Origin of the sequence: Streptomyces sp. NPDC001530 (assembly GCF_042894545.1) — a bacterium.
Classification (GTDB): Bacteria; Actinomycetota; Actinomycetes; order Streptomycetales; family Streptomycetaceae; genus Streptomyces.
The window spans coordinates 1-50,499 of sequence record NZ_JBIAVS010000040.1 but is presented as its reverse complement, the minus strand read 5'-3'; the positions used below and the strand labels follow the sequence as shown (position 1 = coordinate 50,499).

Sequence of the window (50,499 nt, the reverse complement as noted above, 5' to 3'; positions counted from 1 at the left end):
CCTCCCTGGGTGCCGCCCTGGGTGTTGCCGGTGCCGCCTCCCTGGGTGCCGCCCTGGGTGTTGCCGGTGCCGCCTCCCTGGGTGCCGCCCTGGGTGTTCCCGGTGCCGCCTCCCTGGGTGCCGCCCTGCGTGTTGCCGGGGCGGTTCTGGTTCTTGTTCTTGTTCTTGTTCTTGTGGTGGTTGCCGTGGTCGTCGTGGCCCGCCACGACACTCGCGACCGACGTGGCGGGGGCCGCCATCGCGGAGGATGCCGGAATGATGATCCCCCCGGCGATCGCGGCGGACGCGACCGCTGTCGCGAGGAGAAAACCTCGACGCTTGGGACGGGAGTCGGACGTCTTGGAATTACGGTTCATGTTTTTTCCGTTTCTGAATTGGAATATATTGAACGTGCTCCGGGAATTCGGGGCACTGGGGGGCGGAATTATTTCCGCCGTACCCTGCGACCTCAATTGCTTTCCGGTGGGGTCGCACATCCAGTAAGCCCAGTCAGTGCGGCACGGGTCACGTTCCGGGAAATCGGGACTTGACGGTTTTGTGGAGATGGGTTAAAGGCGCCTCGCGGCAGGGAGAGAGGTGTGCCGGCCCACTGGCGGCGGCGTCCGCCGCAAACGCCGCATCGAGGCGGTCATCTTGGAGAAGAGGGAGCAGGGCGCAGGCCGCAGGCAGAAGGGCAGCCGTGCCGGCCGGCCCGTCACCCACGACACCGGCCGCCACCGCGGCCGCAACACGGCCGGGCGCGCCATCGACGGGATGGAGGACTGGCGAGGCGTCGCCACCGCTGCGGCGAAACGCCGGAGATCCACCTCGCCGGACTCGATCCCCGCGCAGCGACCAGCTGGGTCGGAAGCCTCCTGCAGGCCCGCTGATCGCACCGGAAGACGGTGCGGTCCGGCTACCGCGGACTCGGCCCCCGCCACGAGCGCCCTCCCCGCAACTGCCGGGCCTTTCTCGGCCTCGCCGCGGCCCTGTGCTGCTCCAGGCGGCTGCTCCGCCTCACCGCATGGGACACCGTTTTTATGAGGGCACGCATCAGGTCCAGCGCATCGTGATGGCCCGCAACCTGCCCTGACCTGCCATCCGCGCCACGCAACCGGCAAGGCATCTCGACTCACCGTTGCCGAAGGTGGCACCGTAAACACGCATGAAACTGAGCGAAACGGGACAAACCGACGGCTCGGTGCGCTGGAGGCTCCTGCTGGCCAGCGCCACCATGCTCTTCGTCGAGCTGGCGCTGATCAGATGGGCGGGCGCCAACGTCGTCCACCTCAGTTACTTCTCGAACTTCATCCTGCTGGGGTCGTTCCTCGGTATCGGCCTCGGGTTCCTGATCCCCGCCGCGCGCGGGCAGTGGCTCAAACGCTGGGCGCCGATCCCGCTCGCGCTTCTCGTCGTCCTGGTACGCGAGTATCCGGTGCAGGTGCGTCAGGGCAGCAGCCAGGTCATCTACTTCACCTCCGTGGAGACCACCGGCCTTCCCGAGTGGGTGACGCTGCCGGCCATCTTCCTGCTGACCGCGGTGATCATGACGGCGATCGGCAAGATCACCGCCGATTTCTTCCGCCGGCTCCCCGCGCTCGATGCCTACCGCTACGACCTGCTCGGCAGCCTCACCGGCTCGGTGTCCTTCGCCCTGCTGTCCTGGCTCCGCGCCCCGTCGCTTGTGTGGGGCGTGCTCGCCGCCGCGGCCCTGCTGATCCTCGGCGGACGGCGCAACACCCTGCGGTACGGCATCCCCCTCACGGCGATGGTCGCTGCGCTGTTCGCGGAGACGACAACGGCCGGCATCTCCTGGTCGCCCTACTACAAGATCCAGCTTTTCCATCCCTCGATCTCCGTCAACGGCATCCCGCACCAGAGCATCGCGCCGCTCCCGGCGCTGTTGCAGGAGAATTCGTTCTACCGGCAGGCCTACGACCGCACGCCCCACAACCCGCACCAGCGCGTGCTGGTCATCGGGGCCGGCAACGGCAATGACGTCGCGGTCGCGCTGGCGCAGGGAGCGGAGCGCGTGGACGCGGTCGAGATCGATCCCCGGCTGCAGCAGATCGGCGCACAGCTGCACCCCGCCAAGCCGTACGACGACCCCAGGGTGCACGTCCACATCGACGACGGACGGGCCTTCCTTCAGCGGACGGACACCACGTACGACCTCGTCGTCCTGGCGCTGCCGGACTCGCTGACGCTGGTGGCCGGCGCGAGCAATCTGCGTCTGGAGAGCTACCTGTTCACCCGGCAGGCGTTCGAGGCCGCGCGCGATCACCTCGCGCCGCACGGCGCGTTCGTCATGTACAACTACTACCGCAAGAGCTGGCTGGTCGACCGCTTCGCCGGCACCCTCGACGACATCTACGGCCACGCCCCCTGTATGACGACGTTCGGCCAGAACGCGGCCGTGCTGGTGGCCGGGATGACGCGTGCCGACCAGTCCTGCGAGCAGATCTGGCAGCCCAGCGGCGCGGTCCCGGCCGCCGCGAGCGATGACCACCCCTTCCCCTACCTGCTCCACCGCAACATTCCCACGCTCTACCTGGGCGTGCTGGGCGCGATCCTGGGCGTGACGCTCCTGTCGGTGCGCCTGACCGGGGTGCGGATCCGCAGCACGCTCCGCTATACCGACATGTTCCTGCTGGGCGCGGCCTTCCTGCTGCTCGAAACGAAGAACGTGATCAACTTCGCGCTCTACTTCGGTACGACCTGGCTGGTCAACGCCCTCGTCTTCATCGGCGTCCTGCTCGCCGTCCTCGCCGGCGTCGAGGTCCGGCGCCGGCTGCGGCGGGTCAACCAGCTGCTGCTGCAGCTGCTGCTCTTCGCCACCCTCGCGGTCGCCTGGCTCGTCCCGGCGCACGCCGTGCTCGCGCTGCCCTTCGCGGCACGGCTCGCCGCCGCCATCGCCCTGGCCTTCGCCCCCATCTTCTGCGCCAACCTCATCTTCTCCGACCGCCTCGCGCTCGCCCCGGACCCGACCTCCGCGTTCGGCGCGAATCTGCTGGGCGCACTGACCGGCGGCGCGCTCGAGTATCTGGCCCTGGTGACGGGCTATCAGGCGCTGCTGCTGGTCGTCGCCCTGCTGTACCTGGGGGCGTGCGTCGCCATGCGGTTCGCCGGGCGCGCGGCAACGCCGGTGCCAGACGATACGGCGGCCCTCCACCACTAGTGCCCCGCGTGCTTAAGTCGCTTCACAGTTGGCGGGTTGGCGGCTTTGGGGCGATGGGGGAGGGGACATCGTCCGGCCCCGACCAGCGGCAAGACCGGGCGTGAGCGGTCCGCTCTGCCGGCACGGCGGAGGTCAGTGACGGCGTGAGGCATCTCAGCCAGGACCGACGAGACTCCGCTGAGCGTGGACGAAAGCGGCTCGCGCTTCACCTACTGCGGGAGTCCGGCCGGATTGCGGGGAGCGTCCGAGCCGAATGGCCGTTCACCGCAATCCTGCATGCGCCTGCGGCGGCGGATGCCAACCCCGGCCCTCGTCACTGGCCCACCCTTCCGTCGATGCACTCGCGCAACAGGTCGGCGTGCCCGCAGTGACGGGCATACTCCTCGATCCTGTGCACCATCAGCTCCCGAACGGCGATCCCGTCCTTCCCCAGACGCTCGCTCAGATCCGGGTGCTCGGCCAGCGCGGCGTCCATCGCGGCCTGCTCGCGCTCCAGAGCCACGTACGCGGCGTCGACCTCGGCCTGCTCGGCGACAGCTCCGTCGAAGTCCGCGTCACCCTCGCCGTACAGCTTCGGCAGCGGATCACCGTCGCTGATCCAGTTGCGCCAGTCCCGTTCCACCTCGACGAGGTGCCGCAGCAGGCCGAGCAGCGACATCGTCGACGGCGGAACCGACCGACGGGCCAGTTGCTCCGCATCCAGGCCCTCGCACTTCATCCGCAGGGTTATGCGGTAGCCCGTCAGGAAGTCCTGCAGCGTCGCAAGCTCCCCGTCCGGACTGACACCTTCGCTGTGGCGGGGGTCCTCGTCCGGGTCAACCCACATGTCGGGGTAGACGGTCGCCCGGCTCCATCGTGCGGGTTGCTCACTCATGCGTTCCATATTCGTCCGTGAGGGCCCGAGCCCGCCAGTGCCCCGCGTGTGACGTGTTCTTCACGGCCGGCATTTCTTGAGGACAGCACCAAGCCGCTGGAAGCGCTCCTGACCGAACCGCAGCAGACCTTGAGCATCCGTCAGAACCCGTGCCCCAGCCCTCGAGTACGTGAGCGAGGAGTCGATGAGCGTGCCCTGGCGGGGGAGGTGCAGGCAGGGCGCACACCCAGGGCACCCCCACAACACCGGTGGCCGGCGGGGCAGTGGATTGAGGCCTTTTGGTTCACCTTCGAACGACGGGTATTCGGCAGTTGGTGGGGAATCCGCTGGTCGTTCATTTAGTGGCGCGCTAATCGTTTCTGCACGGCATCTACTCACCAGTCGGTCGTAAAGAGTTGGTCAAGGGGAGCCTTACCCTCCCCTGCCATCGGGCTTTACGTTCCCTGTGACCAGTCGGCGGCGCTCAACCAGTCATCGTTCGCCCTTCTTTGACGAAGGAGTAGCTGTGGAACGTCGCAACTTCCTGCGCGGTGCAGTGATCGGCACCTCGGCCGCCGTTTTCGGCGGCACCCTCATGCACGGCGCCGCCTACGCGGCCCCCGCCCAGAACGGCACGAGCCCCTACGGTGGCCTGCTGGCAGCCGACGCCAACGGCATCATGCTGCCGTCCGGCTTCACCAGCAGAGTCATCGCCCGTTCCAGCCAGACGGTCCCCGGCACCTCGTACACCTGGCACAACGCACCCGACGGCGGCGCCTGCTTCGCCGACGGCACGGGCTGGATCTACGTCTCCAACTCGGAGACCGGCACCGGTGGCGGCGCGGGCGCCGTCACGTTCAACTCCTCGGGCACGATCACCGGTGCCTACCGCATCCTGTCCAACACGCGGAACAACTGCGCGGGTGGCGCCACCCCCTGGAACACCTGGCTCTCCTGTGAGGAAGTGAGCCGCGGCTACGTCTACGAGACCGACCCGTGGGGCGTTCAGGCCGCCGTGCGCCGCGACGCGCTGGGCCGCTTCAAGCACGAGGCGGCCGCAGCCGACCCGGTGCGCAAGGTGATCTACCTGACCGAGGACGAGTCGGACGGCTGCTTCTACCGGTTCATCCCCACCACCTGGGGCGCCCTGTCTTCCGGCACCCTGCAGGTGCTGGTCGCCGGCACCGGCACCTCCGGCTCCTTCACCTGGACGAACGTGCCCGACCCGGACGGCTCCCCGACCTACACCCGCGACCAGGTCTCCGGCGCCAAGATCTTCAACGGCGGCGAGGGCTGCCACTACGCGAGCGACACCGTCTGGTTCACCACCAAGGGCGACAACCGCGTCTGGCAGCTCAACCTGCCGACCAGCACCTACGAACTGGCCTACGACGACAGCCTGGTCACCAACGGCACCGCACCGCTGACCGGCGTGGACAACGTCACCGGCAGCTCCTCGGGCGACCTGTTCGTCGCCGAGGACGGCGGCAACATGGAGATCTGCATCATCACCCCCGACGACATCGTGGCCCCCTTCCTGCGCATCACCGGCCAGTCCAGCTCGGAAATCACCGGCCCGGCCTTCTCCCCCGACGGCAGCCGGCTCTACTTCTCCAGCCAGCGCGGCACGTCCGGCAGCTCCTCCGGCGGCATCACCTACGAGGTCACCGGACCGTTCCGCACCACCGCCTGATCGTCTTGTCCCGTGACGGCTGGGGCGGCGCACAGGCACCGCCCCAGCCGTCACCGGCCTGCCACCAGCGGCATCCGCCGGCAGCACCGGCCCGACGACGGGCCCCCGGACCGTGGCAGAAGCCCGACCACGGCGGTCATCTGACCGTGACTGCGCCGTCGGCAACGCACTACGCCTCCTGCCCGAGCGGGGCGCTACGCCCCCGATCCTCAGGAGCTGGGACACCAGGCCGGCGCGGCACAGCAGCGGGAGACCACCTCGCACAGGACGTCTACGGGTTCCCCAGCGAACGGCCTGCTCCCGATGGCCGCCTCCCGTGCCCTTCGTGAGCACGCGGGGAAGCCGTCCGACGCGTGAGGACGTACAGCCATCCCACGTGCCTCCTCGAGAAGAATGAGCCCAGCTCTTGCCCACCGGGCCGAGTCTGACTCTCCAAAAGAAAATGGCCTGTAAGCCGACGACTCACCCGCGAATCCACCCCGAACTGGCGAGACACCTGATCAACCGCGCAGCACCAGCCCATGTCACCGTCTACTCCCGCAGGGCAGTGAAAACGCTGAGCCAGGAGATCAACGCACTCATGGAGACCAGGCCGCGGCAGGCCGACGCGCTCGCGCATCACCGCGATGGCCTGCACGGTGCGACCAGCGGAGATGAGAGCGTCCACCTCTGCTCGCGCCTCGGCCGACAACCTGCTCCACAACGAATCATCCACGCTCACATTGAACCCGCTGAGCAGCCACAACCCCATGGCAGAACCCCCAATACCAAACACCCCTGCCGGGACAAAGCACTCTTTCAGTGGTCGCAGGGCGGTCCTCAGTCGATGACGGTACGGGTCACCGTCGCGTCCGCGGGCGCCCGTACCGCGTGGAGCACGACGGCGGCCACCGACTCGGGCCGCAGGAACTGATCCGGGCGGTACGCGCGGCCGGCCCGTTCGGCCGCCTTGCGTTGCATCTCGGTGTCGGTCGGACCCGGGTGGATCGAGGTCACCCTCACTCCGTTGGGTGCCTCTTCGGCCTGCAGTGCCTCCGCGAACGCGCGCAGCGCGTATTTGCTGGCGGCGTAGGGACCGCGGTGCGCCTTGATCCGCAGTCCGGAGCCCGCGTTGATCAGGACCACCTGTCCTTGGCAGCGGCGCAGGGACGGCAGGAGCAGGCGGGTGAGTTCGGCGGCGGAGAAGAGGTTGACCGCGAAGATGCGCTGCCACGCCTCCAGGGGGGTGTCGGCGATCGTGCCGGGCTCCGCGACGGCGGCGTTGTGCACGAGCACGTCGAGGCGGTCGATGTCCGTGGTGGCCCGGGCCAGGCTCCCGGGATCTGCCAGATCGACCGCCCAGGGGCCGGCCGTGCCCGGCAGGTCGCGGGCGAGCGCCGTGAGCGTGCGGGCGTCGCGGCCGCCGAGGAGCAGATCGTGTGTGGGTGCCAGTGCGCGGGCGATGGCCGCTCCGATGCCCCGGGAGGCTCCTGTCACCAGGGCGCGCGGTCGTGGAGTGGTCATGGTGTGCTCCCTGGTGGAACGGGCCTAAAGGTGACCGGCAGGCTGGTCAGTCCCCGCATGAACCGGCTGTGTCCCCAGGCCAGTTCGCCGGGATCGCTGGCGAGCGCCAGTTGGTCGCAGCGTTCCAGGAGGGCGCGCAGCGCGATCTGGGCTTCCGCTTTGCCCAGCGGCGCGCCCAGACAGTGGTGGATCCCGTGTCCGAAGGCGAGGTGCCCTCGGCTGTCGCGGAGGATGTCGAACCGGTCGGGCTCGGCGAAGCGGGCGGGATCCCGGTTGCCGGCCCCGTAGGACAGCAGGACGGCCTCTCCGCCACCGGGAACGGTGACGTCGCCGATGCCCACGTCGCAGGTCGTGAACCGCAGGACGGGCGCCATCTTGATGGGGCCGTTCCAGCGCAGGATCTCCTCGATCGCCTGCCCCATGAGGTGGGGCTTGCTGCGGAGCAGCTCCAGTTGTCCGGGGTGCTCCAGCAGGGCCAGCACTCCGCTGCCGATGAGATGGGCGGTGGTCTCGAAACCGGCCACGAGGAGGAGGAAGGCCATGCCGATCACCTCGTCCTCCTGGTGATCGGCTGCCAGGAGTCGCCCCAGCAGGTCCTCGGCACGGGCGGTCGGCTGCCTCTTGGCCTTCACCAGTTGGGTGAGGTAGTCCCGCATCTCGCGGGCGGCCCGGGGCATGCGGCCGCCGTCGCCTGCGCTCATCTCGACGTAGACGCCGGCGAGTCGCGCGAAGGTGTCCCGTCCTGGGGCAGGCACCCCCAGGACGTCCGAGATGACCGTGAGCGGCAGACGCTTGGCGAAGTCGGTGATGACGTCCAGGTGCCCCAGGGGAAGGAGCGGGGACAGGAGCTCATCGGTGATCTGCTGGATGCGTGGACGCAGCGCCTCGATGCGGCCGGGGGTGAACTCACCTGCCACCAGTTCCCGCAGTCTGGTGTGCTCCGGAGGGTCGCAGCGGAGCATATTGCGGGTGACGGTGTAGGTCTCGGTGGCGAAGACCCACGGAGCCATCTGCACGGCCTTGTTGCCGCGCCGCGGATCGTTGCTCAGCCGTGGATCCCTGCTCGCGGCGCGGATGTCCTCATGGCGCGTGACGAGCCAGACCGGGACGCCGGCGAACACCACACGCCGTACGGGCTGTTCGGCCCGCAACTGTGCGAGCAGTTGATGGGGGGCGTCGACGTAGCCCCTCGCGTCCACCAGATCAGTGCGAACGCCGCCGTCCCGGTGCCCCGGCGGCAGGGGACAGGCGACGGCGTCGCGGGCCTCTTGTGCGTTCACGGGTCCTCCATGGAGCGCACGGCCGTCCCGGTCCGGCCAGCCCCTGCAGGGGCTGGCAGGGCCAGGCGCACCGGCAGCGCCTCGCAACGGGGGTTCGAGGGGTCGCCGGTATGCGGGGTCCAGGCGCCCCACGAGTGGTACATGCTGCCCTTCCGGCGTTCCAGGTAGCAGATGAGATTGATCGGCCACCCGGTGCCGGCGAAGACGTAGGTGTCCATGCGGGTCGGGTGCTCGCTCAGCGGTGACCCGCCGCCGCCCGGTGAGTCGATGTTGTGCCAGTCGGGGTGCAGGTGTATCGACCCCAAAATGTCCAGCCCGTCCAGCTCGGCGTCCCGCAGGATGCGCAGCAGGTCGGTGGAATCGCACCAGTACCCGCGATGCGGGTTCTCATAGGCCGTCCCGAAACACGGAACGATGGATTGTGAGAATTCCCCCAGGGCCGCGCCGTCGGTGGCCCGGACGTTGCGGCCGAACTCGACGCGCTCGATGCGGGCGCTGTCGCCCTGCACACGACCGACCAGCACCCCGAAGCAGGCGTAGGGAAAACCCGGCCTGATCGATGCGTAGACACCAAGAGCGGCGTCGAGGAACGTGGAGCAGGCGGCGCTCTCCAAAAAGACGTGCACGCCGTCCGCGCATGCGCGGGGACCACTACCGGTCATGACGATCAGCCTCCGCTCGCCTGACAGCAACGGACGTGAACCCGCGCAGCCGCCCCACCCGCTGGGCGGGCGGCCGTGCCTGCGCGAGATCGGGAAGACGCTGCCGCAGCCGGCGCAGCAGCATCACCATTTCCAGGTACACCAGTTCGGCGCCCAGGCAGTAGTGGGCGCCGCCGCCGAAGCTCAGGTGACGTGCCCCGCCGCGCCCCGGCCAGAACGCATCGGGCCGGGTGAACACACCGGGATCCCGGTTGGCGGCACCCAGCACCGGCCAGAGATGCGCTCCCGCCGGGATCGTCACGCCGCTCAGGACCACCGTCCTGGCGGGAATGCGGGGGGCGGGCGTGAACTGCACCGGCGCGTCGTAGCGGAGCACCTCCTCGACGAACATCCGGGCACCGGCGGCATCGTCCAGGAAGACCGCCCACTTTGGGTGACGGATCATCAGGACGATCCCGGTCTCGATCCCCGCGGCGATCTGCGGGTACCCGGCGACCGTGAGTCCCGTGAGGATGCTGACCAGTTCCTCGTGCGGCAAGGCCTCGGGGCAGGCGGTGTGCGCCTCGACGAGTTCGGACATCAGATCGTCGCCCGGCGCGCGGCGCCGTCGTGCCACTTGCCCGTGCAGGTAGTCGGTGAGCTGCCGCATCGCCACCGCGCCGTCGCACTCCTGTCCGGGCAGCGGACCGGAGGTGGGGAAGATGTCGCTGACGAGTGCGCACAGGCGCTCTCGATCGCCCTGCGGCAGTCCCAGCACGTGCATGATCGTGTCGCGGGCAAACGCCTCGGCCAGCGGGCTCATGTCGGCGACGCCGTAGCGCAGCCTCTCCACCACGCCGTCGAGCAGGCGGTCGCAGAGCCTGCTGACCCACGGCTGCTGACCTCGCACGTGCTCGACGAAACGCCGGGCGACCGCGGCGCGCATTCTGGTGTGCCGGGGCGGATTCTGCGCGCTCATGACGCGGGACAGCACCGGCGCGCACGCCCCGGCCGTCCCCGCGGACGGCCGGAGAGGGCCCGGGGCGAGGAAGCACGCGCGCTCGGTCAGGACACGCCGGCAGTCCGTGTACCGGGTCAGCAGGTAGGCGCCGGTCCGGCACCGGTACACCGGTTCGCTCTCACGCAGCCACGCATAGACGGGGTACGGGTCGCCGGCGTGAACATCCGTGAGGGCATCAGTGGAGCCGATGGTTCCCATGGCATCAACCCCTCGGGGCGATGAAACGCAGGTCACGTGTCAGGCCACACTCCATTGACGACTCCAAACGGGTGACACGCGACTTGGAGCACAGCCGGATTACTCCAAATGGGTGAGCAGCGGTCGCCTCGGTGCTCCAGACCTTCTTCCAGCGGGCCGTTTCCCCAGGCCAAGACCATGCTGCTGGACGCCGCCACAGACATCACTGCATGCGCGGACTTCCCGCCGCTGCCGGCCGGGCAGGTCGGCCACCACGCTCAGCTGGGTGCGGACGGTCTCGGCGGCGGGCAACGCACGCACCCGAGCCGCCGAAACAGACCCTGCCGCACGGCCGGCACGCCGCGCCGCTGAGACGGCGCGGACCCGTGCAAAGCGCTGGGGGACGTCAACCCGCTCGCCTCGCGACCGGCCGTGCCGCCACTGCGACCACTCTCCGGCCCGCTGCAGGCCGTCCTCGCCGCCTGGCAGATCGAGCCGGCACCCGGAGCCTGCCGGCGCCGGCACCGCGCACGCCCCCGGCGCGGCCGACGACGGGGGCGAGGATGCCAAGGCCGCGCTGCGCGGCCCGCCGGCTGCACCGGCACGGCTGTCGCGTTCGCCTTACGGCGTCCTGCTGGAGGCAGGACTTGCTCGGGGTGTTCGTCTCTCCGGGCAACGGGACGGGCAGTGAGCGGCCCGGCGTGTGGGCCCTGGAGACAGGAAAGGGGCTCGCTGTCAGCGCCGGGTGCGAGCCTGCTGGTCATGGATGAGTTGGAGTTCATGCGGGGCCGGGTCTACGGGGCCGACCACGACGACGCCGCACCCCGCCCGGGGCGCGTGTACGCGCAGCTGGTGGGGGGCCCGTTGGACGGCCTGCTCCTGGACGTCACCGACTGGAGTACCCAGCAGCGCGCCGACGGCGCCGCCCTGCCCACGGAGATCGGCCGCTACGGTCCCGGCGGCCGCGCCCTGTACGGGCAACGCCCCGGGGACTGGCGGTACTTCGACTGGGAGGGCGACACCGCGTAGCCCGGCCCCGCCTGCGCCCTACACCAACGGCACGCCCCTTGGCCCCATCCCGGGCCGCAGGGCCTGGCTGGGTTGGTTATGGCTCGGCCGCATCCGGTGGCGGTCGTTCGGGCTGCGGTTTTGCCGGCCTGCCTTGCTTGGTCTCACCCTGCTTGCCGTCCCCGGATGCGGAGTTGGGCAGGATGCCTATTCCTGGTGTGCGGTGCTCTGTTGTGCAGTGTGCCGTTCGTAGAAGACGTTGCGTTCCAGGGGACGCCGGCCGGGATGGCGCCGTTCCTCCGCCGGGTAGCCGACGGACACGAGCAGTGCGATGGCCAGGTCGTCGCGGTCGTCGATCCCGATCACCTTCTTCACCTTGTCCTCGTCCCAGCCGTTCATCGGCGACGTTGCCAGGCCCGTCTCGGTCGCGGCGAGCATCACGAACGAGGCCGCGATCATTGCGTCCTTGATGGCGTACTCGCGGAGCAGGCCGCGCTTGTCGAGGTCTTCCTGGAACGCTGTTGATGCCGCGGAGAACATGGCGATGAAGTCGTCGTTCCATGCTCCTTCGCGCCGGGCCCGGTCGTAGATGTCGCTGTGGTCGTCACGCCAGGACTGCGGCTCCGCGACGAAGACCAGCACGACGGGGGCTTCCTGCGGCTGCGGCTGTCCACCGGTGGCCCAGGCGAGCCTTTCACGGCCCTCGTCGCTGGCGACCACGACGATCGACCGGTCTTGCAGATTCCAGCTGGTAGGCGCTTCGACGGCGAGTTCGAGCAACGATGAGAGGACGGCTTCCGGGATCGGATCGGGCTGATAGTGGCGCACGGTGCGGCGCGTGCGGATCGCGTCCGCGACAGAGAGCATGTGATGCGTCATGACACTCACTATTGGAGAGGGACTCTCCATAGGGAAGAGGGCACCTTTTGGTGCGCTACTCTCCCGGCATGAAGACCGTAGTGGAATCCTCCGGACTACCAGCCGACGCCTACTCCGCGAAGTGCCCGACGCGCCAGGTCCTCGACCACATCGCCGGCAAGTGGACGATCCTGGTCGTCGACGCCCTCCTCGAAGGCACCATGCGCTACACCGACTTGAGCCGACGGATCGAGGGCGTCTCGCAGAAGATGCTCACCCAGACACTGCGCAGCCTCGAAGCTGACGGCTTCATCACCCGCACGGTGCACCCGACCATCCCGCCCCGGGTCGAGTACGACCTGACCAAGCTCGGCCAGAGCCTTGCTGAGCCCATCACCGCGCTCCGGCAATGGACGGAAGCCCACATCAACGAGATCGAAGGAGCCCGGGCCCGTGTCACCGCCGAAACCGTTCCGATTAAGTGAGCAGGTGTGGGTCTTGTACCCATGTCAATCGCCGCGGCCGAGAACCGCTGGACCAGGCCTGGCGGCAGCGCACCGGGGGCGAACTCGCCCTGGCCGATGGAGTGTCTGGCCGCCGTTCCCGCCGCACCAGGCCCGGGTGGCCGGTGCCCGTTGTCGGTACCCCCTCCGTACCGTTCCTAAGGACTGAGCGGGAGTGAGTCCTGTTGCCAGAACTCCTGCTCAGCCGCGTGCTCCGAACGGTGTTGGGCACGCTGGTCCCCCGCTTTCGCTCCACGGCCCGGCGGCGCGCATCCGGTGCGCGGTCCGGGCGGGTGGGGGCGGGTTTCCTCACGCCGTCGGGTCTCCAGTCGGGCCTGTACGGTCCGATGCCCACCACGATCACTCCGGTCGTCGTGGGGCGGTGCCGTCCGTCGCCTGATCGGATATCCAAGGGCGCGTCGCCCGACCGCGATGCTCGCCGCATCGTGCCGGGAAATCTTGCGAGCCGGGGTGGTCAGCGGTTGCTGCCAGTGCTGGGCACCCCACCGGGAGGTGTACGCAGGGTCCACTGCGATGATGGCGAGGTGCTGCTCGGCGGCCATCGAGACCAGCCGGGCACGGAGCTTCGCCGTCGGGAAGCGGGAGAGCAGCCGCCGGAAGCGCTTGTTGCGGCCGTGCCGCTCCCGGCTCCTGCCGTCGCTGAAGTGGAGGTCCTCGACGGCGATCGCGGCGGCCCCGCAGCCGTGGGTGTAGTGCAGCAGCCGGCTCAGCGCGTGCCGCAGCTGCGCGTCCCGGTGCGCGGCGGAGCCGGACAGGTCGTAGAAGAAGCGCCGCGGCTCACCGACCGGGTTGCCATGCACATCCAGGCGCCAGGCCGCCAGGTGGTCGTCGTTCATGTCCACCCCGACCACGCCCCGGGCCAGGGCGGCATCGAGTGGCAGCACCTGGGCGGCGGCACGCTGCCAGGACGCGGTGACATACCAGCGGCCGCGCGCCGTGTCGTGGTGGATGCGGTAGGCCACCGCCCGGTTCGCGGTGATCCGGTCGCGCCACTCCTGGCCCCGGTGCTGGAACATCACCGTCGCGTCCAGTAGATACCGGCCGTGCGGCGCGTTGGCCAAGTGGGTCAGCGGGGCCGGGAGCTTGAGGGAGATGTGACCGGTGTCGGTGATGCGGATCGTCTCGTTGCCGAAGCGTTTGCCGGACTCCCCGTCGGCGGCCAGGAACATCCGCTCCGCCTCCCACCGCTGTCGCCACGCCCGCTCGTCCAGCCCGGCCGCCGCCAGGTGGTGGCGCGTGTTGGCAAGGTGCTTGCCGCCGCGCACCACCCGCACCCGGCCCGCCGCCCAGTCCGCCTCCACCCCCGCAAGCCGGTCCTTGAGGGTCTGCAGGCGGCGGCACTTGGCATGCCACTCGCCGCGCGAGGCATACCCGCGTACCAGCCCCTCACGTTTGCTGGCCTTGGCGCCCAGCGGCCGGGCCAGCCGCGCCTCGATCGACGCGATCTGCCCCCGCAGCCAGTCCAGATACGCCGCCTGGCCGCGCCGGGCCAGCGCCCACTGTTCGTGGGTGGCCTTGGTGATGCTGCCCGCCCAGCGTGCCGACGACCTGCCCGTCAGCCCTCGCTTGCGCACCGCCCATGAGGCCGCATCGTGCCCCAGGCCCTGCCGGGACCGTTCCGCGAGATCACCCGCGGCCAGCGAGCCGAGGAAGACGCCGACCTCGGCCAGCACCGCCGCGTCCGCCTCCGACACCCGCAGCCGGTCCCGGATGGCCACTCCCGTGGGACCGGGCACCACGAACGACGCCGCCAACTCCCGCAGCCCGCCCACCCGTTCACCCCCGCCCGCCCAGAAGACCCCGTCACGGCACTCAACGAGCACCACTCGCAGAGGTCACCCATTCGGCCCGCACACTCCCGTTCCCCTCCCGCGGCGGGGCCCCGAGCCCGCCACACGCAAAGACGACCGGCCCGTACCGCCAGACCCGAACCCAGCTCCGGCACTCACTCACACTCACCAAAAGTCACTAACGCTCAGTTCATCGGCAGCAGTTCACAACCCCTTCACGGTCGCCATCACCCCCGAAGGCGTCAGCTGCGCCCTGTCAGGAGGAAGCGTGCAAGACCACACCAACCAGCCGCGCACCGGCACCACCTACAACAACTTCCTGCCGAACGCGCAGGGCGTCATCATCGGCGAGCAGCAGAACGTCACCCAGAACAACACCGCCGGCATCGACCCGAGCGCGTTCGTCCAGCTGGCCGGTTACGTGGGCCAGATCAGCGGCACGCTGGGCCTGGCCGAAGCGGACCGCGCGGAACTGGAGCGCGTCGCCCAGGAACTCCACGACGAAGCGACGTCAGCGAACCCCGAGCCGGGCCGGTTGCGGCAGTTCGCGGTCCAGGTCAAGGACAAGCTGCTGGAAGCGGGGACCACCATGGCCGCCACGGTCGGCATCCAGATGGCAGAGCAGGCCCTCGCAGCGTTCGCGCAGTAGCACCCTGGCCGCACAACGCAGCGGGGCCCCGGGGGGGGATCTGCCACGGCATCCCCGGGGCCCGGCTTATGGAGTCACAACGCTCACTCGTGTCGTCGCGGCCGTCCTCACCTTGGAGCGGCAACGCTGAATAGAGCTCATTGATCGGATCGGCGCTTCTGCGGCGCCGTCAGCGCGGCGACCAACTCATCCAGGCTGTTTGACCGCCAATTGAAGGTGTCGGTCCTCTTCGGTGGATCCCCGACTGGTCGCCGAACGTAGGCGGTTCGCATTCCCACCGCCTGAGCTCCGCGAAGGTCCCAGGCGTGGGCGGCGACCATCAGCACGCGCTCTGCTGGACATCCTGCCGCGTCGACCGCGAGCTGGTAGACCTCCGGTGCGGGCTTGTAGGCCTGGGCATCTTCGGCGGAACAGGCTTGGTGCCAGCGCAGCCCGGCGTATGCGTTGAGGCGGAGCAGAGTCGCGCGACTGGCATTGGAGAGCCCCAGTACGGGAAATCGCCGCGCGAGGCGGGTGAGTCCGGCGGGGGAGTCGTCCCAGGGTTTTAGGCGCTGACCTGCGGTGGCCAGTCGCTCGATGGCCACCGGGTCGGTGAGCCCGGCGCAGTCGGCTACGCGTTGAGCTGCCTCGCGGTCGATGATCTCGGTGTTGGCGTATGCCCGGCTTTCTTCCTCGATGCGTTGCTGCTCGTGCTCGACATGCTCTTGCCACACGGTGAGCAGCTGGTCGACGGACGCATCGTCGGGTGCGGGCACCGCGTCGCGAATGGCCGCTCGAAGTCCGCCTGGCTCGTCGACCATCGTTCCGAGGACGTCGAAGACGACGACCTCGATGTCGCATGCCTTGGCCATCCGGTCTCCTGTTTATGGTGGTCGGGCGCGACGTGGGCCGGGCTGACACGTGGACTGGACAGTGGGGAGGGTTGCCCGGTTTCCGTGCGTGTTCAACGCCCTGTGTGTGCGGGCAATCCGGTGCGCCAGCCCCAGTCGCGTCACCGTTCAGCGGGTGACGATTGTTGCTCGACCTCACGTCACCAGTCAAGATGGTGACGTGAGATTCGCGTGCGTGAGTGGCAACCCAGCTCTGGGCCCTGGCCGCTACCGTGGGGTCCCGTCGAGACAAGCCCGTCGACCTCCTGGTCGCCCCCGCCGACCTTGAGCAGCGGGTCCTCGAATGCGACGAGCTCCCCGACCAGGTGACCGCCGATGTCGCGACCTTCACATCCGCGCTGCAGCTCCGCGAGGCGATCTACCAGCCGGCGCTCGATCGCCTGCGGGCGAACGCGAGGAAACGCGCCCGCATCCGCAGCGAGAAAGGCATTCGGCGGGCGCCCTCTCAAAAGCTGCAGCCTGACCCAATCTGGCAAACCTACGCGGCCACAGCACTGGACGAGCCTGACGGGGCTTAGGCCGAAGGTGGCTGCACGCTTCGGCCGCCGTGGGCGTGAAACCGTCGTCTGCCACGACGGAGCTGCGGGTCGGGGCCCGGCACCCCTGCGCCACGAGGCCGGCAGGTGCTGCATGATCGACGCGGTCCGCGGCCTGGGCCACCGGCTGGGGCCCGGCCCACAGGGACGCCCGGTACGCAAGCCGACTCGGCGCGCCTGACGCTCACCGCCCGACGAGGCAGGACACCCGCCGCGTAGAGCATGGCGGCACGTGCGCGGTGGACGCGACACAGTGCACGACCGCCGAATCATTGTGGGAGGCGTACCGCAGCGCGAACTGCTTATGAGCAAGGGGGATTGGAACTCTCGCCGTCGGCTCCTCCGGCCGCGAGAAGGGCGGCCGCCCTTTGTACCTGTCGCTGCGGCCGCCCGTCAGCCCACGAGCTCGCGCAGCGGTACCCCGGTCGCGTCCGCGATGCGGATCACGGTGTCGCGTGTGGCGCGGCACGTGCCGTGTCGCGGTTGCGACATGTCCCACCTGCGCCACCGGGAAACGGTGACATCGTGTCCGGCCCCACCGGATTCTGTGCAGCACCCATGAACGTTTGCTGTGCATTTATCGAGAGGGGCTGACCAGATGAGACGGATCCGTCTTGCGGCGGTGCTGACGGCCGGGCTGGCGCTTGCCGTCGCTAGCGTGCCACCGGTCGCCGCAGACACGGCCGCATCGGCCACGCCGGGCGCGCCGGCCACCGCGGCCGCGAAGCCCTCGCCCGTCGACGGCGTCACCGTGCGCCTGGTGACGGGTGACCGAGTGACCGTCACCATGCATGCCGGCGGCAAGCGGACCGCCGCCGTCGAGCCGGGCAGCGGCCGACGGGACGTGCTGTTCAGGACCGTGGAGCAGGACGGCGATCTGACGGTCCTGCCCTCCGACGCGCTCGACCTGGTCAACTCCGGCCGCCTGGACCGGCAGTTGTTCAATGTGAGCGCGCTCATCAAGCAGAAGTACGACGAGGCCCACACCGACGCCCTCCCCCTGATCATCGGTCAGGGCGAGGGAGTCTCTTCCTCCGTGGTGCGCAGGCTCACCACCGTCGCCGGGGACACCGCGTCGGCCCGGCGTCTGGACAGCATCGACGCCCAGGCCATCCACGTGTCCGGGGACGACCTGGGCACGTTCTGGAAGCAACTGGCCCCCGCCCAGCAGCCGGTGAGCGCGGCACGCATCGAAGCGACGCCCAGGGTCTGGCTGGACGCACGGGTGGACGCGGCCCTGGACCGCAGCACCGGCCAGATCAACGCGCCCGCGGTGTGGCAGGCCGGATACGACGGCAAGGCCGTCAAGGTGGCGGTCCTCGACACCGGCGCCGACCAGAGCCATCCGGACCTGGCCGGCCGGATCAGCGAGGCGAAGGACTTCTCCGGCAGCTCGGGGACCGGCGACGTCTTCGGCCACGGCACCCACGTCGCCTCCACGATCGGCGGAAGCGGCGCGGCGTCCGGCGGCAGCCGCAAGGGAGTGGCCCCGGCAGCCGACCTGCTCATCGGCAAGGTCCTCGGGGACGACGGCTACGGAAGCCAGTCCCAGGTCATCGACGGCATGGAGTGGGCCGCGGCGAAGGGCGCCAGGGTCGTCAACATGAGCCTGGGAGCGGACGTCGAGACCGACGGCACCGACCCGATGAGCCTCGCACTCGACGAACTGACCGCGAGCAGCGGCGCCCTGTTCGTCGTCGCCGCGGGCAACAGCGGCGAGCTGGGCCCGCAGACCGTCGGCTCACCCGGCGCCGCGGACGCCGCGCTGACGGTGGGCGCGGTGGACCGCGGCGACGCGCTTGCCGCGTTCTCCAGCCGCGGCCCGCGGCACGGCGACCGAGCCGTCAAGCCCGACGTCACCGCACCGGGAGTCGGGATCGTCGCGGCCCGCGCGGCCGGCACCACCATGGGCGATCCGGTGGACCAGTACTACGTCGCGGCCTCCGGTACGTCGATGGCCACCCCGCACGTGACGGGCGCTGCCGCCCTGCTCGCCCAGGCGCACCCGGCCTGGGACGCACAGCAGCTCAAGGACGCACTGATCAGCACGGCACACACGGTCGACGGCCAGCAGCCCACCGAACAGGGCGGCGGGCGCATCGACGTGGGCGCCGCCGCTCTCGGCCCGGTCACCGCCACCGGCACCCTCGCCCTGGGCCCGTTGCGGACCGGCGGCGACCAGAGCAGCACCGAGGACCGCACCGCCACCGTCCGCTACACCAACACCTCCCAGAGGGAGGTCACCCTCGGCCTGACCGCCCGCCTCGCCACCACCGGCGGACGGGAACTGGCCGACGGCGCACTCAGGCTCGGCTCCACGTCGGTGCGTATAGCCGCCGGCGCCAGCGCCGACGTACCGCTGACCGCGAACCCCGCCCGGGCCGCCCGCGGCGACTACTACGGCTATGTCACCGCCGTATCCGCCGACGGCAAGGTCACGGTCCACACCACGGTGAGCCTCGTGCTGCACGGACCCACGCACCAGCTCACCGTGACCACCTACGACCACGAAGGCAACCGGATCCAGGCCCTGCCGTCGATCTGGGGAGCCGACGGCTTCGTCGACTACACCAGCACCGAACCCGCCGTCGCCGAAGTCGAGGAGGGCACCTACCAACTCGACTACTCCAGCCTGGACAACGCCGACGACGGCCAGGAACTGCGCCATGTCGTCGTGCCCGAGGTGAAGGTCACCAAGGACACCGCCGTCACCCTCGACGCGCGCAAGACCACCCGCGTCGACATCCGCACGCCCCGGCCCGCCGAACAGCGCGGCGTCCTCAACTACCAGACCTATCGCACGATCGACGGACACAGCCTGCTCCAGGGCACCATGTACTTCGACCTCGCCAAGCGGCTGTACATCAGCCCCACCGCGGCTGTCACCGACGGCACCTTCGAGTTCGCCTCGCGCTGGCAGCTCCTCGCCCCGCTGATCGAGGCCGAGGTGGCGGGCGGCGAGCTCGCGCTGAACCCGTACTACATGCCGAACTCCCCGCTGTTCGACCCCAAGGGCGCCACCCTGACCGCCGTCGACGCGGGCACCTTCGAGGCACCCGACTTCAGCCGGGCCCGCGGCAAACTCGCGATCGTCCGCAATGAATCGGGAACGGACGAACGGGAGTTGGCGCGGCAGGCGGCCGACGCCGGCGTACGGGCTCTGCTGCAGGTCCACTTCAGCGACATCGCCTGGACGCGCTGGAGCCCCGACGGCGCACGCAACGCCGTGCCCACCGTCCGCGTCGGCGCGAAGGCGGGCACCGCCCTGCTCGAGAGCCTGAAGAAGCACCCCACCTCCATCAGGTTCACCGGCACGGCCAAGAGCCCGTACCTGTACGACGTCATGCAGGTGTCCGCCCAGCGGATACCCCAGCACGTGGTGCACACCGTGTCGGCGCGCAACAGCGCCGTACTCACGTCGACGTACGCGGACAACGGCGGCGCTGTCTGGGCCAGCGAGCAGCGGTTCGCCCGGCGGCCCTACCAGAACACCGCCTGGCTGCAGTACACCCGCTACGTGCCGACGGGCTTCGCCCGCACCGAGTACGTCAGCGCGAACGGCACGACCTGGCAGCACCGGGTGCACCACGCGACGACCTTCGACGTCGACATGCCGCTGAGCGTGGGCATGAGCGACACGCCCCGCACCTACCGGGCGGGGGAGCGGCTTGCGGAACGGTGGCAGGGCGCCGTGGTCCGCCCCTCCATCCCCGAGGGCACCCAGACGCCCTCCGTCCGCACCGGCAACGTACTGGCCTTCCGGATCCCGGAGTTCACCGACTCCACAGCGGGCCACTGGTCACGGCTGCTCGTGGGCGGCGGCGGGGTGGGCGGCTTCGAGGCACCGCAGGGCGATGCGCCCCAGGGTGACACGGCCGCCGCGACGCTCTACCGCGACGGCGTGAAGGTCGGACAAGCGGAAGGGGCCTGGAGTGACTTCGAGGTGGCAGCGGGCATGTCCGACTACCGGCTCGACCTGACGACGTCCCGCGTGGACGGCGAGTGGGCTCTGGGCACCGGCACCGAAACCTCCTGGTCCTTCCGCTCCGGCAGCACGGACAAGGCGATGCCGCTGCCCCTGCTCCAGCTCGACTACGACGTACCCGTCGACGCGTACAACGCGGTGCGCGCCGGCCGCACCCACACCGTGGGCCTGGCCGTCCGCGCCCAGGACGGGCTGCCCGCGCCACGCGGAGTGTCCCTGCGCGTGGAGGTGTCCTACGACGACGGCAAGCACTTCAGCCGCGCCGCGGTGAAGGAACGCGGGCACAACAGCTTCGGGGCCACCGTCGTCACCCCCTTCGGCCATCACGACACGTACGTGACACTGCGGGTCACGGCACAGGACAGCCTCGGCACCCGTGTCCGGCAGACCGTGAAGCGCGCCTACCTGCACCGAGGGTAGCCACGGCAGTACTCCAAGGAACGGCGGGTGCCCGGGCGTTGACGGCGTCCCCGGCACCCGCCGTCCCACCCGAAGCCTGTAGTACGGTCTTCAACCGTTGGGTCGGGTGGCATCGAGGAGAACGCCGTGACACTGGACGCCGTCGGGGTCAGTGATGCCGAGGAGTCCGCCTACCGGACCCTGGTGACGATGGGCACAGCCTCGGCACAGGACTTCGCGCTGCGCGCCGGCCTCGACACCACCGACGCCGAACGGACACTTGAGACCCTCACCGCCAAGGGGCTGGCCAGCCATACCGACGCGGCACCCAGGCTCTACCGGGCCACGCCCCCCGATGTGGCCCTGATGCCGAGGCTCACGCAGCAGACCGAGGCTCTCGAGCATGCCCGCGCGACGGCCACCGGTCTGCTGGAGATCTACCGGGACACGCTGCGCCGCCGGGACGCCGGAGGGCTCATCGAGGTGATCACCGGGGCGGACGCACTGCGCCAGCACCTGCGCCGCATCCAGGCGGACACCCGCGACGAGATGCTCTGGTTCTGCAAGGCGCAGTACGTGGCGATGCCCTCGGGCAGCAACAGCGCGGAGTTCGACGCCCTGGCCCGCGGCGTGCGCTACCGCGTCCTGTACGAGAAGGCCTTCTTCGACGACGAAGGCGCCGTGGACAACGTTATCGAAGGAGTACGGGCAGGCGAAGTCGCCCGCGCCGTACCCCACTTGCCGCTGCGCCTGGCCGTCTCCGACCGCGCCATCGCCATCTGCCCCCTCGTACCGGGAGGCCCCCACGGCAGCCCCGAGGAACCCACCACGGCGCTGGTGCGCGACAGCAGCCTGCTGGCCGCCCTCATCGCACTCTTCGAACGCTACTGGGACGACGCCGTCCCGCTGCACGTCGACGACTCCGGAGCGGTCAGCGGCACCGACGGCGTCACCGACAGCGACCCCCTCTCGGTGACGGACCGGCGGCTGCTCTCGCTGCTTGTCGCGGGTGTCGCGGACAAGGCGATCGCCTCCCAGATGGGCCTGAGCCGGCGCACGGTCCAGCGCCACATCCAGCAGCTGATGACGCTCGCCGGCGCGGCGACCCGTATGCAACTGGCGTGGCAGGCGGCCCGCCGGGGCTGGCTGTAGCAGGCCGCCGACCTGGTCGGGGAGAAGGACGTCCGGGACCGGGCGCTGGGGGATGCACAAAGGGCCGGTTCTTCGACAACGCGTCTTCCTCATCGGGGCCATCCGGCATCACGGCATCCCGCTGCACCGCTCTGGGATCCCTGCCGGCGTGCCGACGCAGGCACTCGGTCCGGTTCGTCGTGGGCCAGACGGTATCGGGCGCCTGTCCGGGGCCGGCGGTCAATGTCCGGACCCGCTCGGGGTGTTGAGGGTGCGTCACCGGCGCCCCTGTCCCTGGACAGCCTCACCGGCCTGCGTCCTGCGCTGTCGCGACGGGCGGAGCCGCGCGGTCCGCATGCCTGCACCACGCGGCGGGACGCCACCCCCAGATGAGCACGATCGGGCCGCCGAGCTGCTGGTGGGCGGTGATCAGCAGGTCCCGGTGGCCGCGCCAGGAGAAGCTCTTGCGTCCGTCGCGCCGGCCGTCGTCCCCCCTTTCGTTCGTCGGCGGCACGCAGACCGCGGCTCCGTCTCCCCCCGACGGGCCGCGAGCGGGGACGTCCCAGGCGCGCCGGAGGCGTGCTGGTGGGCGCGGGCAGGCCCCCCGGTGCTGCCTGCGATTCGCGGTCAACTGCGACCGTAGAGGCCCTAGTCGGCCGAGACCAGCCAGCGGCTCGGCCGCCTCCGTCCGTGGTCGGCCCATCCCGGATCGCGGCAGCAGCGGACCGAGCATCGCAACGCACGCGACTACGAGCGGCTGCCTCAGCACTCCGAGGCCTCACCTGACCTGGGCACTGATCACCGTGATGACCCGGCGCCCGACCCGCAGGCACGCGGCGCCGTGCTGGACGAAGAAGCGGTGCTGGCGAAGAAGTCGACACCGACGTCCTGAACCGGCTCGGGTTGGTTCGCCGTATCGGCGCATGGTGTCCTAGCTTGCTAGGATGCTAGCATCGGCTTGTGGGTGATGAGGAAGTCAAGCAGTTCAACGTGTACCTGCCGATCGGGCTGATCAAGCAGGTCAAGTACCGCGCCATCGAGTCGGGCATGTCGTTGTCGGCGTTGGTCGCTGACGCGCTGCGCGCCTACCTCGACGACGCCCATGGGCACAAACAGCAATCGACTGAGCAGGAGACCTGACATGGCGACCGAGGGAATCGAGGCCGTGTTCCTGACGACTCACAACTGGGGTCAGGCGGCGAAGTTCTTCCAGACGCTGGGCTACGAGCTGGAGTTCGCGACGGACCACAACTCCGGCCAGCTCCGCAACGGCGACGGTCCCTGCGTGTTCATCGCCGAGGTCCCCGAGGACCAAGAGCCCCAGACGCGGATCGTGCTGAAGGTGCCTGACGCAGACGCGTTCCGTCCCGATCCGGCCGTCGAGGTGGTCTCGCCGTTCGAGGACACCCATTACGGGACCAGGGAGATGACGGTCCGCGACCCCGACGGGCGCCTGTGGAGCCTCCAGGCTCCCGCCAAGAACTGACCACGGCGAAGGGGAACACCATGGCAGACGAGCAGATCGAGACGCCGGACAGCACCGCGGTGCGGACCGCCCTCTGGCGGGCGATGCACGTCCAGGTCGACCCGCCCCCGCACGTAGTCGAGGACGAGATCGGCCTGTATCTGGCGGCCCCCGGCGATGACTGGCGCGACCGCCCGGACATGGACCCGCACGCCACCAGCGGGTTCCGGGCGGCCATGGTGGCCCGCGCTCGTTTCATCGAGGACCTGATCGCCGAGCAGGCCGACCGCGGCGTCACCCAGTACGTCGTCCTGGGAGCCGGCCTGGACACCTTCGCCCAGCGCAGGCCCGAGATCGCCTCCCGCCTGCGGATCTTCGAGGTCGACCAGCCCGGCCCCCAAGCCTGGAAGCGCCACCGCCTGGTCGAACTCGGCTACGGCATCCCGGAATGGCTACATCTGGTGCCGGTCGACTTCGAGGCGAACGCGCCCTGGCGGGAGCAACTGGCCGCTACCGGCTTCGATCCCGGCCAACCGGCAGTCATCGTCTCCACCGGCGTCACCATGTACCTCACCCAAGACGCCACCGCCGCCACCCTGCGCCAGATCGCCGGGCTCGCGCCCGGCTCGACGCTCGCCATGACGTTCCTGCTGCCGACCGAACTTGTCGACGACGCCGATCGCCCCGGCCTCCGGGCGAGTGAGGAAGGCGCGCGAGCATCTGGAACACCGTTCATCAGCTTCTACACCCCACAGGAGATGCTGGCACTGGCCCGCGAAGCCGGCTTCAAAGACGCCCACCACGTGCCGGGAGCTTTGCTCGCCGAGCGCTACTTCGCCGATCGCACCGACGGCCTCCGCCCGTCAAGCGGAGAGGATCTGCTGCTGGCCACCACCTGACCTGCTCGTCAACGCCGTCTGTCCCGGGAAGCCGTCGAGTCTTGCGGTGCAAAAACCCGCTCTTCAGGCAACGCATCTGGCGAGCCGGATATGTCTCGTGGGACGGCCCTTGTCTCCCCGCCCCGCGCACCGCCAGCAGATGGTGAGCGGCCTCCCCCGGACCATCTCCGGCCAGAGACGACGTGACGCTCTCTGGTCCCAGTTTTGGTGTCATTCACCCCGTCCGACGCCGTCCGGAGCTGCCGCAATCAATCACTTTGCCCAGGTCAGAACACCCCGTCCCCTGCCGAACCCCGGACGAAGCACAGCGGTGTTATGAAGGGTGCATGGAGGCATTTTCCGGGCACCCTCGAGGCCCGGCGCGTCATCCGCCCGCCGGACGCTCGCGGGAACGTCGCGCCTCCCTGCTGGACCTGCACAGTGCGGCCGGGCAGGTGTTCCTTCTCCAGGTCGTGATCGTGGTGCTGCTGGTCGTGGCCGCGGTGGCGGCCGTGGTGCTCCAGGCGGCGCGTGACGCTGTGCAGCAGGGGCGTCGGGAGTCGGTCGTCGCGGCCCAGTCGTTCGCGAGTGCCCCTGGCGTGGTCGAGGCGCTGCGCAGCCAGGACCCGACAGCGGTGCTCCAGCCGCGAGCCGAGGCGGCACGCAAGCGCGCGGGCGTGGATTTCGTCGTCGTCATGAGCACAGAGGGAATGCGTTACACGTACCCCTACCCGCGGGAGATCGGGAAGAAGTTCGTCGGCGCCATCGAACCGGCGCTGCAGGGCCGTACCGTCGTCGAGCAGGCCGGCGGGCCGCCTCTGCCCGCCGGCAAAGGGACGGCCGTGCAGGCGGTGGTCCCCGTGACCGACTCGCGCGGCGAGGTCGTCGGCCTGGTCTCCGCCGGGATCACGGTCAAGAACGTGGCGAGACTGTGGATGCCGCAGCTGCCGATCACCGTCGGTGCCGGCGTGGTAGCGCTGGCGCTGGCCATGACCGGGACGACGCTGGTGTCCCGGCGGCTGCGGCGCCAGACGCGCGGCCTGGCCCCGGCGGAGCTGGCGCAGTTGTACGAGCACCACGACGCGGTCCTGCACGCGGTGCGGGAAGGAGTGCTGATCACCGACGCCGACGGACGACTGCTGCTGGCCAACGACGAGGCGACGCGGCTGCTGGGACTGCCGGCGGACGTGCAGGGGCGCCCGGTGCGGGAGCTGGGACTGCCGGAGCAGATCACGCGCCTGCTGACGTCGCGGGAGGTGGTCACCGATGAGGTGCATCTCGCGCAGGACCGGTTGCTGGCGGTGAACAAGCGGCCCACGTACCCGCAGCCCGGCCGGGGAGGCAGCGTGGTGACCCTGCGGGACACCACGGAGCTGACGGCGGTCTCGGGGCGGGCCGAGGTCGCGCGGGAGCGGCTGAAGCTGCTGTACGAGGCCGGGATGCGGATCGGGACGACGCTGGATGTGGGGCGTACGGCCGAGGAACTGGCCGAAGTGGCGGCGCCGGAGTTCGCCGACGTCGTGACGGTGGATCTGCTGGACACGGTGCTGCGGGGGCGGGAGCCGACGGCGGAGGGATGGCGGCATCTGCGCCGGGCGGCGATCAGCGGCGATCAGCAGATGATGCCGGTGTATGCGCTGGGCGAAGTGATCACGTTCTCGCCCCGGACCCCGCAGATGCGCACGCTGCAGGAGGGGCGGGGCGTGCTGGAGGCGGACCTGAGGCAGGCGCGCGGCTGGCAGGAACAGGATCCCGAGCGCGCCCGGAAGGCCCTGGAGCGCGGGTTGCATTCGCTGGTGACCGTGCCGCTGCGGGCGCGGGGCGTGCCGCTGGGCGTGGCGAACTTCTACCGGAGAGGGGATTCCCCGGCGTTCGAGCCGGAGGACCTGTCCTTCGCGGAGGAACTGGCCGCGCGGGCGGCGGTGGCCATCGACAACGCCCGCAGGTTCACCCGGGAGCACGCGATGGCGGTGACACTGCAGCGCAGCCTGCTGCCGCGGGGGCAGCCGGAGCAGGACGCACTGGAGGTGGCCTGGCGGTATCTGCCCGCGGAGACGGGGGTGGGCGGGGACTGGTTCGACGTCATCCCGCTTCCGGGCGCACGAGTGGCGCTGGTGATGGGTGACGTCGTCGGTCACGGGCTGCACGCGGCGGCGACGATGGGCCGGCTGCGCACCGCAGTGCACAACTTCTCCTCCCTGGACCTGCCCGTGGACGAGGTGCTCGGGAACATGGACGACCTGGTCGTCCGTATGGACAACGAGGAGAACACGGGCGATGCCGCGGAAGGCCCCGAGGGGGAGGGGGTGACCGGAGCGACGTGTCTGTACGCGGTCTACGACCCGGTGGCGGGGGCCTGCACGATGGCCCGTGCGGGACACCCGGAACCGGTGGTGGTGCGCCCGGACGGGACGGTCACCTGTCCTGGCGTGCCGGCCTCGGCGCCGCTCGGCCTGGGAGGCTACCCCTTCGAGACCGCCGAGCTGTCCCTGCCGGAGGGTTCACAACTGGTGCTGTACACCGACGGCCTGGTGGAGGACCGCACCCTCGACATCGACGTCGGGCTGGAGAGGCTGCGCCGGGCGTTGGGCGGGTCCGGGGGCCGCACTCCGGAGGAGACGTGTCAGGCGGTGATCGACGCGCTGAAGCCGGCACACCCCTGCGACGACATCGCGCTGCTGGCGGCGCGTACCCGGATCCTCCCGCCCTCGTGCGTGGCCGAGTGGGACGTGCCGCCGGACCCGGCGGCGGTTCCCTCGGTGCGGGCGCGCTGCAGAAAGACGTTGCTGGAGTGGGGGCTGGAGGAGACCGGGTTCACCACGGAACTGATCCTCAGCGAATTGGTCACGAACGCGATCCGGTACGGATCGCCGCCGGTCACGGTGCGGCTGCTGCACGGACGCTGTCTGATCTGCGAGGTGTCGGACGGCAGCGGCACCTCGCCGCGCCTGCGGCGGGCGGCGACCACGGACGAAGGCGGGCGGGGGCTGTTCCTGGTGGCGCAGTTCGCCCAGCGATGGGGAACGCGGTACACAACCCGCGGCAAGGTCATCTGGGCGGAACAGCTTCTTCACGACGGCGCATCCGCCGCCACGGGCCACACGCCGATCGACGTTCTCCTGGAACAGTTCGATGATCCCAACCTGTGAGCTCGGACAGCGCGCTCACCGGGGCGACCGCCCTGCCTCGAAGCCTGGTGCCACCCGCGGGACGCCGAACCCGTCTGCACCCTCTCCCGGTACAGCGCGTCGTACGAAGCACCGCAGTCACGAACCTGGTGAAGCCCATGCACGACGAGACACGCCTGCGGCATCCGCCTCCAGGGCGCGACCGGCGGTCATGCCGAAGCAGCGGACATTCGCCCGCAGGGATCGCCGCACGATTGCGGAACACCGGGTCGACCGGCAACACCTCGCGCACCACCGAGTTCGCCGCGGACTGCCTTCAACCGGAGCCGCCCAGTGATGCACAGACCCGGGCCTCCAGGGGTGACAGCCGGGGCAGCGGGGCACTCTCCGGTGTCACAGTTATGCCGCTGGGGATGTCAGTCCCCTGCGGCACCATGCCCGCATGAAGCTCGTCGGGTATATCCGCGTCAGTACCGACCGGCAGGTGGAGGACGGCTTCGGCCTGGCAGTCCAGGAGAAGATGATTTGCACCTGGTGCCGGCAGCAAGGCCACACGCTCGTGGGCGCGGTCTGTGCAGGAGTCCCGCCACAAGCTCGCCCGCGACATCTGCCACGGCAAGCGGGGGCAGATCATGCAGGCGTGTACCGCGAGGGCCAGGAGGACCAGCTCGGCGCGCTCGGCCTGGTCCGGGGCGCCGCCGTGCTGTGGACCACCCGCTACTCGGACGCCGCCGTCACGACCCTGCGGACACTGCCCGCCGACCAGCGCGAGCACGACGTCCTGGACGAGGACGTCGCCCGGCTCTCCCCGCTGCGCCACGCGAACCTCAACTGCCTGGGCCGCTACGGCTTCCGCGCCACCGTCCCGGCCGGTGGCCTGCGCCCGCTGCGCGACCCGGCCACCGCTGACACCGACGAGGACGAGGAGGGAGGAAGCGCGCGAGTTCGTGACACCCCAGCGGTGATCAGCCGGCGATCCGCGCTTTCGCCTTCACACGGCTCCAAGAACACGCCGAACCCCAATGAAGCGGACCTGCGGAGATGCACGGCGCACCTGAGCGCCTGCATTCGTATCACCGGCTCTAGACGAAGTTCGTTCACGGCGTCTTCAGTTCCGTGAACGGGCCGTCGGCCCGTGAAGGGCGCCGCGTAGCCGAGGGGTGAGACTCCCTCGGCTACGCGGCGCTCAAGAGGTATGGCGCCAAAGCCCCAGCACTACCCAAACTTCACATACTTGTAGACGTGTCCCACGCCGCCAGGCTCGATGGTGCTCTGGACTTCGCCCCTGCAGCCTCTGGACTGATACGAACGCACCGTCCGGCCGGTGTAGTTCGACGCATAGAGCGGAGGGTTGTCCCCCCTCAGGGAGTAACAGCGGCCCGACTCCGGGGAGGACAGCACTCCGTCCTGCCCGCCCAGTCCGGAGGTACTCCAGTAGAAGTCCCCGTCAGCTGCGTGCGCGGACACCGGCAGCGCCAGCAGAGCGGCCGCCAGTAGTCCCGGGCCGGCCGCTCGCACGACTTTCACACCAATCATTTTCACAGACTCCAGCCTTTCTGGCGGGGGCTCCGCCGGGTTTCATGCCGTCTACCGATGAAACATCGAATTGAGAATCCAATTTCCAAGGCGTACTTTGGTTTCCTTGCTGCAGTGCACGTCAGTGCCGTAGACGGGCACCCCGGAAATCTTCTTCGGGCATTCATTCAGATCATTGCAGAGCTGGTGGAAGATATCCAGGTAATGCACTCCAGGATATTTCTTGCTGAATTCCAGAAGAATCCCGGACAGCAAGACCGCCACCGAGCCCGGGGAATGCTGAAAGGTAGACCCGAAGACGTAGACCTCAGTTCCCCTTCGGGAGAGGATCCGGATGGCCCGGTCAAGATTGGTGACAAACCTCCTCCGCGCCTCGTCGTCGCGAATCGTCACCCGCTTCCCACCCGGGTCGATCTGCTGCTCGGCCACATCCCACTGGACGCTCAGCAGAACCGCGTCCGGACGCACCTTGTCCATCAGGGCAGGCCACTCGACCTCCCAGTTCGGACAATGTGGGTTCGGCATCGGATTGATCGGCTTGCGGATCCCGCAGGCGAGTGCCGAGGCATCCTTGACTTGCCCTTTTCCGTGAAAGGCCGCAGCAATCCCGGAAGCCGCATCCCGCGCCCAGGAATCTCCGACGACCAGCACCTTCTTCCCTTCCGCACCCGGCAGCAGGGTAGGAGCCCCCCATGGGGGGAGGCCGGTATTGCGCAAGGATGGAGAGGTTTCAGGGAATGAGCACGGAGCGGCATGGCAGGGAATATCCGAGCGCACCGGATCGAGTTCTTGAATAACCCCTGGGACCCCACTCGGCCAACCCGAAATACTGCCCGCCAGGCACAGGGAAACACCTTTCAATACCTGACTTACAGGCATTATCACCAGTCCCTCCGGAGAAAGGCGGCACGCAATTCATCGGCAGGTTCCGAGAACTCGGATAACGGCCTCAGAACGTACCAGGGGGCAGTGGGGCAACCGCCCGACACGACTCGGCTGTACGATATTTCACCGGATCGGCCCAAGTCGGCCGGAAGACTGCCTTCCGATGATGCACCAACGGGCGCGCCAGAACTTGGCGGTAGCGGCCGGACAGCTAATCTCCTGCTCGGCAATCTGATTGCTTCCGAGTCGGCGCGGGGTGTCGTTCCGCCTGATTACAGCGCTTCCGCACGCGGACTCCGCAAATGCCGTCCGACGATTATGGACTCCCGAGAATCCAGGTGGGTAATCATGGTGCGAGGAAGGATTCGCCGACTCGGCGTCGCCGGAGTGGTCACTGTGCTGGCGTGCGGTTGCACTTCACAACATGTGGAGAAGAACACGACGACACATTCCGAAGCAGCCCCGGCCCATGCCGGTGAACCACACTACGGGGCAGCAGTTCCCCCTCTCGGCTCCCCTTCTCTCTCACCCGCAGTGACCGGGAAGACCGTGCTGGTGGTAGGGGACTCCTGGTCCGCCAGCATCGGTTTGGGTATGAGCGAAGTCGGGGCCGCTCACAACACCGTCGTGAACGCGGGACTCGGCGGCTGCGGAATCCTGCTGCCCGTAGGCAAGGAGACCCCGCAGACATGTCGCACGTGGCCCACCCAATGGCCCTCCTATCTGGAGAAGTACAAGCCCGATGCCACCTTGTTGACAGTCGGTTTCTGGGATGTCATCCCGCAGCGGCTGGCAGGCGACGAAGAAGCCCTCGATCTCACCTCGCCGACCCACGAGACGGCCTTCCGGGACCGGCTGAACCAGGCGATCTCTATTCTGACCAGCCGGAACACCCCGTTGTACCTGATGACTTCGCAGCAGGTCGGTAATCCGAAGTACCGTTCCTCCGCCCTGGTGATGAACCGGGTCCTCCGGGAAGCCTCAGCGAGACATCCCGGTGTGCGACTGCTGGATCTGCGCGGCCAATTGTGCAATGACGACGGGTGTCCCCAAGTCCTCGCAGGAACACAGGTCTACGATCCCACTGACCACCCCACCAAACCTGCCCGCGCACGGTTGGCCAACTGGGCTCTGAACGCATTGTTCGCCAAGGACGGTGCCTGAGGTGTCGCTGGCCCTTGAACACCGTCCGGCCACAGCTAAAGAGACTTTCCGCGGGAGAATCGATTCGATCGACGGCCTGCGGGCCGTCGCCGTTGCCGCAGTCATGGCGTTCCACTACGGGACCGGGCTGGACGGCGGATTCCTCGGCGTCGATCTGTTCTTCGTCATCTCGGGGTTCGTCATCACCCGGTTGCTCCTGACGGAACGAGCCCGAACCCCCCGCCCTTCACTGGGGAGCTTCTGGTTCCGGCGGGTCAAACGACTCCTCCCCGCTGTCCTGCTTGTGGTCGGAGCCGTCCAGGCGTGGATGCTCCTGCAGGATCCTCCGGGACTGCGTCCCACCGTGAACGCCCAGACACTGGCCGCCCTCACGTATACATCCAACTGGTACGCGGTCCTTGGACACGTCGACTACTGGGACGTGGCCCAGGAGCAGGCCCCACTGAACCACCTGTGGTCCCTGGCCGTCGAGGAGCAGTTCTATCTCCTCTGGCCCCTCCTGCTGATCGGGCTCACCACCTGGGGTACCGGACGGATCCGCCATCCCCACCGGCTTCTCCTCGCGGCTGCTGCGCTCTGCTACCTGCTGGCGCACCTTCTCTACCTCCCCGGCGCCCAGGAGCGCGCCTATCTAGGCACTGATACCCGGGCCGGGGCGCTGTTGCTGGGGGCCGTCATCGCGTTCCGCCCGGGTCTGTTCTCCCGGTTCTCCTGGCCGGCGGTAGCGGTCCTTGGCTGGCTGTGGTGCACCGCAGACATCGACTCGGCCGCCTTCTACGCCTGGCAGCTGCCTCTGGCAGGGATTACAGCAGTCACGTTGATCGATACCGCCGCGCACGGAGAGCGGTTTCGAAAGACGCTGTCGTTTCGCCCGCTCCTATGGCTCGGGCACCGCAGTTACGGGCTCTACCTATGGCACTGGCCCGTATGGGTCTGCCTCGGTGTCAGCCACCCGGAGTGGAGCCAGGCAACGAAGGTGTCCGTAGCCATCTGCGTGTCCGTCCTGCTCTCCGCGGCCGGCTACCGACTGATCGAGCGTCCCGTTCGAACCTCGTCGTGGCGCCCCCGTGTGCTTCTTCCTGTTCTGGCTGTCTGCTGTGTCATGTTGGCCCTGGTTACCGCGACCCCCGTGGCCGGTCCTGTGGACGCCCACCACAACGGCCCGATTGTCACTGGACCGAACGCACCCTGACGAGTCCGCGGTTGAGAACGCGTGTTGGCCCCCGTCCTCGAGGACGGGGGCCAACACGCGTTCTACCGGGACGGCCACTTGTAGCTCGAGCACACGAGGTAGTCGAAACGGTTTGCATCAAAGGGGAAACCATCCGGCGGCCCGCGTCACGTCGATAAGCGTTCCCCGCGCCGTGCGCGGCTGCGGCTTCCGCGATTGCGTCCAAGTCGGCAACCGCACCGTTGAGAGACTGGACAGCACTCACAGCCACCAGCCCAGTACGGTGGCGTACCGACTCGGCGAGCTGCCCGAGGGGAACGATCCGCACTCGGTAGCCGCTCCGCAACGCCCCCTGGAGAAACGGTTGGACGTGCCCGGGCCTTGGCGGGGGCCGGGCCAGAGGGTGTGGGCCCGCACCAGGGGGTGCCCCTCCGGTGCGGGCCGCCGGTCAGGAAAGGGTGCGGCCGCCCCAGCCCGAGCCGACGCGGACCCGGCTGCCGAAGGTGCCGCGGCCGGTGCCCGGGTTGAGCCAGGCCACGCCGTCGGAGTCGACCGAGAGCAGGTCGGCCCTCGCGTCGCCGTTCAGGTCGGCGGCGCCGAGCACCTGGCGGTAGGTCTTGCCCCAGTCGCGGAAGACCAGCACGCGGTCGGCGAGCTTGCCGGTGCCGGTGCCGTTGTAACGCCACAGCTCGCCGGAGCCGTCGAGGGCCAGCACGTCCCCATGCCCGTCGCCGTTGAGGTCCCCGGCGCCGATCACCCGGGTGTACGCCTTCCAGCCGGACCGGATCTTGACGCGCGAGGCGAATCCGGCGCTGCCGTTGCCCGCGTACAGGTAGATGTCACCGGTCGAGGCGGAGCGGGCCAGAAGGTCGGTGCGGCCGTCGCCGGTCAGGTCGCCGGGGGTGGTGAGGACGTCGTAGCCGCGCCAGTCGGTGCCGGTCTTCCGGTACGGGGACCCCGGCGCGGGCAGCCGGCCCGCCGGGGTCTCGTACATGCGGGCCTCGCCCGTGGGCAGCACGGCGAGGACGTCGTTGAGGCGGTCCCCGTTCAGGTCGCCGAAGCCGGTGAACCGGGTGCCGGCGGGCCAGCCGGTGGTGACCGCGCCGCTGTGCACGGAGCCCGCGGCGAGGTGGCCGGCGGCGTCGCCGTCGTACCGGGTCAGGGTGGTGCCGGTCAGGGCGAGCACGTCGGCGCGGCGGTCGTCGCCGTAGTCCCGGGCGCGGGGCAGCGGGCGGGTGGTGCCGGAGACGGCGTGCAGCGGGCCGCCGAGGGCGGAGCTGTCGTACCAGAGCGCGGTGGGGCGGGTGCCCGCGACCGTGACGGCGCCGCCGACGGTCCGGTTGTCGGTGGTGGTGGCCAGTGTCCTGGGGGCCGACCAGCCGCCGCGGGTGCGGAAGCCGGAGACGAACCGGTACTTGCCGTTGCCGATGGACACGGTCCAGCCCGCGTGCACGGTGCCGTCGGAGGCGACGTTGGAGCTGACGGCGTAGCCGGCCGAGCCGAGGGGGCGGCGGTCGTCGGCCTGCTCGACGGCGCCCCAGACGCCGGAGCGGGCGGAGCGGGTGGTGGAGATCACCGCCTTGTCCGCGGCTCCGACGAGGGTGACGTCGCCGTTCGGGGCGGTCAGCGGACGGGGCAGGGCGCGGGGGGCGTACCAGCCGGTGAGCCCGGTCTGCTCGGTGGCGCTCCACGCTTCACCGGGGGCGCTCTTGCGGGCGAAGTGGACGGGGCCGCCGACGGTCGCCCACAGGAGGCTGAGGCCGCCGGCCGGGTCGGCGTCGAGGCGGAGGGCACCGGGCTGGGTGCCGGTGAGGGGGGTCAGGTCCTCGGCATCGCCCCACGCGGTCGCGCCGGCCTTGCGCTCCATGATCCGGGAGTGGTACGAGGGCCCGTCCGGGGAGGTGGCGCCGTCGCCGTCGCGTGGGCGGTCGTCGAGGTTCCAGGCGATGGCCGCGTTGCCCGCCTTGTCGAGGGCGGCGTGCAGCCCGGTCAGGACCCACTCCCCGTCTTCGGCGTCGCTCGTGACGGTGTCGAACACGGTGGGCTCGGACCAGGCGTCGCCGGGGGCCGGCCGCTCGGACATGCGCAGTTCGCGGCCGCCGGGGATCTGGACGGCCCAGACGGCGGTGAGGCGGCCGGTGGCGCTGCCGAAGACCAGGGGGTACTCGGCCCAGGAGGAGAGGGTGGCGACGGTCGTCGGGGCGGACCAGCTGGTGGCGCCGGGGGCCAAAGTGGCGGCCTTCAGGAGGCTTTTGCCCTCTGGGAGGCGTTCGCGCCAGTAGGCGACGAAGGAGCCGTCGGCCTGCGGGGCGAGGGTGCTGGCGTCGGGGTAGTAGTCGGCGGCGGTGGACAGCGTCTGGGGCGCGGCCCAGGTGGTGGTGCCTGCCGGGCGGACCTGGACGGTGAGCCGGCGGACCTCCGCGGTCTGTGTGGGGTCCTGTGGCTGGTCACGCAGGGCGATGAGGGCGCCGTCGGCGCGGGCCTGCAGGCCCAGGACGCGGTGCTGGGCGGTGGAGGCGAGCTCGGTGGCCGTGCCCCAGACGCCGGGCTGTACAGGGTCGGTGACCACCGTGGCCGTCCCCACCGTCGCCCCGTCCGCGGTGCCCGCGGCCGGCGCGGACGCCGCCTCCGCGGACAGCGCCCCCACCAGGCTCCCGCTCAGCACGAGCGCGAAAGCCCCTTTGATGACATGCGAGTTCACGATCCGGTCCCCCCAGGCTCCAGACTTGGTGATCAAAGTGGGTGGATCTTATATGGCCGGAGTGAAAATCCGGCATCACGAGACTGGGCCCCGTGGCAGGCGGCGCGGGGAACGGTCACTGATGAGTTGTGGCCCAGCTTTCCGGTCTGGGTGGGAACGTGGCGGCGCTACACCGTCAGCTGAGCCGTCGGGCGGGGGCGATCCGGCGGGGGAGTCCATGGGATCGGTGCCGTCGTTGGCGACGCTGCATCGGGTGGTGCGCCAACAACAGCAGGCCGGCCGGGTCTTGGAGACCACTCGGCCCAGGCATGCCCGGGTAGATCCCGCTGTGTATGACCGTGCGCTGGCGGAGCTGGCTTTGCCCGGCACGGTCAATGAAACCGGCCAGGCTCCACCCACCGGGCCCGTCCCTCCGCCCGCGCCTGATGACTCTGCTGCGGCCGCGCCGTTGGGGGCGCGCATGTTCTCCATGAGGACCGGGCCGTCGATGCCCTCGGGGAAGCCGGGGAAGTTCTGGCTGAGCCGGGACAGGACGTGCGCGGCGTCCCGGCCGACCCCGCACAAGGTCTTGGAGGAGAAGCTGCACTGGAACTCCTTGCCGACGAACCCCAGCCCGGGCGCGGCGGTGCTGTGGCCGGCCGACGGCGTTCAGGGCGCCGCTGCCCGTCAGGTCTTCTACCGCGCCGACGGCGCGGGCATGGCTGAGCGACTGGGTGCGCTGCAGGAGTACCTGGTGCGCTGCTGCCCGCCGACTGCGCCCAACCAGCAGCGCCAGACACCGCGACCGGTCAGGTGCGCAAGTCGAGCATGGCGGACATCGCGGCGACCACGGACGGGGCGACCCGGTAGTAGACCCAGGTCCCGCGCCGCTCGGAAGTGAGCAGTCCGGCTTCGCGCAGCTTCTTCAGGTGGTGGGAGACGGTCGGCTGGGACACGCCGACGTCGGAGATGTCGCACACGCACGCCTCGCCGCCCGCGTACGAGGCGACCTTGGAGAACAGGCGCAGCCGGACGGGGTCGGACAGCGCCTTGAACATCGCGGCCATCTTCTCCGCGTCGGCCTGCGACAGTTCCCCGGCGGTGATCGGCGGGCAGCACGGCACCGCCCCGGTGTCCAGGACAGGCAGCTCGACAACCTCTGACTTCGACATGCGTCTATGTTGACACTCGTCGATACGGGTGGCAAGCTCCAGACATCGACAGGCATCGAAACAAGAAGTCGTCGTGACCACTCGGATCCGCACCGCTTTCACTGCCGCCCGGGCCCGCCGCACGGCTCGTCACCTGGCCCGGGTCAGCTTCTGCGACGGCTGTGCACAGGTCGGCGACGCCTCCTGCCGGGCCTCGGCCCACCAGCGGCACACCCAGTCCGCACTCTCCTTTGCCCGCTGAATTCCGTCCAACCACTCAGGGAGATCGACCACCATGAGCGAGCAGCAGCTTCCCGTCGTCGTCATCGGAGCCGGACCCGCCGGCCTGGCCGCGGCCGCCCACCTTGTCGAGCGCGGCATCGAGCCCCTGGTCCTGGAAGCCGGGCCGGCCGCCGCCTCTGCGGTGCGTGAGTGGAGCCACGTGCGCCTGTTTTCCACTTGGGGCGAGCTCACCGACCCAGCGGCCGAAAAGCTGCTCGCTCCCACCGGCTGGACCAAGCCGGACACCACCACATACCCGAGCGGCGGCGACTGGGCCGAGCTCTACCTGCAGCCGCTTGCAGACGCCCTGGGTGACCGCGTCCGCTACGGCGCGCGCGTCACCGGCGTCTCCCGCACCGGACGCGACCGCATCGTCGACGCCGACCGCGCAACCCAGCCCTTCGTCTTGCACCTCACCACCGCCGACGGCCGCGAGGAGCGCCTGTTCGCGCACGCCGTCATCGACGCCTCGGGCACCTGGACCGCACCCAGCCCGGCCGGCGCCAGCGGCCTGCCCGCCCTCGGCGAGAAGGCCGCTGCCGACCGCATCACCTACCGCGTGCCCGACCTCAAGGACCCGGCGGTTCGCGCCCGCTACGCCGGCAAGCGCTCCGCCGTCATCGGCTCCGGGGCCTCCGCGTTCACAGCGCTCGCCACCCTCGCGGACGTCGCCCAGGGCGAGTCCGGCACGCACGCGGTGTGGGTGCTGCGTCGCGGGATCAGCGGCTCCACGTTCGGCGGCGGCGAAGCCGACCAGTTGCCCGCCCGTGGCGCCCTGGGCCTGGCGGCGAAGGCCGCCGTCGACAACGGCTACGCCGACGCCGCCACTGGCTTCCGCACCGAGGCGATCGAGCGGGCTGACGACGGGAGGCTGGTCCTGGTCGGTGAGGACGGCCGACGCCTCGACCCGGTCGACGAGGTCATCGTGCTCACCGGCTTCCGCCCAGACTTGTCGTTCCTCTCCGAGATCCGTCTCGGCCTGGACGAGCGTCTCCAGGCGCCCGTCGAGCTGGCGCCGCTCATCGATCCCAACCAGCACTCCTGCGGCACTGTCTACCCGCACGGCCACCGCGAACTGTCCCACCCCGAGCAGGGCATCTACCTGGTCGGCATGAAGTCCTACGGCCGCGCCCCTACCTTCCTCGCCATGACCGGCTACGAGCAGGTCCGCTCCGTCACCGCCGCCATCGCCGGCGACCTCGAGTCCGCGGACCGCGTCGAACTAACCCTCCCCGAAACGGGGGTATGCGGTGGCGCGGGTCTCTTCGACGACCCGGCAGCCGGACAGGCCGACGCCGGCGGCTGCTGCGCCCCAGCACCCCAACTCGTACAGATCGGCATCGGCGCCCCCACCACAGCCGCTGCCGCCCAGGCGCCCTCGTCCAGCGGCTGCTGAGCCGGAACCACAGGTGCCCCAGCCGGCCGTGGGCCAGGGCACTTCCACCCCTGCGGCAGGAGCATCGGTCATGTCCCGCGTGCAACTCGCCCTTCGCGTCCCCGATCTTGAGGCCTCGGTCGCCTTCTACAGCAAACTGTTCGGCGCCGAACCGGGCCAAACTCCGCGACGGCTACGCCAACTTCGCCATCGCCGAACCCCCGCTAAAGCTCGTCCTGATCCAGGGCGCGCCGGGCGAGGACACGCGGATGGACCACCTCGGCGTCGAAGTCGAATCCTCCGAAGCCGTCCACGCCGCGACCACCCGCCTGGCAGGCCAGGGTCTGGCAACAGACGTGGAGAACGACACCACCTGCTGCTACGCCCTGCAGGACAAGGTGTGGGTCCACGGACCCGGCCAGGAATCGTGGGAGGTCTACGTCGTCAAGGCCGACGCCGACATCCTGGCCAAGCAGAAGGACAGCACCTGTTGCGCCACCACGGCCCAACCGGCCGCGGCCAGCGGCTGCTGCTGACCGCGAGATGGCCAACCTTCACACCAGCGAGGCCGCGACCGGCGCCGGGGACCGGTCGCGGCCTCGCGCCGCCCTGCCCGCCCTGTGCGCCACCCAGATCACCAGCTGGGGCATCGTCTACTACGCCTTCCCGGTGCTCAACCCGCAGATCAACAAGGACACCGGCTGGCCGGTCGGGGCGACCACGGCAGCCTTCTCCGCCGCCCTGCTCGTCTCCGCGTTCACTGGCATACGGGTCGGCCGGATCATCGACCGCAGGGGCCCACGCGCCGTGATGACCGCCGGCTCGGTCCTCGGCGTACTCAGCATCCTCATCGTGGCCGCCGCCCCGAACCTGGCCATCTTCACTGCCGGCTGGCTGCTCGCCGGAATGTCGCTGGCGGCCACCTTCTACCGACCCGCCTTCGCCGCGCTGACCCGCTGGTGGGCCCCCGACCACATCCGCGCGCTCACCGTCTCACTCTGGCCGGCGGCCTCGCCTCCACCGTCTTCGCGCCCGTCACCGCGGCCCTCGCCGACCACATGTCCTGGCGCGCGACGTATGCCGTCCTGGCCCTGGTCCTCGCTGCCGTGACGATCCCGGCCCACTCCCTCGCGCTGAACGCCCCCTGGCCCCCAGCGCCGCAAGCTCCCGCTCACGTCACCGGTGGCGCGGACGCGGTGGCCCGCAGCCGGCCGTTCTGGCTGCTGGCGGCCGCCCTGACCCTTTCCGCGTTCAGTATTTACGCCGTCGTCGTCGCCCTCGTCCCGCTCCTGCTTGAACGCGGCTTCACCACCAGCCAGGCTGCCTGGGCCCTGGGCCTCGGCGGAGCCGGTCAGACCCTCGGCCGCACCCTGTACGCAACCCTGGCCCGCCGCACCCGGCCAACTGCCCGCACAGTCACGCTCATCGGGCTGGGCGGCCTCACCACAGCTGCTCTGGCGCTCGTCCCGGGCCCCTACGGCCTGCTGGTCGCCTTGTCGCTCGCGGCTGGCATGGTCCGTGAACATCACCCTCCTGCAGGCCACCGCCATCACCGACCGCTGGGGAACAACCCACTACGGCCGGCTGTCTGGACTCCTCGCCGCGCCCGCTACTGCGGCTTCCGCCCTTGCCCCGTTCGCTGGCGCCGCCCTGTCCGCACCACTGGGCGGATACCCACAACTGTTCGGACTGCTGGCCGGCCTTTCTACGCTGGCCTCGCTCATCGCTCTCGGAACGGCTGTATGCCTTCAGCCTGACTACTAACCCACTCGTGGCCCGATGGTCGTCCTTCAGTTCGCACCACAGCTTTCCCCCGGAGAAGGCCCCTTCTCTGGGGGCTCGGCGGGCGTGGTGTGACGTCGTACGGGATGGCTTCGTTGACGCCCTGGGACTCGCTCTCAGGGGGGTGTGGCTCTGTGGCGGGTTGTTGTATAGCCCCCAGGCCAAACGGAGTTGCACATGCGGGCGTTGGCGAGGAGGGCGCGCAGTCCGTCGGCGCGCCCTCCAAGCTGCAGCGCGTGGGCACCTTCTGACGCTGTGTCGGGCCGCGGAGCCTCGCCTGATCACGGGGGAGCCCCCGGCGCCGCTGTCGAGGGCTCCCCCTGCTTTTGTGAGGAGTCGCCATTATGAGGAGTCGCTGCCCACGAGCATGCGCAGCTCGAAGGCGGACCGGGTGGCCGGATGGGTCCTCTCCTTACCCATCACGGAGCCCAGCCATCCGAGCAGGAAGGCCAGGGGGACCGAGACGATGCTCGGGTACTTCAGCGGGAAGACGTCGAAGTCCATACCGGGGAACAGTGCGGCCGGATTTCCGGAGACGGCGGGAGAGAGTACGGCCAGGGACACCGAGCAGATCAGGCCGCCATAGACGCTCCACAGTGCTCCGGTGGTGGTGAAGCCCCGCCAGTACAGGCCGAACAGCAACGAGGGGAGGATCGCCGAGGCCGCGACGGCGAACGCCAGCCCGGCGGCGAAGGAGACGTTGAGGCGTGAGGAGAAGAGGGCGATGGTCGTCGCCCCGGCGCCGATCACCACCACCGACGCGCGGGCCACCAGAACTTCCTGGGACGCGGTGGCGCGCCCCTTCATGATCACCGCACCATAGACATCGTGCGCCATAGAGGTCGCGGCGGCGAGGGCGATGCCCGCCACGACGGCCAGGATGGTCGCGAACGCCACACACGACATCACGGTGAGCAGCAGCGACCCGCCAAGCGAGCCCCCCAGCAGCAGCGTCGCCGTGTTCCCCGAGGCATTGCTGCTCACGACCTTCTGGGGGCCCAGCAGGCCCGCCGCGCCGAACCCGAGGACCCCTGCGGTCACGCAGAAGGCGCACGTCAATGCGGCTGTCCATTGGACGGAGCGCCGGGCGGAGCGTGGGTTGGGCACCGCGCGCAGGCGCAGCAGGAGGTGCGGAAGGCCGGCTGCTCCGAGCACCGCTCCCAGTTGCAGGCTCAGCGCGTCCAGCTTGTCGGTGCCAGTGCCCTGGGACCGTGCTCCGGGCGCGAGGAACGCCTCGCCGACGCCGCTGCGTTCGGCCGCGACCCCCAGCAGGTGACTGGGGTTCCAGCCGAACTTCCCCAGCACCAGCAGGCCCAGGTACATGCTGGCAACCAGCAGGAAGGCGGCCTTGAAGCACTGCACCAGCGTCGCGCCGTACATGCCGCTGATGGCCACGTAGATGATCATCAGGATGCCGAGGAACAGCATCAGGAAGTTCTGGGCCGGGACTCCGGTGATGCCGAGCAGAGGGGCGGCGAGGGCACCGGCACCCACCAGCTGAGCCGTCAGGTAGAACAGCGAGATCACCAGCGTGGCGACGCCCATGGCCAGGTGGACGGGGCGCGGCCGCAGATACTGCGCCAGCACATCGCCGACCGTGTACTGCCCGGCGTTGTGGAACGGCTCGGCGACCAGCAGGAGGATCACTGCCCAGGCGACCACGGGACCCAGCAGGTAGGGGATGCCGTCGAACCCGGCCAGCGCGATGAGACCGGGGGTCCCCAGCAGCGTCGCGGCGGAGATGAAATCGCCGAACAGGGCGATGCCGTTGCGGGGGGAGGACAGTCGGCGACCGCCCGCGAAGAAGCGCCGGGGTGTGTCCGATTCCGATGCGTCCAGCAGGGAGATGAGCACGACGCCGACGACGAAGACCGCGAAGACGGTGATGACAACCCCGGTGTGGCTCGTCTGCGTGAGCACGGGAGACGCGAGCACGGGAGAGATGGTCATTGCTCCTCCCCTCGGTATCCCAGTCCTGCGCGCACCCGGTCGACGAGCGGATCCAGGTGGGTGCGCGCGTAGCGCGCGTACCACCGGCAGACCGCGAGCGTGGTGCCGCACTGCAGCAGCGCCAGCGCCAGGCCGACGTTCAGATGGCCGATGAGTCTGATCGCCATCACATCGGGCGCCCAGCTCGCCATGAGGGCATTGACCAGGTACAGGCTGATGACAGCGGCGGCGACGGGAAAGATTCTGGAGCGGCGCTCGGCACGCAGCCGGGCGAGGGACGTCATCACCTCGGGCGGGGTGCCCCACTCCGCAGGAGCCTCGCGGGACTCCTCAGGAGCCTCACGGATGTACGGCGACGGTTGCCCGTACGGCGACGGTTGCCGGCGCGGCTCGTGGAAGCCATAGTGCGGCTCATGGGGCCCGTACACGGCATCAACTCCTTGCTGCGAGCGGTGACGCGAGGCCGTGTTTGAGCAGGGATAGCCTGACACCACAACCGAACGCCGTTCGGTTCGGGAGCTTAGAGTGGGCTCCTACGCCCGACAAGGTGTGGGACCACGGCAGGTCGAGGTGTCACCGCGCTGTGACCTTGGGCGCGGGGTGCCACCGCTGCCCGGCGCCGCGGCCGGGGCCGGGCGCGGGGAGGGGTCCGCCGGGGGCGATCAGCGGCCGGGTCGTGCGGATCGCCGAGTCCGTCATGGGCGATCGGCGGCCGCTGTGCGGATCGGGAATGGGCCGCTGTGCGGAGCTGGAGCCACCGCTGGGTCGGCGTGCGGTGGATCGGGAGCCCGCCGCCGGGTCGGCGGGCGGGGCGGATCAGGAGCCCGACACGGACGCCTTGGGATCCGTCACGCGCGCGTGCAGCACGCTGAGGCCGTCGAGGAACATCTCCAGGGCCAGTTCGAAGCTGTCCCGGTCGATGGTGGCCGCGTGGTCGCTCAGGCGGTGGGCATCGGCCAGGTGCGCATACCGCTCGACGTAGACCTGTACGTCGTCGTCGAACCCTCGGGCGAAGGAGCTCATCGCCGACCCGATGACCAGGTACTTGGTCGAGGCTCCGATCATCGTGGCGTAGCGCGGGGGCCAGCCGGCGCCGACGAGGCCGCCGTGCACGGTGTCGGCGCGCCGCAGCGAGGCCTCGCGGCGGGCCGGGCCGTGGGCCAGGAACGGAACGATATGGGGGTGGGCGGCGAGGGCGGCGCGGTAGGACCGGGCCCAGGACGCCACGCCGTGCCGCCAGTCGCCGGTCTCGAAGCCGGAGACGTCCACGCTTTCCATGATGGTGTTGGTGATCTCGTGGAGGACGTCGTCCTTGGTCTTGACGTGCTCGTAGAGGGAGGAGACCTGAACTCCGAGCTCCCCGGCGAGCTTTCGCATCGACAGCTCGGCAAGCCCCTCACGGTCCACGATGGCGAGCGCCGCGGCGCAGATGCCGCCCCGGCTGAGGATCGGCTTGGTCGGTCGGGCCACCGCTGCACCCCCGCATCGCTGCGCGCTCCGTCCTTCGCAGCGCCGTGTGCTCAGCGTTTACGGTACACGCACTCCGATAACCGAACATCGTCCGGAAGGGCGAGGTCGTACGATCTCAAACTTCCCCGAGCTGCCGTACGTTTCCGGCGTGGGGCGCCATTCGTCGTGCGCCCAAGTCAAACCCGTCCCGCTTGTCGAAGTCGATGTGCCTGGGGGGGCAGGCGGTCCCCCTGCCCCGCCCCACGCCTTTTCGTCAGGCCGGCGTGCCAGCGACTCCGGTGCGGCCGTCCGGGACGCCGACAAGCGTCACGATGACCTGCCTGCGGATGTCCTCGCCGAGCACGTCAACCAGGGCGTCGGTGGTGGCGGCGACCAGCTGGGCGGGAGCGTCCGGGGCCTCGGGAAGGTGATAGGCGGCCTCGCGCATGCTGAGGGTGACAAGCGGGGTGTCGTTCTCGGTGGGGACGCCGCCGATGCCCCGGCGTCCGGCAACTCCACCTCGCCCAGCAGCAGCGGCTCTGCCCTCAGCCCATGTGTTCGCCTCCCGCTCCGACCGGCGCGCGTTCTCCTCCCGCATCGCCGTCAGCCACGGCCATAGATCCGGCAGTTCCTGCCCCGCACATGCCAGACGGTGCTCAACCCGGCACCGCTGCTGCGCATCCGGCGGACACACTCCGTACACCGTCACCCGGCCGTCCGACAGAACAATCCACCGATGCTCCGCCGGCACCAGATGTGCCAGCACATCCACCCCCGGCTCCAGCAGCACCCAGTCCTGCTCCAGCGTCGGCACCCGATCCTGCGGTAGGCCGCAGCACGGGCACGTGAAAACCTGCCCGGCGCTAATCCGGACCGGCCCCTCCTCGACAACCCCCATACACCGAGCGTGCGGAGCTGCAAGCGCACCGCACGAACCGGACGGGAGGCGCGGGGCAGGTCAGGCTCAGCCCCACACGAGAAGCTCGGCGCGAACCCGACAAGCCCACCAGCCGCGATAGCAGCGGCCGGACAGGCCGTCTAGACAGGACGGCGCCCCCTGCATACGAAGCCACGGGGGCGCTACGCGAGTCAGACCTCGGTCAGCTCAGACGATGAGGCGGCAGCCCGACTACGCGTCCGGCCCGCCCGGCTCCGGCAGTTCCGCCCACACCTGCGCCGCAATCAGATCCGCCTCATCCTGCGGCGTCCCCGCCTTCACCAAGATGATCCCGCGGCTGCCATCCGGGAACTTCACACTCCGCGCCTCCATGCCCAACCGGCCCGGCGTCGGCTCCTCCGGCATACTCGCTCCTCCAGTCGGGGAAACCACGCTAAAACGCCCCCACCACAGCCGGCAGGGGCGTTCGGCCAGACGGCCTACAGTTCGGCCAGTTGCTCATTCAGATAGGCCTGCACCGGTGCGAACAGCCCGCCCGGCACCTGCCCCGGAATCTCTCCGAGCCGCACCCAGCGAACCTCCGCAACCTCCCGCGGGCTCGCCACTCGGGCCGTGCCAGCCAGCAGTCGGCACGCCACGTAGGCCACCTGCCAGCCGGTTTCCGGGTGCACCCGCTCACCCAGCATCAGGACCGGCTTCACCAGCAGGCCCACCCTCGACAGCCGCCCTGAGGAAGTGGACAGGTTCACCGCAGAGGTCCTGGGGATGCCTATCCGGCGACACCGGGGGAGTGCTGCTCATGGTCACCGCTTCCGCTGAAGTTGCTGCTCGCCTCCAGCGCAGCACCGACAAAGGTACGGCGGGGTCGGATCCCGCAAGTTGAGCGAGTGGTTGTGCAGTTTCATGGAATGGGGCGACATTGTGACCGCGAGTGGTGAAATTCTACTGACCCCGCCGACTCCAGAAATGGCGACGCTGCACTTCCGAACCTCAGAATCCGGTATTCTTGACTCACGTAGAGGTACATGCGCTTGAGGTTCCGTCAATTACGGGCAGGCTGAGGAGACGAAGGTGCCGGAGAGGAATATCGAGTTCGGCAAATACGGGGCTCGCGGCATCAAAGGCCATGAGGCCGTGGCCCCGCCGGCTCGACGCGCTCGCCAGCTTCATCGCCACCCCGATCACTGAGCCATTTCCGTGCGCCCAGCAGAATAGGAGGTGGCACCGTGACGTAGCGGTGTTCTTGCTGTTCGGAAGCTCGTCGTCGCCTGCCGGTGGAAGTCCGGTCCGGGTAGCTGCCAGGAGGCCCGGTAGCAGGCTGGCGGCGTCGGAGGGAAACGTCCGGCGTCGAAGCCCAGTGTCAAAGGCCCTGCAAGGGGGAGCGACGATACGGTCCGTAGCATCACGCGAAGCCTGCGGCGTCGTTACTCAGCCATCCTTTCGGGTGGAACGAGGGAGTGCCGAGCCCTTCGGAATCGGGGTGAAGGCCATGGAAGCGGTGAAGATCCTGGACGGGCAGCCGTGAAGGACTCCCCGGCGTATGGGGCGCGGAACGTATCGAAGGTGGCGGCGGGAACTGGGGAGGCCTTCCCTGGCCCGATGACCTGCGGATAGATGTCATCGGAAGCGGCGCGTCCTATAACCGGTGATCCCGGGAAGTGGGCGCGGGCCGGGTAGGCGTCGGAGGTGGCCGTAGTACCGGTTGCAGCCGGGAGACAACACAACTCCCGGTGAAGGGCCACTACTTCGTCGGTGCGTCATGAAGTGAAGGAGGGGCCCGGTGAGTGCCCGGCCAAGGCCGATCCCGGACGACGGTTCCACGCACTGGGAGACAAGATCCACCGCAGGGATGTTCTCCGGCGCGCGTGGGCCATGGTGCGTGCCAATAACGGCGCACCGGGCATCGACCGCATCACCCTGGCTGCGGTCGAGGAGTACGGCATCGACCGTCTTCTCGGCGAGTTGGCTAACGAGTTGAGGCGAGGGCAATACCGTCCCTTGCCCGCCCGCCGGGTGCTCATTCCCAAGCCGGGGGTGAAGGACGAGCGCAGGCCGCTGTCCATCCCGACGGTTCGTGACCGCGTCGTGCAGGCCGCAATGAAGATCGTGCTCGAGCCGGTCTTCGAGGCCGACATGCTGCCGTGCAGCTTCGGGTTCCGCCCGAAACGCTCGGCCCACGACGCCCTGCAGGTGCTCATCGACGAGCACCATCGGGGCAGACGGTGGGTGGTGGAGACGGACATCGCCGAGTGCTTCTCGGCGATCCCGCATGAAGAGTTGATGCACGCGATCGAAGAACGCATCTGTGACCAGTCTGTCCTCAAGCTCTTGCGGCAGATCCTGCGCGCCGGGGTGATGGACGACGGACGGGTGCGGCGGCCGATGACCGGGACCCCACAGGGCGGTGTGATTTCACCGTTGATGTGCAACGTCTATCTGCATCGGCTGGACCGGGCATGGGACGAGCACGACGGGATTCTGGTCCGCTATGCCGACGACCTGGTTGTGATGTGTTTCTCCCGCAGTCAGGACGAGCGGGCGCTTGCCCAACTGGTCTGGCTGCAGGGCGAACTCGGGTTGAAGCCCAAGGCAGCCAAGACCCGGATCGTGCACCTGGAGGTGGGAGGGGAAGGCTTTGACTTTCTTGGATTTCACCACCGCCAGGTCCGGTCCCGGGGGCTGCACGGACGTCGACGCGTCGAGTTCCTCGCCCGCTGGCCCTCGAACAGGGCGATGCAGCATGCCCGTGACCGGATCCGGGAGCTCACTGCTCGGCGCCGGCTTCCGCTGCAGCCGCAAGCGATCGTGGAGGACCTCAACTTGTTCCTCCGCGGGTGGATGGCGTACTTCAGGTACGGCCATTCCGCCCGATGCTTCAGCAAGATCGGCAGATTCGCGAGGGAACGCGTCGCGCACTTCATCAGCAGGAAGCACCGGCGCAGCCGGGCGTTCGGCTGGTGGGTGCTGGCCGTCGCATCCCCCGAACGAACTCGGACTGGTCAGCCCGTATGGAACCGTCGTTGCACCCAGGGCCGGCAAGCCCTGGCGGGAAAGGCCGAATGCGGCCGGTGAACGGCGTCGGTGAGCCGTGTGCGGGAGAACCGCATGCACGGTTCGATGCGGCGGGGGCTGGAAACGGAGCGGACGTACTCCGCCACCGCGCCAGCCCCCGACCCTACAACCTCCCACGTCACAAACAGCGTTCCCTGCCCCGCCGGCTACGGCGTGGAAGCCTCCCGCAGGCGTAGGTGTCAGGGCTCGGCTGCGAGCGCGTCCTGGCGCGGCTTGAGCCTGACGTCGACCCGAGAGAGGGCAGATCCCGGCTCAAGCCGCCGCGCAGGAGCCGAGTCCACGTGGGAGGCGCGCGACGGCGGGGTCGGCCAGGGTGAAACGCGACCGGGGTACCCGGTACGCCCCGACAGAAGCGGGTGGCGTTTGGTCTTCATCCCGCACGGTGCCCTGTGCTTCTTCGCACACGCGACTCAGCTTTCGAATTGACCAAGAAAAGGAACCTGGAGTGGAGGGTGGCAGCACCGGGAGCCACGTTAGTTACTGTAGTGCGCTCGCGCACGCCCTTGCGCCGCGCATTGTCCCGTTGCGGGATCGTCAATCGGTCCGGGTGCGGAGGCTCCGCGCCAGGGTGGGGATCATCACCGTCGCAGGGACGAGGTGTAGCCCGAGGAGGGCGGTGGTGGTGGCGGTGTTTGCCCCGGAGAGGAGAGGCGGGACCAACGAGATCGCGGTCAGCGACACTGCCGTCCACACGAATCGCTCGGCGGGGCGAGCGCTCCAACGAAGAAGAGCGACGGCAATGACGATGCCCACGACCGAGAAGAAGCCGGTCACCACGGCGAACCCGGACAACGGGATCGTCTCGCCACCATCGGGGACCTCGAAGTCGACCCCAACGGCCTGGGCAAGCGCCGCGGCGAGGGTGGTGGCCACCATCGCTGCGAGCGTGGCAATGAAGCCGGTGCCGGCGAGCCCGCGGAGTCGGTGGGTGTGGCTGGTCTGGCCCGATGCCGGGCCTGCGACGAACCCGGTGTCATTCATGCTGTTCATGTCGTTCCTCCATCATTCGGTAACTGGCGTACGGGGTGTTGACTGGCATGTGACGGTCCTGGCCCTGGGGGTGACGATGCGCACCCTCGCCGTGCGACGGCCGGGGCTCCGCAGGGCGCGGACGCCGGTGCCGCGGAGCCAGAACCCGGCGTCGCGTCCGAGGACCGGCCCGGGCTCGCCGTCGCGCAGCTCCAGCTGCACCCGCCCGCGGGTGACGACGCCGAACGCGTCGCACCACTCCGCCGCGACCACCGCGACACGCACGCCACCGCGCAGCGCGAGCGTCCACACCGGGACTACTCCGTGCCGTCCGCCGGCAGGCGCTCCGGCAGCCCGAGCCGCGGGAACTGGTCGTCGTGGAAGATGACGATCTCGGTGATCGCCCCACCGGTGATCCGCAGGACGTCGATCGTCAGCGGCAGGTACGCGCCCTCCCGCTTCCGCCAGAGGTAGAAGGCAATGGCGGGCTGCCGGTTCACGGAGGTGAGGACGGCGCGCAGGCCCTTCATACCCTCGAATCCGCTCTCGACCCAGTCGTTCACCACCGCGTCGCGGCCGACGTTCAGGCCCGGCGTGGGCGGCATCGAGCACCGGACGTCGTCCCGCAGCATGGCCGCGATCCCGTCGACGTCGGTCGCGACGCTGGCTTCGGTGAAGCGGCGCACCAGCTCGCGCGTCCCGGCGTCCTGTTCGCCGCCGGTCCAGTCCTGCCGCTCGGCGGGCAGGCGCTCCCGCATGCCGGCGCGGGCCCGCTGCAGCGCGCTGTTCACGGAGTTGACGGAGTCCCCGAGGAGCTCCGCGACGTCCTTCGCCGGCCAGCCGAGCACGTCCCGCAGGATCAGCACGGCCCGCGGGCGCGGCGCGAGGTGCTGGACTGCGACCAGGTAGGCCAGCTCGATCGTCTCCCGCGCGACGGCGACGGTCTCCGGCTCGTCCGCGTCGCCCGCGGGCAGCTCGTCGAGCAGCCGGTCCGGGTAGGGCTGCAGCCACAGCACCTCGCCGCCGGTCGCAGGCTCCGGGCGGCACTTGGCGAGCAGGTCCAGGCAGGCGTTGGTGGCGATCCGGTACAGCCAGGCCCGGAACGTCGACCGCCCCTCGAAGGTCTCCCGCCGCCGCCAGGCACGGAGGAACGTTTCCTGCACGGTGTCCTCGGCGTCCTCGAACGACCCGAGCATCCGGTAGCAGTGCACATGTAGCTCCCGCCGGTGCCGCTCCGCCAGCCCCGAGAACGCCGGCTCGTCGACCTCGCCCAGCCCGCTCACGCCCAGCTCCTCCAGCCGCGTGTCCGCACTCATCACGTCATCCTTCCGCCTCGTCGTGTCCCGTCGTAGGTGTGACGGGTGCGGGCGCGAAAACTCATCACTAGGGTCCGTCGGCATGGCTGAGCGTTTCTCATCCTTTGAGCAGGTCCCGTCTCTGACTGCGCAGGTCGCGCGGGCGAGTAATCCGGGCGGTACGACAGCGATGTGGGTGAGAGACCGGCTGGACGGGCTGTGGTGCGACGAGGACTTCGCCTGCTGGTACCCACGCGACGGGCGCCCCGGCCTCTCGCCCGCCCAGTTGGCCACCGTCTGTGTGCTGCAGTTCCTGCTCGACCTGTCGGACCGTCAGGTGGCCAAGGCGATGCGCTGCCGCATCGATTTCAAGTACGCCCTATCCATGGAGCTGGACGATCCCGGCTTCCATCACAGTGTCCTGGCCGACTTCCGTGAGCGCCTCGCCCAGGGCGATCGCGCCGACCGCCTCCTCGACCTCGCACTGGCCCGTCTCAAGGACGCCGGGCTGGTGCGCGAACGCAGCACGCAGCGCACCGATTCCACCCATGTTCTGGCCGCGGTGCGCGACCTGACCCGGCTGGAGTTGATCACCGAGGCGGTGCGGGCCGCGCTGGAAGAGCTCGCCGGCACCGTCCCACACCTGCTGGCCGGCCTGGTGGCCGAGGAGTGGGGACGCCGCTACGGCCGTCCGGTACGCCTGGGCAAGAACCCCACCCGGCCCAAGACCAGGATCAACACCACCGGCGACGACGCCTTACGGCTGCTGGAGCATCTTCGCGGGCACGGGGCAGGCCGCGCGTTCGGCCCCCGGGTCCAGGCCCTGCGGCAGATCATGGCACAACTACTACCGCGACGCGGCGGGCCGCCTGCGCCGGCGCACCGACGACGACGGCGGGCTGCCGCCCCTGCTCTGCGGGGTCGATGGCCAGCCGGTAGCGGGTCTTGTCGGCGACCCAGTCGGTGACGTACTGACACCGGTAGCCGGCGTACGGCGGTAGCCATGTGGACGGGGTCGTGGTCGGATGTGGTCCGGTTGGAGGCGGCGGACACCGCGATCAGGGCGCGGGAGTCGTCCAGCTCGTTGGCGTAGGCCTCGCGTTCCTTCGCGGCCTGCGCGCCAGGGCGTAGCTGGGCATTTCCCCACCGCAGCCGTTCCAGTTCGTGGGGGTTGGGAGTTGCTGCCGGGATAGTGAGCAGGAGTGACTTCTGGTGAGTGTGAGTGAGTGCTGGGGCTGGATGCGGTTGTTCCGCTGTGCGCCGGAGGGTCTCCT

General features: G+C 69.6%; 39 protein-coding genes and 5 pseudogenes. 22 read left to right on the top strand and 22 right to left on the bottom strand.

All coding sequences use genetic code 11. The features are described 5' to 3' along the window. Nucleotides 1-356 (bottom strand): hypothetical protein (locus ACFY0T_RS47110; RefSeq protein ID WP_388884732.1); only part of this gene is annotated, 356 nt, incomplete at its 3' end. Nucleotides 357-1,144: 788 nt separating this feature from the next. Here ACFY0T_RS47110 and ACFY0T_RS47105 point away from each other — a divergent pair. After that, nucleotides 1,145-3,157, top strand: a complete 2,013-nt coding sequence (locus ACFY0T_RS47105; RefSeq protein ID WP_388884731.1) for a spermidine synthase — start codon at nt 1,145-1,147, stop codon at nt 3,155-3,157. Between the two features lie 313 nt (nt 3,158-3,470). Here the strand turns inward: ACFY0T_RS47105 and ACFY0T_RS47100 are convergent, their stop codons facing one another. Next, nucleotides 3,471-4,031 carry a DinB family protein gene (locus tag ACFY0T_RS47100; protein WP_388884730.1) on the bottom strand — a complete coding sequence of 187 codons (561 nt, stop codon included), beginning with the start codon at nt 4,029-4,031 and terminating at the stop codon, nt 3,471-3,473. Nucleotides 4,032-4,536: 505 nt separating this feature from the next. Here ACFY0T_RS47100 and ACFY0T_RS47095 point away from each other — a divergent pair. Beyond that, a complete protein-coding gene (locus ACFY0T_RS47095) occupies nt 4,537-5,703 on the top strand; it encodes an alkaline phosphatase PhoX (RefSeq protein WP_388884729.1) in 1,167 nt (388 codons plus the stop codon). An 819-nt stretch (nt 5,704-6,522) separates the two neighbouring features. On the opposite strand, the gene ACFY0T_RS47090 is transcribed toward ACFY0T_RS47095, so the two are convergent. Genes ACFY0T_RS47090 through ACFY0T_RS47075 form a run of 4 tightly spaced genes read right to left on the bottom strand, consistent with a single transcriptional unit; the run spans nt 6,523 to nt 10,346 of the window. Then, a complete protein-coding gene (locus tag ACFY0T_RS47090) occupies nt 6,523-7,206 on the bottom strand; it encodes an SDR family oxidoreductase (RefSeq protein ID WP_388884728.1) in 684 nt (227 codons plus the stop codon). Continuing rightward, a complete protein-coding gene (locus ACFY0T_RS47085; RefSeq protein ID WP_388884727.1) occupies nt 7,203-8,486 on the bottom strand; it encodes a cytochrome P450 in 1,284 nt (427 codons plus the stop codon). The genes ACFY0T_RS47090 and ACFY0T_RS47085 overlap by 4 nt, the downstream gene beginning before the upstream one ends. After that, nucleotides 8,483-9,148, bottom strand: coding sequence for a hypothetical protein (locus tag ACFY0T_RS47080; RefSeq protein WP_388884726.1), 666 nt, complete (start codon nt 9,146-9,148; stop codon nt 8,483-8,485). Before ACFY0T_RS47080 ends, ACFY0T_RS47085 begins: the two co-directional genes overlap by 4 nt. After that, entirely contained in the window at nt 9,138-10,346 is a 1,209-nt protein-coding gene (locus ACFY0T_RS47075; protein ID WP_388884725.1) for a cytochrome P450, read from the bottom strand. Before ACFY0T_RS47075 ends, ACFY0T_RS47080 begins: the two co-directional genes overlap by 11 nt. Nucleotides 10,347-11,087: 741 nt before the next feature. Here ACFY0T_RS47075 and ACFY0T_RS47070 point away from each other — a divergent pair. After that, the gene (locus ACFY0T_RS47070; protein WP_388884724.1) at nt 11,088-11,354 is read left to right on the top strand and encodes a hypothetical protein; all 267 of its coding nucleotides are present in this window, start codon (nt 11,088-11,090) and stop codon (nt 11,352-11,354) included. 186 nt (nt 11,355-11,540) lie between these two features. Here the strand turns inward: ACFY0T_RS47070 and ACFY0T_RS47065 are convergent, their stop codons facing one another. Next, a complete protein-coding gene (locus ACFY0T_RS47065; RefSeq protein ID WP_388884723.1) occupies nt 11,541-12,212 on the bottom strand; it encodes a nitroreductase family protein in 672 nt (223 codons plus the stop codon). Between the two features lie 68 nt (nt 12,213-12,280). Between ACFY0T_RS47065 and ACFY0T_RS47060 the strand changes: the two genes are divergently transcribed. Beyond that, the gene (locus ACFY0T_RS47060) at nt 12,281-12,676 is read left to right on the top strand and encodes a winged helix-turn-helix transcriptional regulator (RefSeq protein WP_388884722.1); all 396 of its coding nucleotides are present in this window, start codon (nt 12,281-12,283) and stop codon (nt 12,674-12,676) included. Nucleotides 12,677-12,852: 176 nt separating this feature from the next. Here ACFY0T_RS47060 and ACFY0T_RS47055 read toward each other — a convergent pair whose 3' ends face one another. Then, on the bottom strand, nt 12,853-14,541 hold the full coding sequence (locus ACFY0T_RS47055) for an IS200/IS605 family accessory protein TnpB-related protein (protein ID WP_388884721.1): 1,689 nt from the start codon (nt 14,539-14,541) through the stop codon (nt 12,853-12,855). A gap of 232 nt (nt 14,542-14,773) precedes the next feature. On the opposite strand from ACFY0T_RS47055, the gene ACFY0T_RS47050 reads away from it, so the two are divergent. Next, nucleotides 14,774-15,154 carry a hypothetical protein gene (locus tag ACFY0T_RS47050; RefSeq protein WP_388884720.1) on the top strand — a complete coding sequence of 127 codons (381 nt, stop codon included), beginning with the start codon at nt 14,774-14,776 and terminating at the stop codon, nt 15,152-15,154. A gap of 137 nt (nt 15,155-15,291) precedes the next feature. On the opposite strand, the gene ACFY0T_RS47045 is transcribed toward ACFY0T_RS47050, so the two are convergent. After that, nucleotides 15,292-16,005, bottom strand: coding sequence for a haloacid dehalogenase type II (locus ACFY0T_RS47045; RefSeq protein WP_388884719.1), 714 nt, complete (start codon nt 16,003-16,005; stop codon nt 15,292-15,294). Nucleotides 16,006-16,223: 218 nt separating this feature from the next. On the opposite strand from ACFY0T_RS47045, the gene ACFY0T_RS47040 reads away from it, so the two are divergent. The 3 genes from ACFY0T_RS47040 (at nt 16,224) to ACFY0T_RS47030 (ending at nt 22,116) form a co-directional block, all read left to right on the top strand. Beyond that, on the top strand, nt 16,224-16,562 hold the full coding sequence (locus ACFY0T_RS47040) for an ABATE domain-containing protein (protein ID WP_388884718.1): 339 nt from the start codon (nt 16,224-16,226) through the stop codon (nt 16,560-16,562). A 616-nt stretch (nt 16,563-17,178) separates the two neighbouring features. Beyond that, a complete protein-coding gene (locus ACFY0T_RS47035; RefSeq protein ID WP_388884717.1) occupies nt 17,179-20,985 on the top strand; it encodes a S8 family serine peptidase in 3,807 nt (1,268 codons plus the stop codon). A 126-nt stretch (nt 20,986-21,111) separates the two neighbouring features. Next, nucleotides 21,112-22,116 carry a helix-turn-helix domain-containing protein gene (locus ACFY0T_RS47030; protein WP_388884716.1) on the top strand — a complete coding sequence of 335 codons (1,005 nt, stop codon included), beginning with the start codon at nt 21,112-21,114 and terminating at the stop codon, nt 22,114-22,116. A 364-nt stretch (nt 22,117-22,480) separates the two neighbouring features. On the opposite strand, the pseudogene ACFY0T_RS47025 reads toward ACFY0T_RS47030, so the two are convergent. Continuing rightward, a pseudogene (locus ACFY0T_RS47025) lies at nt 22,481-22,591 on the bottom strand (IS630 family transposase); the annotation flags it as partial. Nucleotides 22,592-23,055: 464 nt separating this feature from the next. Between ACFY0T_RS47025 and ACFY0T_RS47020 the strand changes: the two are divergent. The 5 genes and pseudogenes from ACFY0T_RS47020 to ACFY0T_RS47000 all read left to right on the top strand — a co-directional run. After that, nucleotides 23,056-23,235, top strand: coding sequence for a CopG family transcriptional regulator (locus ACFY0T_RS47020; protein WP_388884715.1), 180 nt, complete (start codon nt 23,056-23,058; stop codon nt 23,233-23,235). A gap of 1 nt (nt 23,236) precedes the next feature. Continuing rightward, entirely contained in the window at nt 23,237-23,581 is a 345-nt protein-coding gene (locus tag ACFY0T_RS47015; RefSeq protein WP_388884714.1) for a VOC family protein, read from the top strand. 20 nt (nt 23,582-23,601) lie between these two features. Further along, nucleotides 23,602-24,459: a class I SAM-dependent methyltransferase gene (locus tag ACFY0T_RS47010; RefSeq protein ID WP_388884713.1), complete on the top strand. Its 858-nt coding sequence runs from the start codon at nt 23,602-23,604 to the stop codon at nt 24,457-24,459. 326 nt (nt 24,460-24,785) lie between these two features. Continuing rightward, complete coding sequence (locus ACFY0T_RS47005; protein WP_388884712.1) at nt 24,786-27,587, top strand: SpoIIE family protein phosphatase; 2,802 nt, start codon at nt 24,786-24,788, stop codon at nt 27,585-27,587. Nucleotides 27,588-28,135: 548 nt separating this feature from the next. After that, a pseudogene (locus ACFY0T_RS47000) lies at nt 28,136-28,485 on the top strand (Tn3 family transposase); the annotation flags it as partial. A gap of 668 nt (nt 28,486-29,153) precedes the next feature. Here ACFY0T_RS47000 and ACFY0T_RS46995 read toward each other — a convergent pair. Beyond that, complete coding sequence (locus ACFY0T_RS46995) at nt 29,154-29,981, bottom strand: SGNH hydrolase domain-containing protein (RefSeq protein WP_388884711.1); 828 nt, start codon at nt 29,979-29,981, stop codon at nt 29,154-29,156. Between the two features lie 540 nt (nt 29,982-30,521). Here ACFY0T_RS46995 and ACFY0T_RS46990 point away from each other — a divergent pair. Both ACFY0T_RS46990 and ACFY0T_RS46985 read left to right on the top strand, forming a co-directional pair. Continuing rightward, entirely contained in the window at nt 30,522-31,151 is a 630-nt protein-coding gene (locus ACFY0T_RS46990; protein WP_388884710.1) for an SGNH hydrolase domain-containing protein, read from the top strand. After that, the gene (locus tag ACFY0T_RS46985; RefSeq protein WP_388884709.1) at nt 31,144-32,343 is read left to right on the top strand and encodes an acyltransferase family protein; all 1,200 of its coding nucleotides are present in this window, start codon (nt 31,144-31,146) and stop codon (nt 32,341-32,343) included. Before ACFY0T_RS46990 ends, ACFY0T_RS46985 begins: the two co-directional genes overlap by 8 nt. A 427-nt stretch (nt 32,344-32,770) precedes the next feature. Here the strand turns inward: ACFY0T_RS46985 and ACFY0T_RS46980 are convergent, their stop codons facing one another. Together ACFY0T_RS46980 and ACFY0T_RS46975 are read right to left on the bottom strand one after the other, a co-directional pair. Further along, entirely contained in the window at nt 32,771-35,023 is a 2,253-nt protein-coding gene (locus tag ACFY0T_RS46980) for an FG-GAP repeat domain-containing protein (RefSeq protein ID WP_388884708.1), read from the bottom strand. Between the two features lie 788 nt (nt 35,024-35,811). Further along, entirely contained in the window at nt 35,812-36,174 is a 363-nt protein-coding gene (locus ACFY0T_RS46975; RefSeq protein ID WP_388884707.1) for an ArsR/SmtB family transcription factor, read from the bottom strand. Nucleotides 36,175-36,247: 73 nt separating this feature from the next. On the opposite strand from ACFY0T_RS46975, the gene ACFY0T_RS46970 reads away from it, so the two are divergent. The 4 genes and pseudogenes from ACFY0T_RS46970 to ACFY0T_RS46955 all read left to right on the top strand — a co-directional run bounded on the left by ACFY0T_RS46970 (nt 36,248) and on the right by ACFY0T_RS46955 (nt 39,567). Next, entirely contained in the window at nt 36,248-36,415 is a 168-nt protein-coding gene (locus ACFY0T_RS46970) for a hypothetical protein (RefSeq protein ID WP_388884706.1), read from the top strand. Nucleotides 36,416-36,448: 33 nt separating this feature from the next. Continuing rightward, nucleotides 36,449-37,831, top strand: a complete 1,383-nt coding sequence (locus ACFY0T_RS46965) for an NAD(P)-binding domain-containing protein (protein ID WP_388884705.1) — start codon at nt 36,449-36,451, stop codon at nt 37,829-37,831. Nucleotides 37,832-37,901: 70 nt separating this feature from the next. Then, nucleotides 37,902-38,346, top strand: a pseudogene (locus ACFY0T_RS46960) (ArsI/CadI family heavy metal resistance metalloenzyme). Nucleotides 38,347-38,353: 7 nt separating this feature from the next. Continuing rightward, nucleotides 38,354-39,567 (top strand): annotated as a pseudogene (locus ACFY0T_RS46955) (MFS transporter). A 367-nt stretch (nt 39,568-39,934) separates the two neighbouring features. On the opposite strand, the gene ACFY0T_RS46950 reads toward ACFY0T_RS46955, so the two are convergent. The 6 genes from ACFY0T_RS46950 to ACFY0T_RS46925 form a co-directional block, all read right to left on the bottom strand. Beyond that, nucleotides 39,935-41,542, bottom strand: a complete 1,608-nt coding sequence (locus tag ACFY0T_RS46950) for a cation acetate symporter (RefSeq protein WP_388884704.1) — start codon at nt 41,540-41,542, stop codon at nt 39,935-39,937. After that, nucleotides 41,539-41,970, bottom strand: coding sequence for a DUF485 domain-containing protein (locus ACFY0T_RS46945; RefSeq protein ID WP_388884703.1), 432 nt, complete (start codon nt 41,968-41,970; stop codon nt 41,539-41,541). The genes ACFY0T_RS46950 and ACFY0T_RS46945 overlap by 4 nt, the downstream gene beginning before the upstream one ends. A 388-nt stretch (nt 41,971-42,358) precedes the next feature. Beyond that, entirely contained in the window at nt 42,359-43,012 is a 654-nt protein-coding gene (locus ACFY0T_RS46940) for a TetR/AcrR family transcriptional regulator (protein ID WP_388884702.1), read from the bottom strand. 253 nt (nt 43,013-43,265) lie between these two features. Continuing rightward, a complete protein-coding gene (locus ACFY0T_RS46935; protein ID WP_388884701.1) occupies nt 43,266-43,889 on the bottom strand; it encodes a DUF6083 domain-containing protein in 624 nt (207 codons plus the stop codon). A 231-nt stretch (nt 43,890-44,120) separates the two neighbouring features. Further along, nucleotides 44,121-44,294 carry a hypothetical protein gene (locus ACFY0T_RS46930; RefSeq protein ID WP_388884700.1) on the bottom strand — a complete coding sequence of 58 codons (174 nt, stop codon included), beginning with the start codon at nt 44,292-44,294 and terminating at the stop codon, nt 44,121-44,123. A 74-nt stretch (nt 44,295-44,368) separates the two neighbouring features. After that, the gene (locus ACFY0T_RS46925; RefSeq protein ID WP_388884699.1) at nt 44,369-44,638 is read right to left on the bottom strand and encodes a hypothetical protein; all 270 of its coding nucleotides are present in this window, start codon (nt 44,636-44,638) and stop codon (nt 44,369-44,371) included. 322 nt (nt 44,639-44,960) lie between these two features. Here ACFY0T_RS46925 and ACFY0T_RS46920 point away from each other — a divergent pair. Together ACFY0T_RS46920 and ltrA are read left to right on the top strand one after the other, a co-directional pair. Next, a pseudogene (locus ACFY0T_RS46920) lies at nt 44,961-45,075 on the top strand (transcriptional regulator); the annotation flags it as partial. A gap of 566 nt (nt 45,076-45,641) precedes the next feature. After that, nucleotides 45,642-46,961 carry a group II intron reverse transcriptase/maturase gene (gene ltrA, locus ACFY0T_RS46915; RefSeq protein ID WP_388884698.1) on the top strand — a complete coding sequence of 440 codons (1,320 nt, stop codon included), beginning with the start codon at nt 45,642-45,644 and terminating at the stop codon, nt 46,959-46,961. A 534-nt stretch (nt 46,962-47,495) separates the two neighbouring features. On the opposite strand, the gene ACFY0T_RS46910 is transcribed toward ltrA, so the two are convergent. The 3 genes from ACFY0T_RS46910 to ACFY0T_RS46900 are packed head-to-tail and all read right to left on the bottom strand — an operon-like array spanning nt 47,496 to nt 49,246. After that, nucleotides 47,496-47,951 (bottom strand): DUF6069 family protein, encoded by a 456-nt coding sequence (locus tag ACFY0T_RS46910; protein ID WP_388884697.1) that lies wholly within the window; start codon nt 47,949-47,951, stop codon nt 47,496-47,498. Between the two features lie 12 nt (nt 47,952-47,963). Then, entirely contained in the window at nt 47,964-48,242 is a 279-nt protein-coding gene (locus ACFY0T_RS46905; RefSeq protein ID WP_388884696.1) for a hypothetical protein, read from the bottom strand. A 5-nt stretch (nt 48,243-48,247) separates the two neighbouring features. Then, nucleotides 48,248-49,246: an RNA polymerase subunit sigma-70 gene (locus ACFY0T_RS46900; protein ID WP_388884695.1), complete on the bottom strand. Its 999-nt coding sequence runs from the start codon at nt 49,244-49,246 to the stop codon at nt 48,248-48,250. 175 nt (nt 49,247-49,421) lie between these two features. On the opposite strand from ACFY0T_RS46900, the gene ACFY0T_RS46895 reads away from it, so the two are divergent. Then, nucleotides 49,422-50,192: a transposase gene (locus tag ACFY0T_RS46895; RefSeq protein ID WP_388884694.1), complete on the top strand. Its 771-nt coding sequence runs from the start codon at nt 49,422-49,424 to the stop codon at nt 50,190-50,192. Nucleotides 50,193-50,499 lie beyond the last annotated feature (307 nt).

Coding starts and splice junctions, on each gene's coding strand:
- ACFY0T_RS47105 (WP_388884731.1), top strand. CDS start 1,145: ATGAAACTGAGCGAAACGGGACAAACCGACGGCTCGGTGCGCTGGAGG.
- ACFY0T_RS47100 (WP_388884730.1), bottom strand. CDS start 4,031: ATGAGTGAGCAACCCGCACGATGGAGCCGGGCGACCGTCTACCCCGAC.
- ACFY0T_RS47090 (WP_388884728.1), bottom strand. CDS start 7,206: ATGACCACTCCACGACCGCGCGCCCTGGTGACAGGAGCCTCCCGGGGC.
- ACFY0T_RS47080 (WP_388884726.1), bottom strand. CDS start 9,148: ATGACCGGTAGTGGTCCCCGCGCATGCGCGGACGGCGTGCACGTCTTT.
- ACFY0T_RS47075 (WP_388884725.1), bottom strand. CDS start 10,346: ATGGGAACCATCGGCTCCACTGATGCCCTCACGGATGTTCACGCCGGC.
- ACFY0T_RS47070 (WP_388884724.1), top strand. CDS start 11,088: ATGGATGAGTTGGAGTTCATGCGGGGCCGGGTCTACGGGGCCGACCAC.
- ACFY0T_RS47065 (WP_388884723.1), bottom strand. CDS start 12,212: ATGACGCATCACATGCTCTCTGTCGCGGACGCGATCCGCACGCGCCGC.
- ACFY0T_RS47060 (WP_388884722.1), top strand. CDS start 12,281: ATGAAGACCGTAGTGGAATCCTCCGGACTACCAGCCGACGCCTACTCC.
- ACFY0T_RS47045 (WP_388884719.1), bottom strand. CDS start 16,005: ATGGCCAAGGCATGCGACATCGAGGTCGTCGTCTTCGACGTCCTCGGA.
- ACFY0T_RS47035 (WP_388884717.1), top strand. CDS start 17,179: ATGAGACGGATCCGTCTTGCGGCGGTGCTGACGGCCGGGCTGGCGCTT.
- ACFY0T_RS47015 (WP_388884714.1), top strand. CDS start 23,237: ATGGCGACCGAGGGAATCGAGGCCGTGTTCCTGACGACTCACAACTGG.
- ACFY0T_RS47010 (WP_388884713.1), top strand. CDS start 23,602: ATGGCAGACGAGCAGATCGAGACGCCGGACAGCACCGCGGTGCGGACC.
- ACFY0T_RS47005 (WP_388884712.1), top strand. CDS start 24,786: ATGGAGGCATTTTCCGGGCACCCTCGAGGCCCGGCGCGTCATCCGCCC.
- ACFY0T_RS46995 (WP_388884711.1), bottom strand. CDS start 29,981: ATGCCTGTAAGTCAGGTATTGAAAGGTGTTTCCCTGTGCCTGGCGGGC.
- ACFY0T_RS46975 (WP_388884707.1), bottom strand. CDS start 36,174: ATGTCGAAGTCAGAGGTTGTCGAGCTGCCTGTCCTGGACACCGGGGCG.
- ACFY0T_RS46965 (WP_388884705.1), top strand. CDS start 36,449: ATGAGCGAGCAGCAGCTTCCCGTCGTCGTCATCGGAGCCGGACCCGCC.
- ACFY0T_RS46950 (WP_388884704.1), bottom strand. CDS start 41,542: ATGACCATCTCTCCCGTGCTCGCGTCTCCCGTGCTCACGCAGACGAGC.
- ACFY0T_RS46935 (WP_388884701.1), bottom strand. CDS start 43,889: ATGGGGGTTGTCGAGGAGGGGCCGGTCCGGATTAGCGCCGGGCAGGTT.
- ACFY0T_RS46930 (WP_388884700.1), bottom strand. CDS start 44,294: ATGCCGGAGGAGCCGACGCCGGGCCGGTTGGGCATGGAGGCGCGGAGT.
- ACFY0T_RS46910 (WP_388884697.1), bottom strand. CDS start 47,951: ATGAACAGCATGAATGACACCGGGTTCGTCGCAGGCCCGGCATCGGGC.
- ACFY0T_RS46900 (WP_388884695.1), bottom strand. CDS start 49,246: ATGAGTGCGGACACGCGGCTGGAGGAGCTGGGCGTGAGCGGGCTGGGC.